58 protein-coding genes and 1 tRNA gene (1 of these 59 only partly in view) are annotated in these 55509 nt (G+C 66.3%); 32 read left to right on the top strand and 27 right to left on the bottom strand.

What is annotated here, in order from left to right:
* The 5 genes from yidC to BS38_RS0104090 form a co-directional block, all read left to right on the top strand.
* Nucleotides 1–232 carry the 3' portion of a membrane protein insertase YidC gene (gene yidC, locus BS38_RS24305; protein ID WP_051628711.1) on the top strand. 599 nt of this gene lie to the left of the window's left edge, so only the last 232 of its 831 coding nucleotides appear in the window; the start codon falls outside the window, past its left edge; the stop codon is at nt 230–232.
* A 160-nt stretch (nt 233–392) separates the two neighbouring features.
* Nucleotides 393–902, top strand: coding sequence for an RNA polymerase sigma factor (locus tag BS38_RS0104105; RefSeq protein WP_028269647.1), 510 nt, complete (start codon nt 393–395; stop codon nt 900–902).
* A gap of 1 nt (nt 903) precedes the next feature.
* Complete coding sequence (locus BS38_RS0104100) at nt 904–1845, top strand: hypothetical protein (protein WP_028269646.1); 942 nt, start codon at nt 904–906, stop codon at nt 1843–1845.
* A gap of 9 nt (nt 1846–1854) precedes the next feature.
* Nucleotides 1855–2514: an SDR family oxidoreductase gene (locus tag BS38_RS0104095; RefSeq protein ID WP_028269645.1), complete on the top strand. Its 660-nt coding sequence runs from the start codon at nt 1855–1857 to the stop codon at nt 2512–2514.
* A gap of 103 nt (nt 2515–2617) precedes the next feature.
* Nucleotides 2618–4189, top strand: a complete 1572-nt coding sequence (locus BS38_RS0104090) for a Na+/H+ antiporter (RefSeq protein ID WP_028269644.1) — start codon at nt 2618–2620, stop codon at nt 4187–4189.
* A gap of 18 nt (nt 4190–4207) precedes the next feature.
* On the opposite strand, the gene BS38_RS0104085 is transcribed toward BS38_RS0104090, so the two are convergent.
* Entirely contained in the window at nt 4208–5410 is a 1203-nt protein-coding gene (locus tag BS38_RS0104085) for an ROK family protein (protein WP_028269643.1), read from the bottom strand.
* Nucleotides 5411–5635: 225 nt separating this feature from the next.
* Here BS38_RS0104085 and BS38_RS0104080 point away from each other — a divergent pair, with 225 nt between their 5' ends.
* From BS38_RS0104080 to BS38_RS0104060, 5 genes are all read left to right on the top strand, one after another.
* On the top strand, nt 5636–6937 hold the full coding sequence (locus tag BS38_RS0104080) for an ABC transporter substrate-binding protein (RefSeq protein ID WP_231511046.1): 1302 nt from the start codon (nt 5636–5638) through the stop codon (nt 6935–6937).
* Between the two features lie 25 nt (nt 6938–6962).
* A complete protein-coding gene (locus tag BS38_RS0104075; RefSeq protein WP_028269641.1) occupies nt 6963–7907 on the top strand; it encodes a carbohydrate ABC transporter permease in 945 nt (314 codons plus the stop codon).
* Nucleotides 7907–8806 carry a carbohydrate ABC transporter permease gene (locus BS38_RS0104070; RefSeq protein WP_028269640.1) on the top strand — a complete coding sequence of 300 codons (900 nt, stop codon included), beginning with the start codon at nt 7907–7909 and terminating at the stop codon, nt 8804–8806. Before BS38_RS0104075 ends, BS38_RS0104070 begins: the two co-directional genes overlap by 1 nt.
* 72 nt (nt 8807–8878) lie before the next feature.
* Nucleotides 8879–10585, top strand: a complete 1707-nt coding sequence (locus BS38_RS0104065) for a glycoside hydrolase family 13 protein (RefSeq protein ID WP_028269639.1) — start codon at nt 8879–8881, stop codon at nt 10583–10585.
* A gap of 84 nt (nt 10586–10669) precedes the next feature.
* Nucleotides 10670–11638 carry an aldo/keto reductase gene (locus BS38_RS0104060; RefSeq protein ID WP_028269638.1) on the top strand — a complete coding sequence of 323 codons (969 nt, stop codon included), beginning with the start codon at nt 10670–10672 and terminating at the stop codon, nt 11636–11638.
* A gap of 87 nt (nt 11639–11725) precedes the next feature.
* Here BS38_RS0104060 and BS38_RS0104055 read toward each other — a convergent pair whose 3' ends face one another.
* The 4 genes from BS38_RS0104055 to BS38_RS0104040 all read right to left on the bottom strand — a co-directional run bounded on the left by BS38_RS0104055 (nt 11726) and on the right by BS38_RS0104040 (nt 15577).
* The gene (locus tag BS38_RS0104055) at nt 11726–12646 is read right to left on the bottom strand and encodes a TauD/TfdA dioxygenase family protein (RefSeq protein WP_028269637.1); all 921 of its coding nucleotides are present in this window, start codon (nt 12644–12646) and stop codon (nt 11726–11728) included.
* Between the two features lie 65 nt (nt 12647–12711).
* Nucleotides 12712–13608, bottom strand: a complete 897-nt coding sequence (locus tag BS38_RS0104050) for an ABC transporter permease (protein ID WP_028269636.1) — start codon at nt 13606–13608, stop codon at nt 12712–12714.
* Nucleotides 13608–14501 (bottom strand): ABC transporter ATP-binding protein, encoded by an 894-nt coding sequence (locus BS38_RS0104045; protein WP_028269635.1) that lies wholly within the window; start codon nt 14499–14501, stop codon nt 13608–13610. Before BS38_RS0104045 ends, BS38_RS0104050 begins: the two co-directional genes overlap by 1 nt.
* A 53-nt stretch (nt 14502–14554) precedes the next feature.
* Complete coding sequence (locus tag BS38_RS0104040) at nt 14555–15577, bottom strand: ABC transporter substrate-binding protein (RefSeq protein WP_028269634.1); 1023 nt, start codon at nt 15575–15577, stop codon at nt 14555–14557.
* 312 nt (nt 15578–15889) lie between these two features.
* On the opposite strand from BS38_RS0104040, the gene BS38_RS0104035 reads away from it, so the two are divergent.
* From BS38_RS0104035 to BS38_RS0104025, 3 genes are read left to right on the top strand one after another with little or no spacing between them, the layout of a single operon-like run.
* On the top strand, nt 15890–16759 hold the full coding sequence (locus BS38_RS0104035) for an HpcH/HpaI aldolase/citrate lyase family protein (protein WP_028269633.1): 870 nt from the start codon (nt 15890–15892) through the stop codon (nt 16757–16759).
* A 32-nt stretch (nt 16760–16791) separates the two neighbouring features.
* Nucleotides 16792–17772: a DUF2797 domain-containing protein gene (locus BS38_RS0104030; protein WP_028269632.1), complete on the top strand. Its 981-nt coding sequence runs from the start codon at nt 16792–16794 to the stop codon at nt 17770–17772.
* Between the two features lie 53 nt (nt 17773–17825).
* Nucleotides 17826–18050 (top strand): DUF3188 domain-containing protein, encoded by a 225-nt coding sequence (locus BS38_RS0104025; protein WP_028269631.1) that lies wholly within the window; start codon nt 17826–17828, stop codon nt 18048–18050.
* Here the strand turns inward: BS38_RS0104025 and BS38_RS0104020 are convergent.
* Both BS38_RS0104020 and BS38_RS24300 read right to left on the bottom strand, forming a co-directional pair.
* A complete protein-coding gene (locus BS38_RS0104020; RefSeq protein WP_028269630.1) occupies nt 18040–19689 on the bottom strand; it encodes a SulP family inorganic anion transporter in 1650 nt (549 codons plus the stop codon). The two genes, BS38_RS0104025 and BS38_RS0104020, sit on opposite strands and share 11 nt — an antisense overlap.
* 5 nt (nt 19690–19694) lie before the next feature.
* The gene (locus BS38_RS24300; protein ID WP_043437561.1) at nt 19695–20093 is read right to left on the bottom strand and encodes an ArsR/SmtB family transcription factor; all 399 of its coding nucleotides are present in this window, start codon (nt 20091–20093) and stop codon (nt 19695–19697) included.
* 170 nt (nt 20094–20263) lie between these two features.
* On the opposite strand from BS38_RS24300, the gene BS38_RS0104010 reads away from it, so the two are divergent.
* The 4 genes from BS38_RS0104010 to BS38_RS0103995 are packed head-to-tail and all read left to right on the top strand — an operon-like array spanning nt 20264 to nt 23604.
* Entirely contained in the window at nt 20264–20743 is a 480-nt protein-coding gene (locus tag BS38_RS0104010) for an FAS1-like dehydratase domain-containing protein (RefSeq protein WP_028269629.1), read from the top strand.
* A gap of 2 nt (nt 20744–20745) precedes the next feature.
* Nucleotides 20746–21198 carry a MaoC family dehydratase gene (locus BS38_RS0104005; protein ID WP_081818799.1) on the top strand — a complete coding sequence of 151 codons (453 nt, stop codon included), beginning with the start codon at nt 20746–20748 and terminating at the stop codon, nt 21196–21198.
* A complete protein-coding gene (locus BS38_RS0104000; protein WP_231511039.1) occupies nt 21195–22499 on the top strand; it encodes an MFS transporter in 1305 nt (434 codons plus the stop codon). Before BS38_RS0104005 ends, BS38_RS0104000 begins: the two co-directional genes overlap by 4 nt.
* A gap of 37 nt (nt 22500–22536) precedes the next feature.
* Nucleotides 22537–23604, top strand: coding sequence for a UDP-N-acetylmuramate dehydrogenase (locus BS38_RS0103995; RefSeq protein ID WP_028269626.1), 1068 nt, complete (start codon nt 22537–22539; stop codon nt 23602–23604).
* Between the two features lie 11 nt (nt 23605–23615).
* Here BS38_RS0103995 and BS38_RS0103990 read toward each other — a convergent pair whose 3' ends face one another.
* Nucleotides 23616–24107, bottom strand: coding sequence for a hypothetical protein (locus BS38_RS0103990; RefSeq protein WP_028269625.1), 492 nt, complete (start codon nt 24105–24107; stop codon nt 23616–23618).
* A gap of 104 nt (nt 24108–24211) precedes the next feature.
* On the opposite strand from BS38_RS0103990, the gene BS38_RS0103985 reads away from it, so the two are divergent.
* On the top strand, nt 24212–25327 hold the full coding sequence (locus BS38_RS0103985; protein WP_028269624.1) for a winged helix DNA-binding domain-containing protein: 1116 nt from the start codon (nt 24212–24214) through the stop codon (nt 25325–25327).
* On the opposite strand, the gene asd is transcribed toward BS38_RS0103985, so the two are convergent.
* From asd to BS38_RS0103920, 13 genes are all read right to left on the bottom strand, one after another.
* Entirely contained in the window at nt 25324–26466 is a 1143-nt protein-coding gene (gene asd / locus BS38_RS0103980) for an aspartate-semialdehyde dehydrogenase (protein WP_028269623.1), read from the bottom strand. The two genes, BS38_RS0103985 and asd, sit on opposite strands and share 4 nt — an antisense overlap.
* A gap of 108 nt (nt 26467–26574) precedes the next feature.
* A complete protein-coding gene (locus BS38_RS0103975; protein ID WP_043437560.1) occupies nt 26575–27060 on the bottom strand; it encodes a hypothetical protein in 486 nt (161 codons plus the stop codon).
* Entirely contained in the window at nt 27050–27724 is a 675-nt protein-coding gene (locus tag BS38_RS0103970; RefSeq protein ID WP_156037055.1) for a hypothetical protein, read from the bottom strand. Before BS38_RS0103970 ends, BS38_RS0103975 begins: the two co-directional genes overlap by 11 nt.
* Nucleotides 27725–27742: 18 nt before the next feature.
* A complete protein-coding gene (locus BS38_RS0103965; protein WP_156037054.1) occupies nt 27743–28762 on the bottom strand; it encodes a WXG100 family type VII secretion target in 1020 nt (339 codons plus the stop codon).
* Nucleotides 28763–28894: 132 nt separating this feature from the next.
* On the bottom strand, nt 28895–29113 hold the full coding sequence (locus tag BS38_RS0103960) for an NF038396 family protein (RefSeq protein ID WP_028269619.1): 219 nt from the start codon (nt 29111–29113) through the stop codon (nt 28895–28897).
* A 4-nt stretch (nt 29114–29117) separates the two neighbouring features.
* The gene (locus tag BS38_RS0103955) at nt 29118–29702 is read right to left on the bottom strand and encodes a dihydrofolate reductase (RefSeq protein ID WP_028269618.1); all 585 of its coding nucleotides are present in this window, start codon (nt 29700–29702) and stop codon (nt 29118–29120) included.
* Nucleotides 29699–30502: a thymidylate synthase gene (locus tag BS38_RS0103950; RefSeq protein ID WP_028269617.1), complete on the bottom strand. Its 804-nt coding sequence runs from the start codon at nt 30500–30502 to the stop codon at nt 29699–29701. The genes BS38_RS0103955 and BS38_RS0103950 overlap by 4 nt, the downstream gene beginning before the upstream one ends.
* Entirely contained in the window at nt 30499–30897 is a 399-nt protein-coding gene (locus BS38_RS0103945) for a GntR family transcriptional regulator (protein WP_028269616.1), read from the bottom strand. Before BS38_RS0103945 ends, BS38_RS0103950 begins: the two co-directional genes overlap by 4 nt.
* Nucleotides 30894–32549 (bottom strand): hypothetical protein, encoded by a 1656-nt coding sequence (locus BS38_RS24295; RefSeq protein ID WP_051628710.1) that lies wholly within the window; start codon nt 32547–32549, stop codon nt 30894–30896. Before BS38_RS24295 ends, BS38_RS0103945 begins: the two co-directional genes overlap by 4 nt.
* A gap of 120 nt (nt 32550–32669) precedes the next feature.
* Complete coding sequence (locus BS38_RS0103935) at nt 32670–33587, bottom strand: NUDIX hydrolase (protein WP_028269615.1); 918 nt, start codon at nt 33585–33587, stop codon at nt 32670–32672.
* A gap of 97 nt (nt 33588–33684) precedes the next feature.
* A complete protein-coding gene (locus BS38_RS0103930) occupies nt 33685–35934 on the bottom strand; it encodes an RNA degradosome polyphosphate kinase (RefSeq protein WP_028269614.1) in 2250 nt (749 codons plus the stop codon).
* 104 nt (nt 35935–36038) lie between these two features.
* Nucleotides 36039–37010 carry a mycothiol synthase gene (mshD, locus tag BS38_RS0103925; RefSeq protein ID WP_028269613.1) on the bottom strand — a complete coding sequence of 324 codons (972 nt, stop codon included), beginning with the start codon at nt 37008–37010 and terminating at the stop codon, nt 36039–36041.
* 243 nt (nt 37011–37253) lie between these two features.
* Nucleotides 37254–37952: a winged helix-turn-helix transcriptional regulator gene (locus BS38_RS0103920; protein WP_028269612.1), complete on the bottom strand. Its 699-nt coding sequence runs from the start codon at nt 37950–37952 to the stop codon at nt 37254–37256.
* Nucleotides 37953–38226: 274 nt separating this feature from the next.
* Here BS38_RS0103920 and BS38_RS0103915 point away from each other — a divergent pair, with 274 nt between their 5' ends.
* The 7 genes from BS38_RS0103915 to BS38_RS24290 all read left to right on the top strand — a co-directional run bounded on the left by BS38_RS0103915 (nt 38227) and on the right by BS38_RS24290 (nt 44401).
* Nucleotides 38227–38961, top strand: a complete 735-nt coding sequence (locus BS38_RS0103915; protein ID WP_028269611.1) for a hypothetical protein — start codon at nt 38227–38229, stop codon at nt 38959–38961.
* Nucleotides 38962–39130: 169 nt separating this feature from the next.
* Complete coding sequence (locus tag BS38_RS0103905) at nt 39131–39745, top strand: FABP family protein (RefSeq protein WP_028269610.1); 615 nt, start codon at nt 39131–39133, stop codon at nt 39743–39745.
* 78 nt (nt 39746–39823) lie between these two features.
* Nucleotides 39824–40573, top strand: a complete 750-nt coding sequence (locus BS38_RS0103900) for a flavodoxin family protein (RefSeq protein ID WP_231511037.1) — start codon at nt 39824–39826, stop codon at nt 40571–40573.
* A 22-nt stretch (nt 40574–40595) separates the two neighbouring features.
* Nucleotides 40596–41681 (top strand): CAF17-like 4Fe-4S cluster assembly/insertion protein YgfZ, encoded by a 1086-nt coding sequence (gene ygfZ / locus BS38_RS0103895; RefSeq protein WP_028269608.1) that lies wholly within the window; start codon nt 40596–40598, stop codon nt 41679–41681.
* Complete coding sequence (locus BS38_RS0103890; RefSeq protein ID WP_028269607.1) at nt 41678–42118, top strand: ankyrin repeat domain-containing protein; 441 nt, start codon at nt 41678–41680, stop codon at nt 42116–42118. Before ygfZ ends, BS38_RS0103890 begins: the two co-directional genes overlap by 4 nt.
* 153 nt (nt 42119–42271) lie before the next feature.
* Complete coding sequence (locus tag BS38_RS0103885; RefSeq protein WP_028269606.1) at nt 42272–42835, top strand: PadR family transcriptional regulator; 564 nt, start codon at nt 42272–42274, stop codon at nt 42833–42835.
* 33 nt (nt 42836–42868) lie between these two features.
* The gene (locus BS38_RS24290) at nt 42869–44401 is read left to right on the top strand and encodes a DHA2 family efflux MFS transporter permease subunit (protein ID WP_043437559.1); all 1533 of its coding nucleotides are present in this window, start codon (nt 42869–42871) and stop codon (nt 44399–44401) included.
* A gap of 6 nt (nt 44402–44407) precedes the next feature.
* Here BS38_RS24290 and BS38_RS0103875 read toward each other — a convergent pair whose 3' ends face one another.
* The 5 genes from BS38_RS0103875 to BS38_RS0103855 form a co-directional block, all read right to left on the bottom strand.
* Nucleotides 44408–45166 (bottom strand): GNAT family N-acetyltransferase, encoded by a 759-nt coding sequence (locus BS38_RS0103875; protein ID WP_028269605.1) that lies wholly within the window; start codon nt 45164–45166, stop codon nt 44408–44410.
* A gap of 103 nt (nt 45167–45269) precedes the next feature.
* Nucleotides 45270–46295: a 6-phosphofructokinase gene (locus BS38_RS0103870; RefSeq protein ID WP_028269604.1), complete on the bottom strand. Its 1026-nt coding sequence runs from the start codon at nt 46293–46295 to the stop codon at nt 45270–45272.
* Between the two features lie 178 nt (nt 46296–46473).
* Nucleotides 46474–46725: a PspC domain-containing protein gene (locus BS38_RS0103865; protein WP_028269603.1), complete on the bottom strand. Its 252-nt coding sequence runs from the start codon at nt 46723–46725 to the stop codon at nt 46474–46476.
* Between the two features lie 3 nt (nt 46726–46728).
* Nucleotides 46729–47049: a hypothetical protein gene (locus tag BS38_RS27355; protein WP_028269602.1), complete on the bottom strand. Its 321-nt coding sequence runs from the start codon at nt 47047–47049 to the stop codon at nt 46729–46731.
* A gap of 1 nt (nt 47050) precedes the next feature.
* Nucleotides 47051–48625 carry a PspC domain-containing protein gene (locus tag BS38_RS0103855; RefSeq protein ID WP_028269601.1) on the bottom strand — a complete coding sequence of 525 codons (1575 nt, stop codon included), beginning with the start codon at nt 48623–48625 and terminating at the stop codon, nt 47051–47053.
* 124 nt (nt 48626–48749) lie between these two features.
* Between BS38_RS0103855 and BS38_RS0103850 the strand changes: the two genes are divergently transcribed.
* Together BS38_RS0103850 and BS38_RS0103845 are read left to right on the top strand one after the other, a co-directional pair.
* Nucleotides 48750–50225 carry an ATP-binding protein gene (locus BS38_RS0103850; protein ID WP_028269600.1) on the top strand — a complete coding sequence of 492 codons (1476 nt, stop codon included), beginning with the start codon at nt 48750–48752 and terminating at the stop codon, nt 50223–50225.
* Nucleotides 50226–50275: 50 nt separating this feature from the next.
* On the top strand, nt 50276–50908 hold the full coding sequence (locus BS38_RS0103845; RefSeq protein ID WP_043437612.1) for a response regulator transcription factor: 633 nt from the start codon (nt 50276–50278) through the stop codon (nt 50906–50908).
* Between the two features lie 113 nt (nt 50909–51021).
* On the opposite strand, the gene BS38_RS0103840 is transcribed toward BS38_RS0103845, so the two are convergent.
* Nucleotides 51022–52239: a pyridoxal phosphate-dependent aminotransferase gene (locus BS38_RS0103840; protein ID WP_028269598.1), complete on the bottom strand. Its 1218-nt coding sequence runs from the start codon at nt 52237–52239 to the stop codon at nt 51022–51024.
* A 275-nt stretch (nt 52240–52514) separates the two neighbouring features.
* Here BS38_RS0103840 and BS38_RS0103835 point away from each other — a divergent pair.
* The 5 genes from BS38_RS0103835 (at nt 52515) to rplA (ending at nt 55393) form a co-directional block, all read left to right on the top strand.
* A tRNA-Trp gene (locus BS38_RS0103835) sits at nt 52515–52587 on the top strand.
* Between the two features lie 81 nt (nt 52588–52668).
* Nucleotides 52669–52953, top strand: coding sequence for a preprotein translocase subunit SecE (secE, locus tag BS38_RS0103830; RefSeq protein ID WP_028269597.1), 285 nt, complete (start codon nt 52669–52671; stop codon nt 52951–52953).
* A 115-nt stretch (nt 52954–53068) separates the two neighbouring features.
* Nucleotides 53069–53923 carry a transcription termination/antitermination protein NusG gene (nusG, locus tag BS38_RS0103825; RefSeq protein ID WP_028269596.1) on the top strand — a complete coding sequence of 285 codons (855 nt, stop codon included), beginning with the start codon at nt 53069–53071 and terminating at the stop codon, nt 53921–53923.
* Nucleotides 53924–54056: 133 nt separating this feature from the next.
* Nucleotides 54057–54488 (top strand): 50S ribosomal protein L11, encoded by a 432-nt coding sequence (gene rplK / locus BS38_RS0103820; RefSeq protein ID WP_003803853.1) that lies wholly within the window; start codon nt 54057–54059, stop codon nt 54486–54488.
* A 197-nt stretch (nt 54489–54685) separates the two neighbouring features.
* On the top strand, nt 54686–55393 hold the full coding sequence (rplA, locus tag BS38_RS0103815; protein WP_028269595.1) for a 50S ribosomal protein L1: 708 nt from the start codon (nt 54686–54688) through the stop codon (nt 55391–55393).
* The last annotated feature ends 116 nt before the right edge of the window (nt 55394–55509 follow it).

The following is a 55509-nucleotide window of genomic DNA, read 5'->3' as shown; positions in this document are numbered from 1 at the left end:
GAAGCTGATCATGGCCAGGACCCCGTCCGAGGAAGTCCCGACGGGTCCTGTGCTGATGCAGCAGAAGATGATCCTTTACATCCTTCCGGTCGTCTTCGGGGCCGGCGGGATCATCTTCCCCATCGGTGTCCTGATCTACTGGACCATTTCCAACCTATGGACGCTGGCACAGCAGTTCGTCGTCACGCGGCGGGCTGCGCCCGGCAACGGTCCGGTTCCCTCGCCACGGTGACCCGGGCAGCGGTGACCCGGGCAGCGGTGACCCGGCGCAGTTCTGGACAGCGCCGGCCCGGGGATGGCGCAAGATTTCCTGAGTCGTGCGTAACGGGCGGCGGCTGGCCGGAAACAATACGGATAGAGGGCGGCTCAGGACTACTCATCAGGGGGATATCGTGCTTTCCGAGCGTGAACTGGCGTTTATCGCGTTACACAAAGACAGCTATCCAGCGGTCTTCAGGTTCGTGCGCCGGAGGGTGGAATCCCCGGAGGTGGCGGAGGAAATCGCTGCCGATGTCTTTCGGGTGGTGTGGCAGAAGGAATCCGACGAGGAGTGCCCCGGGATCGCATGGCTGTTGACGATTGCCCGGAACCTGATCGGTAATGCGTACCGGAGCCGTGACCGCCAGCGGGCGCTGCAGGAGAAGCTGCGTGCCACGGCGGTCCTGAGTTTCGGAGACGGATCCGAAAACCTGGCCGTGCATGATGCCCTGGCCGGTTTGCGGGAGAAGGACCGGGACATTCTCCAGCTTGCTTACTGGGACGGGCTGGGCGCGGCGGAGATCGCCGGTGTGCTGCGGTGCAGCGAGTCCGCCGCCAAAGTCCGGTTGCACCGGGCGCGAGCGGCGTTCCGGAAAAACATGCCTGCGGGCGCAGAATCGATCACACAGAGGATGGGTGCCTGAAATGGATCCGATCAAGAACATGGTTTCCGCGACCGATCCCGTGCGCAACGATCCATCCACCCCGGACGGCGAAGCGGCGCTGCGTCGGATGCTGTCCGGGCCGGCCGCATTCAGCGACCGCCTCCCGGCCGGAGCAGCCTCGCTCGAGGAACGCAGGCTGCGGCGCGCCCGGCTGGCCGGCGTGATCACCTTGGCAGCTGCCGCCGTCACCGCCGGTGTGCTGGCGGCCACCAACCTCGGTCCGGTGACGTCCGCGCCAGGGCCGGCCGCCACCGTCACCTCATCGGAAAGCCCGGCGGCGACGCCAACAGCTGCGACGCCAACGGCGGCGACGCCGACACCACAGGCAACGGCGTCCGCCCAGCCCGCAGCCCTCGGAACCTTCGCCTTCCCTGACGGGCACCTGTCCTTTTCGCACCCGCGGGAGTGGAGCGTCCGGACGGAACAGGGACCATACCTGACTGAGGAGGCGAAGGCCGGGGCCGTCGTCGCGGTGGTGACTGACGACACCGGCGCGGAGGTGGCCCGGGTCCTCAGCGGGATGTACGGCGACGGGGCGGCAGGCAGCGTCAAGCGCACCGTTCTTGACCATGCGCCCGTACCCGGCATCACGGACACGTCAGGGAACCCTGCCGAGTTCGGTTTCGCCGCTGACCAGATCCTTCCCGTGACTTATCCCGGAATGCCGGACCCCACCGGGCCCGCGGACAGCACCCCCGCCTACTACTTCATGGACGTCAGGCTGGCGCAGGAATTCCTGCCCGCCCAGGACACCTCCGGCACCAACCAGATCCGCCTGCCCAACGGTGTCATGTCGGCATCTGTCGTGTTCGACTTTGAGAAACAGCCCGTCTTCGCCACGCCCGATGCCGCGAGGGAATGGATGGCTAGCGAACGGTATGCGCAGCTGAAGACCATGCTCCTCAGCCTCAGGTACTCGTAAGCTGGGTCAATGACGCGCATCGCAATCATCGGCGGCCACGGCAAAGTGGCTTTGGAACTGGCCAGGATTCTCACCGCGGAAGGAGAGGACGTCACGTCCTTCTTCCGCAACCCGGACCATACGGAGGACGTCGCGGCAACGGGCGCCACGCCGTCGGTCCTGGACGTTGAACACTCGACGACGGCGGAACTCGCCGCCGCCCTCAAAGGCCAGGACGCCGTGGTGTGGTCCGCCGGTGCCGGCGGGGGCAGCCCCGAACGCACGTATGCGGTGGACCGGGACGCGGCCATCCGTTCGATGGAAGCGGCGGCGGAGGCCGGCGTCGGGCGTTACGTTATGGTGTCGTACTTCGGTGCCGGACCGGACCACGGAGTCCCGGCGGACAACAGCTTCCACGCTTACGCCGAGGCGAAGGCCGCCGCGGACCAGCACCTCCGCGGCACGGACCTGGCCTGGACGGTCCTGGGCCCCGGCACGCTGACGGACGGTCCCGGCAACGGCCTCATCGACGTCGATCCGGCGGACACCTCCGCCGGTACCGCCACGTCAAGGGCCAACGTGGCACTCGTGACGGCCGCGGTCCTGGGCTTGCCGGACACCGCCGGACGAACCATCGAGTTCCGGGATGGCACCTTGCCGGTCGCAGCAGCACTGCAGCCGGCACAGTAGGCCCCGCGCACTGAACACAGAGTAGCCACCGGCCCGCACCCGATATCGTGGAGGAGGCGCCTGCAGAGCACTGCGGCGCCTCCACTTCGGGGAAAGTGAGCCTATGGACCAGTTGGCGCTGATTATCGGACTGCTGCTTGCCACAGTGGTGGCGGTGGGTCTGGGGGACAAGCTCCGGCTGCCCTATCCCGTGCTCATGCTGATCCTGGCGGCATCGCTGACCTTCATCCCCGGCTTTCCGGAAATGGACATCTCACCGGAGCTGATCCTGCCCATCTTCCTGCCGCCGCTGCTGTTCGCGACGGCCCAGCGCAGCTCCTGGGCCGTCTTCCGGGTCCGCTGGCGCACGTTGATCATGCTCGCGGTGGCCCTGGTGGTCGTGTCCACCGCTGCCGTGGCAGGGGCGGCCTGGCTGATGATCCCGGGCATCGGAATTCCCGCCGCGATCGCACTGGGGGCCATGGTGGCTCCGCCGGACCCGGTGGCCGTGGAATCCGTGGCCGGCCGCGTGCACATGCCGCGGCGGCTCATCACGGTCCTGCAAAGCGAGGGCCTCTTCAATGACGCCGCCGCCATCGTCATCTTCCAGGCTGCCGTTGCGGCCACCGTCTCGGGCAGCAGGATAGGGCCCGACGTCGTCCTCAAGTTTGTGGTGGGGGCTGCGGTTGCGGTGCTGGTCGGCATCGCCATGGGCTGGGTCACGGCACTGATCACACGGCTGGTGACCTCCATGGTGGCGCGCAGCGCGGTCACCCTGGTGGTGCCGTTTGCCGCCTACATCCTGGCGGAAGAGGTGCACGCCTCAGGCGTGATCGCCGTCGTGGTTACCGCACTGGAGATGAAGCGGCACTCGCGGCCGCAGGACGCCGCTGAACGGGTCACCCGCACGGCGTTCTGGGACGTGGTGGAGCTCCTGGTGACCGGGCTGGCCTTCGGGCTGGTGGGGCTGGAAATCCGCCACGTCATCCACGACGAGGGTACGGAGATCTACGGCATGATCGGCACCGCGGCGGTGGTGTGCGTGATCGTGTTTGCGGTTCGTTTCCTGTGGCTGGCCGTGCTGGCGGCCTCGGCGCGGAAGAACAGCAACCTGCTGCAGCCCACCTCCGCCAAGGAAGTCCTCATCCTGACCTGGTGCGGCATGCGGGGCCTCGCCACCCTGGCGCTTGCCCTCGCGCTGCCCCTGACGCTGGCCGACGGCACGCCGTTCCCGGCCCGGGACCAGCTGCTGGTCATCGCCTGCGCGGTCCTGCTGGCCACCCTGGTGCTGCCCGGCCTGACACTGCCCTGGCTGATGAAAGTCCTGAAGGCCACCGGAGACGGTTCGGAGGAACGGGACGCGGCCCGGGTCCTGGCCAAACGCGCCCAGCAGGCCGCCATCGCCGCCCTCAAGGACAACGACCTCGTCAAGGAGCTCCCGCCGGAGAAGGTGGCGCTCGTCAAGGAAAAGATGACGAGGCTGCACGCCGAACTGCTGGATGGAAGCCTCCGGAACGAATCCCTGGACGAGAAGCGCCGGCGCGGGCGGGAGCTGGCCATTGCCGTGCAGACCGTTGCGCTCGATGCCGCCCGCCAGGAAGTCGTGGCTGCCCGGAACGAACCGGACATGGACCCGGAAGTGGCGGACCGCGTGCTGCGCCAGCTGGACCTGCGCACCATGATCATGCCGGAGTAGGACCAGCGCGGACATTGGCTAGGCGGGGGCCGCGAGCTCCAGGTCAAGCGTGTTCTTCTCCACGAAGTCCAGGGCGCAACGGACGGCACCCACGGTCACGATCGAGTCGCCGAGCGGGGACGCCGCCACGGCCGGGGGAGTGGCGGTGTACCCGGGCAGGCGTTCAGCGATCGGCCCCAGCAGCACGCCTGCCGAGTTCGCCACGGCGCCGCCAATCACCACCAGCTCCGGGTTGATGATGGTGGCCACGGCCCCGATCACCCTGGCCATCCTGTCCGCCAGCCGGTCGAGGATGTCCAGGGCAACGGCATCCCCGGCGGAGGCAGCGGCAAAAACATGCTCCGCCTCGACGCCGTCGGCTGCGTGCTGCCGGAGCGAAGTCCTGGCCTTCCCGGCAAGGGCTTCGGCGGCCCAGGTGCGGGCCAGGGCAGCGATCCCGAAGGTGTCTCCGACTCCCTCCACCATGTCAAGGAATGCAAGCTCGCCGGCGCCGCCGGCACGGCCGTGCAGCAGCCGCCCGCCGTCGATCACTCCCGAACCGAGGCGTTCACTGGCGAGAATCACGACGACGTCGTCCACACCGGCCGCCGCACCCCGCCAGCGCTCACCCAGTGCGGCGAGGTTCGCGTCGTTTTCCAGGAGGACTGTCCAGCCGTGCAGGTCCTTGAGCGCGGAGCGCAGGCCCACGTCGAACAGTCCCCAGAAGTGCTGGGTCACCAGCACATCGCCGTTGCGGTCCACGGGTGCGGCGATTCCGGCACCAACGGCGAGCACGGAGTCGGGGGAGGCGCCCACGCTGCGGAGGGCCATCAGGGCGGTCCGGTCGACGACGGCGACCCGTTCTTCCGCCGTGATCTCGGCACCGGCGAACGGCTGGCTGGACCTGCCCAGGGCCTTGCCGCGGAGATCGGACACCACCACCGTCGCTTTGGAAATGCCCACGTCCATGCCCAGGACGCACCCGGCGCGCTCGTTGAGCTCGAACCGGCGCGCCGGCCTGCCCTTCTGGTAGCCGCCAAATGCCCGCTGGTTTTCCAGCTCCCTGATCCAGCCGCGCTGCATGAGGTCCTCGCAGACGGCAATGGCGGTGGCCCGTGTGAGCCCTGTGGCGTCCATGACCTCCGTGACCGTCACCGCCTGGGAAGCGCGCATGAATTCAAGCACTGCCCCGGCGCTCACACGCCGCAGCAGCTGGGGCGTTGCCGCCGTCATTTCAGACATGGTGTTGACCTCTCTGTGCTTTGCACCACATAATACTTGAGGAACTAAATTTAGATTCCATATAAACTTAGAGCAACGTGGACCGGACGGCCGCCGACTGCAGGCTCTACCTCCAGCCCTTCACTCAGCCTTTTGCAAAGGAGCAACTGTGAACCGCACCCTGAAGCACTGCCAGCCCGCACCGCAAGCACAGCCCAGCCGCCACCGCACGTCAGCCCCCGCCCTGTGAACGCGGCCCTGCCCGCATCGCTGCTCAGCAGGCGTTCCCTTTTCCGGACCGCCGGCCTCGCCGGAGCAGCCCTGATGATTCCGCTGTCCGCCTGCGGCGCATCGCCCGCGGCACAGACCGGAACCACCACGCTGCGTTTCATGCAGAACAAGCCCGAAGTGGTGGACTACTTCAACCAGGTGATCAGGGACTTCGAGGCGCTGAACCCGGACATCCGCGTGGTCCAGGACTTCAACGAGGGAAACTTTGTTCCGGGCCTCGTCCGCAACGACCCGCCGGATGTTGTGACCCGAGGCTTCGCCCAGGCCACCGCCGACTTCGTCAAGAAGGGCATCTTCGCCGACCTCTCGGACATGCCCGTGGCGAAAACCATCGATCCGAAGATGCAGGAGCTCGTCAACTCCTGGGGCAGGTACAACGGGACCGAGACCAGTGCCCTGCCGTTCTCGCTTGCGGCAGCCGGCGTCATCTACAACCGCGACATTTTCGAGGCGCAGGGCGTCTCCGTCCCCACCACATGGGACGGATTCGTCGCGGCCTGCGAGAAGTTCAAAGCCGCCGGCATCGCGCCGATCTATGGAACGTACAAGGACCCGTGGACCCTCGCCCAGGGCATGTTCGACTACGCGTCCGGCGGGGCGCTGGATGTCGGGGAATTCTTCACGAAGCTCTACGCCAAGGGCGCTAGGATCACGAGCGATGCCCCCGAATCGTTTGCCAACAGCTTCGGCCCGGCCCTCCCCAGGATGCTCCAGCTCGCCTCGTTCTCGCAGAACGGCGCGGCCAGCAAGAACTACGCGGACGGCAACGCGGCATTCGCCAAGGGGCAGGCGGCCATGTACCTGCAGGGTCCGTGGGCGCTGTCACAGCTGGTGGCCGCCAACAAGAACATCAGGCTGGGAAGCTTCCCGCTGCCGGTGACCAACAACCCGGAGGACACCAAGGCCCGCGTGAACGTGGACATGGCGCTTTCCATCACCCGGAACACGCCCAACATGGCTGCGGCACAGCGGTTCGTCAACTACCTGCTGGAACCGTCCGTGGTGAACACGTACAACGAGAAGAACGCGGCATTCTCGCCGCTCAAGGACGCCCCCGCCGTCAGCAATCCGCAGATCAGCGGACTGAACGCGGCGGTGCAGGAGGCGCGCTACTTCCAGGGCGCTGTGACCTACTTCCCGCCGTCGGTGCCCGTGAACAACTACATCCAGTCCTTTGTGTACAGCAAGAACGGCGAGCAGTTCCTCGCCGCCCTCGACGACGAATGGCGCCGCGTCGCCGAGCGTACCGCGGTCTGACCCCCACCCGACTCCAGGAGCCTCAATGACTACAACATCCCGGGTGGCCCAGACAGCCCCTCCCGCAGAACCCAATAGCCCCGCGTCGGCCGCCGGCACCGTCCGGTCCAGGAGCAGGATCGACCCCACGTACTACTGGATGGTGGTGCCCGTCCTGGCACTGTTCGCCTTCTTCATCACCCTGCCGGCACTCGTGGGCGTCTTCTTCAGCCTCACCAACTACGCCGGCTACGGCGACTGGAAGTTCATCGGGCTGATGAACTACGTCAACATCTTCAAGGACCCCGCTGTCCTGCAGTCCTACATCTTCACGTTTGTGTTCGCCCTGACCACCACCGTGGTGGTGAACATCGTGGCCCTCGCGATCGCGCTGGGCCTCAATGCGAAGATCAAATGGCGCACCGGCATCCGCACCGTGTTCTTCATCCCCATGGTGCTCTCCGCCCTGATCGTCTCCTTTGTGTTCAACTACCTGTTCTCCAACACGCTTCCCGTGCTGGCCGAACGGTTCGGCGTCACCCCGCTGGCCACGAGCATCCTCGCCAACGAGAACCTTGCCTGGCTCGCCATCGTGCTCGTCACGGTGTGGCAGGCGGCGCCGGGCGCCACCATCATCTACCTGGCAGGCCTCCAGAGCGTGCCTTCCGAGGTCTACGAAGCCGCGGACCTCGACGGCGCCGGCAGCTTCCGGCAGTTCCTCAGCCTGACGCTCCCGCTGATCATGGGGTACCTCGTAATCAATGTGATCCTCGGCTTCAAGGGATTCCTCGGAACCTACGAGATCATCGTGGGCCTCACCGGCGGCGGCCCCGGCATGGCAACGCAGTCCGTGGCCATGCGCATCTTCTCCGGCTTCACCGGCGGCGACTACTCCTACCAGATGGCGAACGCCGTCATCTACTTCCTGATCACCTTGCTGATCTCCGTCATCCAGCTGCGCCTCATCCAGCGCCGGGGGGTTTCACTCTAATGACCGCATCCACACTTGCCGCTCCCAAACAGCGGACGGCGGACGCCCCCGTCCGCGGCCACCGCCGGTCCAACCGTGAGGGCTTCAAGATCAACTGGTGGCTCACCGCGCTGATGCTGGCCGCATCGTTGACCGTCCTGCTGCCGCTCTATTTCACCGTTGCCATGGCGCTCAAGTCCCCGGACCAGATCGGCACCGGCACGGGCCTCGCCTGGCCGAACCCGATGAACTGGGAAAACTTCGCCGCCGCTTACGTGGCCACCAACTTCCCGCGGGCTTTTATGTCCACGGCGTTCGTTACCGTGCTGAGCGTCCTCGGCTCGCTGGCCAGCAGCTCCCTGGTGGCCTACGCTATTGCGCGGAACTGGAACCACCGGTTCTTCCGGGGCTCCTTCGTCTACCTGCTGTCCGCGATGTTCATCCCGTTCCCGGTGATCATCCTGCCCCTGATCAAGCAGACTGCCCTGCTCGGCCTGGACAACCCGGCCGGCGTCGTGTTCCTGCACGTCCTCGGCGGCATCTCGTTCAACACCCTGCTCTACATCGCCTTCGTGCGCTCCATCCCCGTGGAGCTCGAGGAGTCGGCCCGCATGGACGGCGCAACCACGTGGCAGGTGTTCCGCAAGATCATCTTCCCGCTGCTGGCTCCGATGAACGCCACCGTCGGGATCTTTGCTTTCCTCGGCTCCTGGAACGACTTCCTGCTGCCGCAGATGCTGATTGCGGATCCCGCGCTGCAGACCCTGCCGGTGGTGCAGATGCTGTTCCAGGGCGAATTCAACACCAACTACAGCCTCGCCTTCGCGTCCTACCTGATGGCCATGGCGCCCACGCTGGTGGTTTACATCCTTGCCCAACGTTGGGTACTGTCCGGAGTCATGCGGGGCGCAGTGAAGTAGGACGCACCTACCGGGCACTCATCCATCTTTCCCTTTACCAAAGAACAACCAACACCAGAAAAGGAATCTCCTTTGTCCACCACCGCCACTCTGGCAACCCTGTCCGATTCAAACCTCGCAGCCGATCCCAACTGGTGGCGCCAGGCCTCCGTGTACCAGATCTATCCGCGCAGCTTCTCGGATTCGAACGGTGACGGCCTGGGCGACATCAAGGGCATCACGGCCAAAGTTCCGTACCTGAAGGAACTGGGGATCGACGCCGTCTGGCTCAGCCCGTTCTACCCGTCGGCGCTCGCCGACGGCGGCTACGACGTAGACGATTACCGCAACGTGGACCCCAAGCTGGGAACCCTGGAGGACTTCGCCGAAATGTCCGCCGCGCTGCACGAAGCCGGCATCAAGCTCATCGCGGACATCGTCCCGAACCACTCCTCCGACCGGCACGAATGGTTCAAGGAAGCGCTGGCCTCCCCGCGGGGCTCTGCTGCCCGCGAGCGCTACATCTTCCGTGACGGCCTGGGCGAGAACGGCGAGCTGCCGCCGTCGGACTGGGACTCCGTCTTCGGCGGTCCCGCCTGGGAGCGCATCACTGAACCGGACGGCACCCCCGGCCAGTGGTACATGCATATCTTCGCCAAGGAACAGCCGGACTTGAACTGGTCCAACCGCGAGATCCGCGACGACTTCCTGAAGACACTGCGCTTCTGGTCCGACCGTGGCGTGGACGGTTTCCGCGTGGACGTGGCGCACGCCCTCACCAAGGACCTCACGGAGCCGCTGCTCTCCAAGGTCGAACTCACTGAAGCCAACACGGGGACCGACGGTTTTGCCGACGGCTCACACCCGTTCTGGGACCGCGACGAGGTCCACGAGATCTACGCCGAATGGCGCGAGGTGTTCAACGAGTACAACCCGCCGCGCACCGCCGTCGCCGAAGCCTGGGTGCACGCCACCCGCCGCGCCCGCTACGCCAGCCCCCAGGGTTTGGGGCAGGCCTTCAACTTTGACCTGCTGCAGGCCGATTTCGACGCCGACGAGTTCCACGAAATCATCACCCGGAACCTCGCCGAAGCCACGGCCACCGGCGCCTCCTCCACGTGGGTGTTCTCCAACCACGACGTCGTCCGGCACGCCACCCGCTATGGCCTGCCGATGGGCGGCGGCGTCCACGCCAAGGGCCAGGACGGCAAGGGCTGGCTGCTCGCCGGCGCACCTGCCGAGGAACTGGACGTCGAGCTGGGCCTGCGCCGCGCCCGGGCGGCCAGCCTGCTGATGCTGGCCCTCCCGGGATCGGCCTACCTGTACCAGGGCGAGGAGCTCGGCCTGCAGGAAGTCGCAGAGATTCCGGACTCGGAGCGCCAAGACCCGTCCTTCTTCCGCAACAAGGGCGTGGAGATCGGCCGTGACGGCTGCCGCGTGCCGCTGCCCTGGGCCACGGAGGGCATGTCCTTCGGTTTCGGCGAAGGCCGGTCCCACCTGCCCCAGCCGGCCTGGTTCGGCCGGTACGCAGTCGACGCCCAGGACGGAGTGGCGGGCTCCACCCTGGAGCTGTACCGCAAGGCCCTGAAGCTGCGCCGCGAACTGCAGACCGCCGAGGAACTGGAGTGGGTGGAAACCGGCAACCCCAAGGTGCTGCAGTTCACCCGCCACGGCGGCTGGCAGTCAGTGACCAACTTCGGTGCCGAGCCGGTTGAGCTCCCGGCCGGTGAGGTGCTGCTGAGCAGCGCACCGCTGGACGGGAAGCTGCTGCCCGGCAACACCACCGTCTGGCTGCGCTAACAACTGAGACTTATGCGCAGGTGGCGGGACCCGGCCGGGTCCCGCCACCTGTGCTTCTGTCCAAGCTCATGAAAGAGTGACGCAATGAGTGAACACAACGCTCCATCCCGTACCCAGGAACTGATTTACGGCTGCATGGGCCTGGGCGGCAGCTGGTCCGCCGAGCCCTACGCCGCTGAGCACGTGGAGCAGGCGGCCGCCGCAATCGACGCCGCCCTCGACGCAGGCATCACCCTGTTCGACCACGCCGACATCTACCGCGGCGGCAAGTCCGAGGCGGTCTTCGGCGAGGTCCTGGCGATCACACCGGGGCTGCGGGAACGGATCCGGCTCCAGACCAAGTGCGGGATCCGGCTCAACGAGCAGGGACTCGAAACACACTACGACCTGAGCCGCGAGGGAATCCTCGAGCGGGTCAACGGCAGCCTGAAGCGGTTGAAGTCCGACTACGTGGATGTCCTCCTGCTACACCGCCCCGACCCGCTGGCCGACCCCGCCGAGGTGGCGTCCGCCGTCGGGCAGTTAATGCGGGAGGGCAAAGTGCGGCAGGTGGGGGTGTCCAACATGTCGGCCCCGCAGATCGAGGCACTGCAGGACCACCTGGAAACCCCGGTGGTGGCCAACCAGTTGGAAATGAGCCTGCTGAAGCGGGCCTGGCTGGAAAGCACCGTGCTGGTGAACCACGGTGAAGGGCTGGATTACAGCTTCCCGCACGGCACTGTGGAGTTCTGCAGCCGGCAGGGAATCACCCTTCAGGCCTACGGGGCGCTGGCCCAGGGACACTACAGCGGAGCTCCGCCGGAAAGCCCTACGCCGGCAGAGGCCGCCACGGCGGTGCTCGTCGCGGAGATGGCGAAGGCCAAGGGGACCACCAGGGAGGCGATCCTCCTCGGGTGGCTCATGCGGCATCCGGCCGGGATCGCGCCCGTGATCGGTTCGGCCAACCCGGACCGCATCCGTGCCTGCGCCGGAGCGGCCCGGGTTGCCGCTTCCATGACCCGCGCCGAGTGGTACCGGCTGTGGGTCACGGCCCGGGGGAGCAACATCCCCTAAACGCCGCTTAACCCAACTAGGTCGCAGCAGATGTCGTTATCAGGGCTCAAAACGACATTAACTGCGACCTAGTTGGGCTTGGAGCTCCTACAGCGGCGCCACCACCGAGTACGTGGTGGAGTCGCCCTGCAGGGCCTGGCTCTGCTTGCCGTCCACGCCCACCGGAATGTCGCCGGCGATGGTGACGCGGTTGAGCTTGCGCGGCTGGCCGTCGTAGTTGTCCGGGGCGTAGTGCTGGGTGATGCGGTTGTCGAAGAGCACCAGCTGGTTCGGCTCCCAGTTCACCCGCACCACGTTCTCCGGACGCGTGACGTAGGCCTGGAGTAGCCTGATGATGTCCTTCGACTCGGTGTTGGACAGGCCCACGATCCGCAGCCGCTGCGCGAAGCCCCCAATGAACAATCCGCGCTCGCCGGTCAGGGGGTGGACCCGGACCACCGGATGGGCGGTCTCGAACTTCAGGCGCGTGAACTCCTTGCGCCGCTCCTCGGCGTTCTGGTGCTCCAGGTTCTTCGGCACCGAGTAGTCGTAGTCGTTGGTGTGGATGGCCCAGAGGGTGTCCGCGAAGTTCCGCAGCTCGTCCGGCAGGTCGGCGTACGCTCCGGCCGAGGACGCGATCAAGGTTTCCCCGCCGTACGCCGGCAGGTCGATGCTCCGCAGCGTTGATGCCTGCGGCGGGTTCACCACGAAGGTGACGTCCGTGTGCCAGTTGTTGGCGGAGCCGTTCTCGCTGTCCACGGGCAGGACGTTCTCTTCCCCCTCGACGGAGGCCACGGTGGGGTGCGCCTTGGTCAGGGGCCCGAAGTGGCTTGCGAACTTCACCTGCGCCTCGTCGGTGAGGATGTTCGCCTCGCGGAACACCAGGGCCTTGTGTTCGTTCAGGGCCTCGCGGATCCGGGCCACGGTGTCCGGGGAGAGGTCCCCGCTGAGGTCCAGGCCGCGGATTTCAGCCCCGATGCGGGAACCCAGTTTGGCGAATTCGAGCTTGGTTTCGGTGATGGTGGTCATTGCTTTATTCCTTACTGGTTGATGGTGCGGTGGCGGATGGTGCGGAGAGGCCGCGGGTGAAACGGTCAGTTGCCGGAGCCGACGGCGGTGCGCCAGCGGGAGAAGTGCCGCTCCAGGGCAACGAGGAGGACGTTGACCGCCAGGCCCAGGACGGAGACGGTGAGGATGCCGGCGTACATGTCCGGAATCAGGAAGCTCATCTGCGAATTGACGATCAGGTAGCCCAGCCCGGCTTTGGCGCCCACCATTTCGGCGGCGATCAGCACCAGGATGGAGGACGTGCCGGCCATCCGGATGCCGGTGAAAATCGTCGGAACAGCCGAGGGCAGGATGACCTTCTGGAAGAGCCGGAAGCTGTTCAGCCCCAGGGACCTCGCGGCCCGGATGAGGAGCGGGTCCACGGTCCGGACACCGGCGATGGTGTTCAGCAGCACCGGGAAAAACGCCGCGTAGGCCACGATGGAGATCTTCGATTCCTCGCCGATGCCCAGCAGCAGCGTGAACACGGGAAGCAGCGCCAGCGTGGCCGTGTTGCGGAACAGTTCCAGCAGCGGGTTCAGGAACGAGCTGAGCCAGCCGTACCAGGCGATCAGCAGCCCCAGGACGACGGCGGACACCACCGCGATGCTGAAACCGGACACCGAGCGGGTGAGGCTGGCCTGCAGGTGGCTCTGCAGCTGTCCGTTCTCCACCAGCTTCGCACCGGCAGCAAGCACTTCGTGCAGCGGCGGCAGGAACACCCGGGTGGACGGGCTGGCGAGGTAGGTCGGGCCGAGCTCCCACAGCGCGAGGAACAACAGCACGGCGAGCGATTTCCAGCCCGCCCGTCCGGCGATCCCGGCCAGGGCAGCAAGCCTGCCCGCCGGCGTCGGGCGTGGTCCGCTTTCCGGACCGGGTCCCCCCTGCAGTGAACGTTCGACGGCGGCAGCCGCCTCGGGCGGTCGGGTCAACACAGCGCTCATCAGGCAGCGCTCCTTTCCTTGGGTTGTTCGTCGGGGGCCGTTCCGTCGGGCAGGATCTTGCGGTGTCCGGAGCCCTGCGCGAGCCGGACCTCGTCGTGCAGCAGGGACCAGACCCGGTGCCGGTGTTCCACGAATGCCGGATGGGAGCGCACGTCGTCCTCGCCGTCGCGGTCCGGGATGTTGATGTCCACGAACTCCTTGAGCCGGCCCGGGCGTGCGCTGAGGACTGCCACCCGCTGGCCGAGGTAGACGGCCTCGTCGATACCGTGCGTGATGAACACGATGGTCTTGCCCGTGGCCTTCCAGATCCGCAGCAGCTCGTCCTGGAGCTGCTCGCGGGTCTGCGCGTCGAGGGCGGCAAACGGCTCGTCCATCAGCAGGATGTCCGGCTCATAGGCGAGGCTCCTGGCGATGGCCACGCGCTGCTTCATACCGCCGGACAGTTCGTGCGGGTAGCGGTCCTCGAACCCTGCCAGGCCCACCAGGTCCAGGAATTCGCTGGCCTTCGCGGCCCGTTCCTTCCTGGACAGGCCGGTGTTCTCCAGCCCGATGGAGACGTTGGCGGAGGCGGTCCGCCAGGGGAAGAGTGCGTACTGCTGGAAGACGACGGCGCGGTCCGGGCCCGGGCCTGTCACTTCCTTGCCGTCCACCAGCACGCTGCCCGAGGTGGGCCGGGAGAGGCCGGCCAGCAGGTCCAGCAGGGTGGTCTTGCCGGAGCCGCTGGGCCCCACGAGGGTGAGGAACTCTCCGGCGGCGACGTCCAGGCTGAGGTCATCCAGGGCGGTCAGCACGGACGGGCCGGTCTGTTTCCGGCTGCGCAGTTTCCCGCTGGTCTTGACTTGGCGCACCGCGAATTCCTTGGTGACGTTCCGGAGGCTGATTTTCGGCGTCATGGCTGTCCTTTCGCTGTCCCGGGTGGCGGCATGGGTGGCGGGGGAGGAGTGGCTCACGGGTTCACCAGCCCGTTGAACTCGTTGGTGTAGATCTTCTTCGGGTCCAGCTCGCCCTTGACGATTCCGGTGTCCTTGAGCCACTTGCCCCAGCGGGTGAAGTCCTCGTCCTTGATCTCGCCCTTGGCCGGAACGCCCACGCTCTTCCAGTACTGCAGGGCGGCCGGGTTCTCGTTGCGTCCGCGTTCCTGCAGGATCTTGGTGAAGCGGGCGATGACTTCCTCACGCGGCGTGGTCCGTTCCCACTCGATGGCCTTCGCCACCCCTGTGGTGAACGTCCGCGTGGTGTTGGGGTTCTTGGCGATGAAGTCGGTGCGGAGCACGTAGGGGCCGCCGGCGAAGGTGCCGAAGAGTTCGGCGTCGCTGAACACCGAGCGCAGGCCGCCGTTGGCGATTGCCTTGTCCTGCAGGATGCTGCCCAGCGACCCGGCGTCCACCTGGCCGCGGCGGATGGCTTCCTCGGTGTCGTTGGGCGGGACCACCACCAGCTGGACCTGCTTGATTTCCTCGGCGCTCAGGCCGTTCTTCTGCAGGTACGTGTTGATGACGGCGTCCGCGTGTGCGCCCAGCGTGTTCACCGCGATCTTCTTGCCGATGAAGTCCCGGGCGCTGCGGATGGGGCTGTCTTCCTTGACGTAGAAGCCGTTGAACGTCTTCTCGTCTTCGCCGTAGTAGTTGATGACCGCCTTCACCGGGGCGCCCGCTTCCACGAGCTTGACCACGGCTCCGGCGAAAGCACCGCCGAAGTCCGTCTGCCCGGTGGCTGCCGACTGGATGTCCTGCGGGCCGCTGATGGTATTGCCCACCCAGTTGAGCTTGACGTCGCCGAAGTAGCCGAGGTCCTGGGCCAGCTCGGGGAGCGTCACGGTGTTGGCCCAGCCCTGGTAGCGGAGCTCTTTCACCTCGGTGGCGCCGGCGGCGGCACCGGCACCGGCTTCGGCGCTGCCCCCGCAGCCCGACACCGTCATCGCGATGACGACGGCGGCCGCGGCACTCATGATGGTCAGGTGTCGTTTCATTCGGGGATCCTTTGTAAGCATCGGGGGAGGTTTGGAGTGAATCAGCGGTGCGTGTCTGCCTGCCGCTGGAACGATGTAAGCGCACCTTTCCGGCCAAAAAAAGCGCTGCTGTCACGCCGGGAAACCCGCGGAAATGAGCGGAAACAGGACGAAATGCCGGGTCACAAGACGCCCGGTTTCGCCCCGTAACGGCCCGTGAAGGACTTTGACGCGCCGGGCGTCCCGTATTTTGGTCGTATTGTTCGCGGTTTTGTTCCGGGGCGGGCAGCTGTTACTTCGCGTTAGGGCATGCCGGGCGGATACGGTAGGAGTATGACCACCTCTACCTCCGCTGCCGTCGACACCGCACGGCCCGAACGAAACATCCCCGCCGAAATTGCCCGTTCGTGGCTTTTGGTGAACGCAATGAAGCCCGAGCTGTTTGACGTCTCGGCCGTGTCGCGCGCGGACTCGATCATCCTGGATATCGAAGACGCGGTGGACCCCTCGCAGAAGGACACCGCCCGCGAGCACGTCATCAACTGGCTGACTGCCGGCGGCCGGGCCTGGGTGCGCATCAACGACGCCACCAGCCCGTTCTGGGCTGCGGACCTCGCCGGGCTGCGCGGAACGCCGGGCCTGCTCGGCATCATGCTGGCCAAGACCGAGTCCGCGGACCAGGTCACCGAGTCCTTCCACCGCATGGACGGCAAAACCCCCGTGATTCCGCTCGTGGAGTCCGCCGTCGGCATCGAGGAAGCCAACAACATTGCCAAGGCCCAGGGCGCGTTCCGGCTGGCCTTCGGTTCCGGCGATTTCCGCCGCGACACCGGCATGGCGGCCACCCCCGAGGCCATGGCCTACCCGCGGGCCAAACTGGTTGTTGCCAGCCGCGTGGGCAACCTCCCGGGCCCCATCGACGGCCCCACCGTCGGCACCAACCACCCGATCCTGCGCGAGCAGACGGGCATCACCGTGATGATGGGAATGACCGGCAAGCTCTGCCTGGCCATCGACCAGACCCACGTGATCAACGAAGTCATCAGCCCCACCCCGTCCGATGTCGCCTGGGCCACGGACTTCATGGCCGACTTCGAGGCCAACGGCCGCGTCATCCGCGACGGTTCCGACCTGCCGCGACTGGGCCGCGCCGAGAAGATCATGAAGCTCGCGGTAGCCTTTGGGGTGCAGCCGGCGCTCTAACGCCCCCGGCACCCCCAGCCAAAGGAGACCCCGTGACCGATACCCGTTATCTGGTGCACGGGGTCTTTTGGGATGGTGCCCCGCCCGGTTTTCCGCCCGCGCCCGGTTCCGCGGAAGGCGCGCCGTCCGGAAAGCGCGACGGCGGGACGCCGGTCATGCGGCTGCAGGATCCTTCCGGCGGTTTCCGGGAGCTGGAGCTCGACGCCGGCAGCCGGCTGGGTTTCCGGGTCGCCGCCGGTGGCAAGTCCTGCCTGGGGCACCACAAGGTTCACGGGCCGGCCCGCCGGGACCACGTTCCCTGCCCGGCCAAGGCGCCGGCCGTCAAAGGAAGCCAGTGCGAGCGCTGCTTCGTGGTGGACGATTTCCGGCTCATCCACGACTTCCACCGCGGCGGCGGTGTCCCGCAGGGGCTTCGCGCCTACCTGATGCAGCAGCACTGGTTGTATGTGGCAACGTTCGCCAACGGTGCCAGCAAGGTGGGCACCGCCTCGAACCTGCGCAAGTGGAACCGGCTGGCCGAGCAGGGGGCGGTGGTTGCCCGCTATGTGGCGCGCGCGGACGACGGCAGGGTGGTCCGGATTCTTGAAGACATGCTGACCCGCGAGGCCGGCCTGCCGCAGCAGGTCCGTTCGGCGGCGAAGGCCGCTTCGCTGGTGGCCCCGGCACCCGCCGTCGAACTGGACGCACTGAACCGGCGGCTGGCCGGTGAGGCCCGCGCAGTCCTGGTGCGCGCCGGCGTCGAAGGCTTCGAAACTGTGGACGAGCGGTGGGCCCGTCCGGGACTGGCCGACGCCGCGTGCACGCCGGCGCCGCGGCACGCCTACCCGCATGACCTGGACGCCGGAGCACACGGACTCCGCATTGCCGCAGTGAGCGGCAGCATCGCAGTGGCCGCACTGGACGGCGCCGACCTGGAGTTCGTAGTGAACCTCGGCCGGTTGAAGGCGCGGACCGTGGAGCTCGGAGACCACCACTCCTCGGAGGTGCCGGCGGTGCAGGAGTCTTTGTTCTGATCCCCGCACGCGCGCCCGGCACCTGGAACGGGCCCGGCACCTAGAATAGGACGGTGCTGAACGAATTCTGGGCCACCGCGTCCACCGCCTACAAAGTGCTCGTTTTCAGTGCCATGGGCCTGATCGCCGTTGGCATTGTCCTCAACCTGGTGGGCAACACGTCCGGCAACCAGGGCCTCGCCATGGCCTCCCTGCCCGTGATCGGCGCAGGCCTGGTCCTGCATGTGGTGGGGATCGTGGTGCGAGGCCAGCAGATCCGGAAGAACCTCAAGCGGTAGCGGCGGCGTTCCGCAGGACATGGCTCCGGGCGTGCTCCACGGCCGCCGGCAGCGAGGTGAACAAATGCTTGTGGTGCCGGAGGGACCGGATCACACCCACGTTCGTCACCAGTTCCAGGTGCTCCGGCTGGACGCCCTTGAGCAGAACGGTGATCCCGCGCAGTTCCAACGCTGAGATGACCTCCACCAGCGCATGCGCGCCCGTGGCATCCAGCATCCGCACCTGGGACAGCCGGATGATGGCCACCTGGATGTCCTTGACCTCACTGATTTCCTGCAGGATCCGTTCCGCCGCCCCGAAAAACATGGCGCCGTCGAGCCTGAAGATTGCGATGCGGGAGTCGCCCGCGGACGCCGCGCCCGTAATAGTTTCCCGGCGGACACCGCTCAGTGAGGCAAACTTGCGCAGGGTCAGGAGTGCCGCGGCGGCCAGGCCGATCTGGATGGCCACGATCAGGTCGAAGGCCACGGTGATCAGGGCTGTGAGGATGAAAACCGCCGCATCTGACCGGGTGGAGCGGAGAATGGCGCGTACTGTCTGGGGCGAAACCATCCGCGTCGCAGTGACCATCAGGACTCCGCCCAGCACGGCCAACGGAATCCGCCCCACCATCCCGGCGGCGAGGTAGATGATGGCCAGCAGCACCAGCGCGTGGACCACGGCGGCCAGCCGCGTTCTTGCCCCGGACCGGACGTTGACGGCGGAGCGTGCGATGGCGCCGGTCGCGGGCATTCCGCCGAACAGGCCGGCGGCGATGGACGCCAGCCCCTGTCCGCTGAGCTCACGGTCCGGGCTGTAGCGGCCGCCGGGCCTCCCGTCGGGCCCCACCAGTCCAGCAGCCACCCGGGCCGATAACAGCGATTCAATGGCAGCCAGGGCCGCGATGGATACCGCGGGCATCAGGAGGCCACCCAAGGCGGCGGGGTCGATCGACGGAACCGCGGGGGCCGGCAGGGAATGCGGCAGCGTACCAATCCGGGGAATGTCCAGGTGGAGGATTTCTGCGGCGAGGGTGGCCAGCAGCACGGCGGTGAGGCTGGCGGGCAGTGACTTGTGCACTTTCGGTGCCACGAACATGACGGCCGCCACCCCGGCCACCACGGCGAGGGTCTGGAGAACGGTGGGAAGCGCCGCCCCCGAGGCAGATTCGACTGCCGCGACGAGCGTGTTGTGGCCCGGGATTCCCTCCGTTCCCGTAGCCAGCGGAACCTGCTGGAGGAAGATGATGGCGGCAATTCCGAGGGTGAAACCCTCCACGACGGGCCAGGGGATGAAGGCGACGGCGCGGCCCAGTCCGCTGATGCCCAGCGCACAGACCATCAGCCCGGCCAGCAGCGACACTATCGGAATGCTGCCGGCTCCGTGGCTGGCCACCACGGGGGCGAGGACCACCACCATGGCGCCCGTCGGGCCGGACACCTGGACATTGGACCCGCCCATGACAGCGGCCACCAGCCCGGCAACCACCGCCGTGATCAGCCCGGCCTCCGCCCCCACGCCCGAGCTGACCCCGAAGGCAAGCGCCAGGGGCAGTGCGACGATCCCGACGGTGATGCCGGCCGTAAGGTCCGACTTCCACGAGGACCGCAGCCCGTCGTAGTCGCGGCGGGACGGCAGGAACGCCCGCAGTGTGCGCAGCCCGATCACGAGGACGGCCCGGCAAGATGTCCGCCAGGCCCGGCCAGATGCCCGCCAGGCAACTCCTGGGCCCGACGGAGCTGTTCACTGGTGTCCGCCAGGGTGTCCAGCAGGAACGTGCGGGCAATGGCCAGGAGTTCTGCGATCTTGGGGTGGGCCAGGCGGTACGTCACGGCGTTCGCTGACCGGACCGAGGTCACCACCTTGTGCCGGCGCAGCGTTGCCAGGTGCTGGGAAAGGTGTGAGGCCTCCAGCCCTGTTTCGGCCAGGAGGAAGCTGACCGGGGCTGCGCTGTCCGGGGCGGCCGAGAGCAGTTCCAGGATCCTGATGCGCGCCGGGTGGGCCAGGGCCTTGAAGAGGTTGGCCTTGATTTCATACAAAGGTGCCTGTGCCGGGGAAATCATGGGGACCCGCTGTCGACTGGTTCTTGCGGCAGCCGGGTGGCAGGCCCCCGCATGAGTTGATGAAATGATGAATTCATCATACCGCTGCCTCGGGCATACCGCCAGACCGCCAGATCCCTCCCGTGTAACAGGCCGCTGGCCCTGCGGCGGGTAGCGATAGGCTTGAGGCCATGACTATGAATCCGGATCTGCAGGGCCGTAGCTACCCTGCCGCAGAGGTGTACGACGTCGGCCGCGAGAAGATCCGCGAGTTCGCCAGGGCGGTCAAGGCCACCCATCCCGCGCACTTCGACCTGGAAGCAGCCAAAGCCCTTGGACACCGCGACCTCGTGGCGCCGCCCACCTTCGCCATCATCATTGCCCAGCGCGCAGACGCCCAGCTGATCGAGGATCCGGAGTCCGGCATTGACTTCTCCCGGGTGGTCCACGCAGACCAGCGCTTTATCCACCACCGCCCGATTGTTGCCGGCGACCGGCTCGTGGCAGAGCTGCACGTGGACGGTGTCCGCGCCATGGGCGGCGGTGCGATGATCACCACGCGGTCAGAAATCTTCGTCCTCACCGGCGACGGCACAGCCGGCTCGGGCGTTTCCCGGGAAGCCGTCTCCACCACCACCTCGTCCATCCTGGTCCGCGGAGAGGGACAGTAACCATGAGCACAGCATCCATCGCCCCCGTCTTCACGGATCTCACCGTCGGCCAGGACATCGGCAGCCGCAGCATCACCGTCACCCGCCAGGATCTGGTGAAGTATGCCGGCGCATCCGGCGACTTCAACCCGATCCACTGGAACGAAGCCTTCGCTACCGGCGTGGGCCTGCCCGGCGTTATTGCCCACGGCATGTTCACCATGGGGGCCGCAGTCCAGCTGGTGACCGACTGGGCGGGGGACCCCGCCGCCGTCGTCGATTACCAGACCCGTTTCACCAAGCCGGTCCTGGTCACGGACACCACCGGCACGGAGGAACCGGGGGCCCTCATCGAGGTCAGTGGCGCCGTTGGCGCGCTCGACGCCGATGCGGGCACCGTCCGCGTGGACCTCACCGTGGTCTACGCCGGACAGAAGGTCCTTGTGAAGGCCCAGGCTGTCGTCAGGCTTGCGTGACCAGTGACCGTGATGCTGCCGTGAGCAAGGACGTCTTCGTCCCGTCTGCCGAGGTCACGCACTGGCGGAACGCCGTGGTGGTGGCCTACGGGGCCAGCGGAATCGCGTTTTCCACCTGGGTGTCCCGGCTCCCGGCCATCAGGGACGGACTGGACCTGACGCCGGGCACCATCGGACTGCTCCTCCTCTGCATGACCGCCGGCTCTTTCCTCTCGGTATCGGCTTCGGGGCTTATCGTCCTTCGGCTGGGCTCCAAACGGACCATCCGGATCGGCAGCATCATGGTGGGCGTCGGGCTGCTGCTGGCCGGCTTCGGCACGTCGGTACTCGCCAGCCCTGTGGCCGTCGCCGCAGGCCTGGCGATCATCGGGCTGGGCACCGCCAGCTGGAACACCGCGTCCAATGTCGAAGGCGCCGCCGTGGAACGCGCCGTCCGCCGGCACATCATGCCCCGGCTGCACGGGTCCTTCAGCCTCGGGACGGTGGCCGGGGCCGGGCTCGGCGCCTGGGCCGCGGGCGCCGGTATTCCCGTGTTCTGGCACCTGGCCGCCGGCGGCCTCCTGGTGGCCGGCTCGGTGGCAACCGCCGCTTCCTGGTTCCGTGCGGACATCACGCCGGTCCAGGGCGAACGCCCGTTCAAGGCCTCCGGGACAGACACCTTCGAGGACCCGTCCACCGGGCCCATTCCGATCGTCCGGCAGACGGACGCCGTCCCGGAGCAGCCGCTGGACAACAAACGCCTGATCGCCCAGGCCTGGCGCGACAAGCGCACGCTGCTGCTGGGCGTCCTGGTCCTCGGGCTCGCACTTGCCGAAGGGGCTGCCGGCGACTGGGTGGCACTTGCCCTGGCGGACGGCCACGGTCAGACGGACGCTGCCGGAGCAGCAGGCTACGGGCTGTTCGTCACCTTCATGACCATCGGCCGCTTTGCCGGCACCCTGGTCCTGGACCGCTTTGGCAGGGTTCCCGTGATGCGCTGGTGCGCTGCGCTGGCAGTGGCGGGCCTGGGGCTGTTCGTGTTCGCACCCGTGCCGTGGCTGGCCTTCGTGGCGCTGGCTGTCTGGGGCCTCGGTGCTTCCCTCGGCTTCCCCGTCGGCATGTCCGCGGCCGCCGATGACCCGGTCAAGGCCGCCGCCCGCGTCTCCGTGGTGTCCACCATCGGCTACGGCGCGTTCCTGTGCGGGCCTCCCCTCCTGGGGCTGCTGGCCGAACACGTGGGCATCCTCCACTCCCTGCTTGCCGTGATGGTGATGCTCGTGGTCAGTTTCCTGCTCTCCCCGGTGGCCCGGAAACTTCCCTGAATCCCGGTCCGTTCCGAATGACCGATAGGCTGGACAGGTGACCCAGACTTTGCTTTCCGACCTGACCACTGCCGCCGTCGGCGGTCCCGCCGGCAACTACATCGAAGCTCGCACGGAGCCGGAAATTATCGACGCCGTCCGCACCGCAGACGCCGCCGGTGAGCCCTTGCTGATCATCGCGGGCGGGTCCAACCTGCTGATTTCCGACGACGGGTACCCCGGCACGGTGCTCCGGATCGCCTCGGAGGGGTTCACCGTCACCGCAGAGGATTCCTGCGGCGGCGTCGCCGTGGTGGTCCAGGCCGGACACAACTGGGACGCCCTCGTGGAGCATGCCGTGCGCCACGCATGGTCCGGAATCGAAGCACTTTCCGGCATCCCCGGGTCCACCGGTGCCACGCCCGTGCAGAATGTGGGCGCCTACGGCTCGGACGTCTCCCAGACCATTGCCGCGGTCCGGACCTGGGACCGGGAACGGAACGCCGTCCGTACGTTCACGAATTCGGAGCTGAAGTTCGGGTACCGGGATTCGATCCTGAAGCAGACCACGGTCCAGGGTTCACCGCGCTTCGTGGTGCTCACGGTCGAGTTCCAGCTGCCGCTGGGACGGATGAGCGCCCCCATCAGGTATGCGGAGCTGGCGAAGTCCCTGGGCGTCGAGCCCGGGAACAGGGCGTACTCCAACGACGTGCGCCGCGAGGTCCTGCGGCTCAGGGCGTCCAAGGGCATGGTCCTGGACACGGCGGACCGCGACACCTTTTCCACGGGGTCGTTCTTCACCAATCCGATCGTCCCCGCGGAAGCGGCCGACTCGCTCCCCGCAGAAGCCCCCCGGTACCCGGCCGGAGCTGACGGGCTGGTGAAGCTGTCCGCCGCATGGCTGATTGACCACGCCGGCTTCGGGAAGGGATACGGGATGGAAGCCGGCAGCGTCTCCGGCGGGCGGGCCTCGCTGTCCACCAAGCACACCCTGGCCATCACCAACCGGGGCGGTGCGAGCGCGGCCGACATGGTGGCCGTGGCACGTGAGGTGAGGGCCGGCGTCGTCGAACGTTTTGGCATCGAACTGCACCCGGAACCGCTACTGATCGGCATCGAGCTTTAGGGACTGGCCGCTCAGTTCCCGCTGTGGCGCGGGACTACCTTGCTGAACAGCATGAACGTGAACCCCGAAGCCGCGGCTCCCAGCAGGAACACCTGGCAAAACGCCACGGACTGCGCACTGGGGCCGTTGCGGAGGACCAGCCCGGCGCAGGCGAACACCACGGCGCCGGCCAGCAGGGCGAAGGCGGCCAGCAGGAAACTCCTGACCGTCGGCGGCATCTCGGTGCCCGGTTCAGGGGCTCCGCCGCCGCCCTCGTGGTCTACGGCGCGCCAGCCGCGGTGCTGGGGCTGGAGCAGGGCGGCCGCGACAAAACTCAGGACGGCAACCCCCATGCTCACCGCGGAAAAGAACTGCAGGGCCTGCACGGTGGGGGAGAGGCTTGTTCCGCCGGCAACGGCGATGGAGAGCCCGGCTGCCATTCCGGCGGCAGTGGTGACCCAGCCCAGCAGGGCAAGGGCCCGGCACAGGGGCCGCAGCTGCGGCCAGAGCTCTCCGATGGTCATCCACCCAGCGTAGGGACCCCGGCTGTAAAACGGCTGGGAGCCTGCGGTGTACTGCCCGGGGGCTACAGGCCCGCACCACCCGGCACGCGACCTACGATGGGGTTATGGGAGTTGGCGCACGGAAGAAGGTCAGGACAAGGGTCACCCGCCACGTCATCGGAAGGCTGCGCCTGGCCGCGCAGGGGCTGCTGGCGCCGGGGTTCGATACGGCGCCGGAGGCCGTCCGGTGGATGACGGCCATGCAGGCGCAGGACCTGCAGGCGGCACTGTGGGCCGTGGGGCTGAGGGTCCCCAACGCCGGCGTTGACACTGTCCGGGCTGCGCTGGATGAAGGGCTGGTTGTCCGCTCCTGGCCCATGCGCGGGACGCTTCACCTGCTGGCCCCTGAGGACCTGCGGTGGATCCTGGACATCACGGCAGACCGCATGCTGCGCGGGATGGGCGGGCGTCACCGTGAACTGGAGATTGACGCCCGCGACGTGGACGTTGCCCGCGAGGCCGCTCTGGGACGCGTCTCGGGCGGCGGAGCGGCCACCCGCCAGGAACTTTTCGCGGCTTTTGAAGCCGCGGGACAGTCCACGGCCGGCCAGCGCGGCATCCACCTGCTGGGGGTCCTGTGCCAGCGGGCGTGGCTCGTGCAGGGACCGCTCGCGGGGAACCAGCAGCTCATCAAGGCGTTCGACGAGTGGATTCCGAAATCCCGGGAACTGGACCGCGCCGAGGGCATCGCCGAGCTGGCGTTGCGGTACATGCTCAGCCACGGACCGGCCACGGAACGCGACTTCGCCTGGTGGTCGAACACCCCGGTGACGGAGGTCCGCAGCGCGCTGGCCGCGGTAAAGGACCAGCTCGTTGAGCTGGAGTTCGAGGGAGCCAGTTACTGGATGGCGCCAGCCACCGCGGCGCTGCTCGACGACGGCGTTCCCGGCCAGCGCTCCCTGCTGGTGCTGCCGGGGTTCGACGAGTTCCTGCTGGGATACACGGACCGGTCACTGGTGCTTCCGCCGGACCACGCCCAGAAGGTAGTCCCCGGCGGCAACGGAGTGTTCAAGAAGACCATCGTGGCCGGCGGCGAGGTGATCGGCACCTGGGCGCGGAAAGGCAGCGGCCGGACCGCCGCCGTCGTACCCGAACCGTTCGACACCGTTAACGGACTGCGGCCTGCAGCCCAAAGGTCCTTTGAGCTGCAGGCCGCGAGGTACGTGAAGTTCCTCGGCTAGAGCGTGCCCGTGGCGATGTTGAGCATGCGGCGCAGCGGCTCGGCGGCGCCCCACAGGAGCTGGTCGCCCACGGTGAAGGCGCTGATGTATTCCGGGCCCATCTCCATCTTGCGGATGCGGCCGACGGGGATGTCCAGGGTGCCGGAAGCGGCCACCGGGGTGAGGCCTGCCATAGAGTCTTCCTTGGTGTTCGGAATCACCTTGGCCCACTCGTTGTCCTCGGCCAGGAGCTTCTCGATCTCGGCCACGGAGAGATCCTCGCGGAGCTTGAGGGTGAGGGCCTGGGAGTGCGAGCGCATGGCGCCGATCCGGATGCACAGGCCGTCCATCATGATGTGGTTCTCGTCCGAGGTGCCCAGGATCTTGTTGGTTTCAACCCCGGCCTTCCACTCTTCCTTGGACTGGCCGTTGCCCAGGTCCGCGTCAATCCAGGGGATCAGGGAGCCGGCCAGCGGGACGCCGAACTGGGTCGCGTCGATGTCGGTGCGCTGGTGCGCCAGGACCTTGCGGTCGATTTCCAGGATGGCCGACGCCGGGTCGTCCAGTTCCGAGCTGACCTCGGCGTTGAGCGTGCCGAACTGGCTGAGCAGTTCGCGCATGTGGCGGGCGCCGCCGCCGGAGGCAGCCTGGTACGTCATGGAGGTGCCCCACTCGACGAGGCCGTTCTTGAACAGGCCGCCGAGTCCCATCAGCATGCAGGACACGGTGCAGTTGCCGCCGATGAAGTCCTTGGTGCCGTTGGCCAGGCCCTTGTCGATGACGTCGCGGTTGATGGGGTCCAGCACGATGATCGAGTCGTCGTTCATGCGCAGGGTGGAGGCGGCATCGATCCAGAGGCCGTCCCAGCCGCGGCTGCGCAGCTCGCCGTGGACCTGCTTGGTGTAGTCGCCGCCCTGGGCGGTGACGATAATCGGCAGCTTGGCCAGCGTGTCGACGTCGAACGCGTCCTCGAGCTTGCCGGCCGCGCCTGCGGCGGCACCGGCAAGAGTCGGGGCGGCACCTCCGGCGTTGGAGGTGGAGAAGAACACCGGGTTGATGTTGGCGAAGTCGCCTTCGTCCTGCATGCGCTGCATCAGGACGGAGCCGACCATGCCGCGCCATCCGACCAGGCCGACGGAGGGGGTAGCTGCAGTAGTCATTCGACCAGTTTAGACTTCGGAACCGGCACGGCGCAGTCGGTTACGTCACTCCTGAGCGGCGACAGGATCGAACGACGGGGGCACCGCTGTCCGTAGACGAGCCTTCAACTACATCGCTTCACCCGGAAACGGACGTTTGCTGTCGGGAAAATTCTCACGGGTGATGGCAATGCCTGACGGGCGGGATTCAAACCAGTCCCGGGCCTGGTCGTCGGTGAGGGCGAAGCGGGGCTTCGGCAGCCCCTTGAGCTGTCGCTGCTTGGACGCCCGCCGCTCCCGGCGAAGGTTGCTGATTCCGAGGAGCCACCCTCCCGTAAACAGCACGGTGCACACGAGCGCGAGCAGGCCAACAATGATGTTCAGGCTTGCCACCGCGATCACGAGGAGGACCGGCGAAAATATGGCGGGTACGGTCATCAGGATGGTGACTACGTATAGGCCGGTGGTGGTGTGAACCGAATAGTTGCCGCTGGGCTGCGACCCGCCAATACCCCATTCGGCGGCCGTGTAGGCGTAGACGGTCTTCTCCATGCTGGTGGCGTAGTAGTAAGGACGGTTCACTACCGCTGTGCGTACTGTCGGCTCAGTTGCCATCGGTTGTTTCCTCATCTGTCCTGAAGGCGGCTGACCTGAAGGCAGCCAGCGCTTCCGTGAGCTCGTCTCCGCTCTTGGCCAATACCTCGGGTCCAACGACGTCGTCCAGTGCAACGGCGTGAATCCAGCAGCCGTCCGCCTTGCGGACCAGCATCTGTCGGGAGCCGGGGTGGAGTCCGCAGCGGACTCTGACGCCACCACCCGGATTTTGATCCAGATGGGTTTTGATAATGATGGCTTCAGCTGCTTCCGCGGAGATGCCCGGGTCCTGAGGCAGCGCAAACCAACTCATCATCGTCCTCGGCTGCAGGATCAGTTTGGTCCGGTCCGACTCGACATGCAGGACCGAGTCGCCGCGCTTGGCATCCAGAAGCAAATCCAGCTGCGTCCATTTCGATGCGCTGGCCAGGGTGTACACGAGAACATCGACTCGCGCATCGAATTCGACGGCGGTTCCCTTGGCAGATGCCAGACCGCGGGCAATAAGTGAAGACAAGCCGGCCCGAATCAGGTCCACGTCTTCTGACTCTTCGCTGAGGCGTAACCACGAGGCGCTTGTCTTCGAACCGGCCGTCGACTGCAGTTGCAGCAGGTAGGCCATTTCAGCCAGGCCAAATCCTATGGACGTGTCCACGGTCGTTTGTGCGATAGTCATGATTTTCATCCTATGAGAGAGCTGTGCCTAAAAGCCGAAAAAGTTCTTGACGCCCTCGCCAAGGTCCTCGACGGTGTCGTCGATGCCCTCGCCAAGGTCCTCGAAAACGTTTCCAACCATGTCGAAGGCATCGTCGATCGTATCCTTGGCTCCGGGGATCAGTTCGACCGCCGCCCAGGCGCCGCCGGCCACCATGCAGGCCACCCCCACGGGGGGAGGGAAGAACGAACCGACGCCAAGTGCGGTCTTGAGGCCTGACTTCATTGCGTCCCCAGTCTCTCCACTGCGGATTGCGTTGACGGTGTCCAGACCATCAAGGCCAACGCTTAGCCCGCCAAGTACGTGTCCGGCGGAGTTCAGCCCGAACTTCGCCCACGGCCCCATCTCCGCTGCTCCGGTGCCGCGTGCCATCCCGGCGAAGTCGCCGAATTTACCGCTGAGCAGGTCTCCGGTACCGGAAAAAACGCCACGAAGGTCGTCTGAACGGGCCGCGGCCTCCCAGAGATCCTTGTTGATGAACTGCTTAACGGCGGCGAAGCCGTCGCCAGTCATCAGCAAATCAGTGACACTTTCGCCGTGCAGAACCACAAACCGACTTATGTCCCTTAGCCCCAAAGGAACTGCCTTCAGCCCAAGGACCCCGTTATAGGCATCCCAGCCACCGCGGAAGTCGGAATTTCCGTCCGAAATCCAGCCAGGACCCCACGGGCTGGCTCCTTCGCCCGCGCCACCGTTCGAACCGGACACGCCGGCCTGCACGCCGCCGCCACCTCCGGCAACGCTCGCCTTTTCCTGCTGGTCGGCCTGGGCCTGCAGCTTCTTGGACTCCTGCTTGAGTGCAAAGGCCGCCTGCTGGAGCAGTGCCCGGTGGCTGCCGTTCCAGTCGGACCGGAACTGGACTGCATCCTGGCCCTTCCAGGACGGATTGTTGTTGATCTGGTTGGTCAACTGCGTCGACTGCTGGAGAAGGCTGTCGGACGTCTTTCCGAACTGCTGCGCGAGCGTCCGAAGCTGGGCAACGTCCGCGCCCCACAAATTCCCTGCCACAAGGCATCATCCCCCAATGAATGTCTGAACAGCAGATAATGGTCCGGCTGCGGGCCCTACTCTAATGGTCAAACCGCAGTGCCCGCGATGGGCTGCCCTCCCCATCGCGGGTGGCGCGTGCCGCCCGAGCGGCTACTCGGCGTCGTGCTGTTCCAGCACTGCGGCCTTGCGGAGGCGCAGGGCGTAGAAGGCGCCGAAAGCGAACGCCTGCGTGACCACTACCAGCACGATGGCCCCGGCGATCTTGTTGCCGCCCAGGATCATGGTGAGCCCCACGATCGCGGAGAGCAGGGCCAGCAGCGGAAGCAGCATGTAGCCCAGGACAAAGAGTGTTTCCGGTTTCTTCAGCATTTTCCTAGGCCTCGGTCCGACGCCACATGGTGAACCGGTACCGGGTACCGGTGGCGGACGTCAGCCACCCGGTGGCGGGCTCACTGGCTGTCAGCTTCCATTCGTAGCCGAGCTCCGGCGCATACGTGTCGCCGTCGGTCTCGGAATCGATGAACGTCACCACCGCGACGTCGGCGATGTCCAGGGTCTGCGCAAAGATTTCCCCGCCGCCGAGGACCCACACGGTTTCGTGGCCGGGGGCGAACTGGGATTCCAGGAGCGCGTCGTCCAGCGACTTCACCGCGAGTGCGCCCTGTGCCTCAGGCGTGTCACCCCAGCCTTCCTGCCGCGTCACCACAATATTGGTGCGTCCGGGCAGCGGACGGTACTTGTCCGGGAATGACAGCCAGGTCTTGCGGCCCATGATGACCGGGTGCCCGTTGGTCAGCCGGGTGAAGTGCTTCATGTCCTCGGGCAGGTGCCACGGCATGTCGCCGTCCTTGCCGATGACGCCTGCCGTGGTCTGGGCCCAGACGAGCCCCACTCCGGTGGTGGCGTCGGCGATTTTTTCAGTGAAGGCCAGGGGATCCATGGCGTTGTCGGTGCTCATACTGCGATCGGCGCCTTAATCGTAGGGTGGTGCTGGTAGCCGACCACTTCGAAGTCGTCCAGCGTGTAGTCGAAAATGGAGTCCGGTTTGCGGAGGATCTTCAGCTGCGGATATTCGTACGGTTCCCGCTTCAGCTGCTTGAGCACCTGGTCCATGTGGTTGTCGTAGATGTGCACGTCGCCGCCGGTCCAGACGAACTCACCCGGCTCCAGGCCCACCTGCTGGGCCAGCATGCAGGTCAGCAGCGCATAGGAGGCGATGTTGAACGGGACGCCCAGGAACGTGTCCGCGGAGCGCTGGTACAGCTGGCAGGACAGCTTGCCGTCCGCAACGTAGAACTGGAAGAAGGCGTGGCACGGCGGCAGCGCCATGTCCTGGAGTTCGGCCACGTTCCAGGCGGAAACAATGTGCCGGCGCGAGTCCGGGTTGGACTTGAGGTTCTCCACCAGCTCGGCGATCTGGTCGATGTGGCCGCCGTCGGGGGTGGGCCAGCTGCGCCACTGGACACCGTAGACCGGGCCCAGTTCGCCGTCGGCATCGGCCCATTCGTTCCAGATGGTGACGCCCTGGTCCTGCATCCACTTCACGTTGGTTTCACCGCGGAGGAACCACAGCAGTTCCACGGCCACGGACTTGAAATGCACGCGCTTGGTGGTGACCAGCGGGAAGCTTTGACTCAGGTCAAAGCGCATCTGCCGGCCGAACACACTGAGGGTGCCGGTGCCGGTGCGGTCAGATTTGTGCGTGCCGTTGGCAAGGACGTCACGCAGGAGGTCTTCATAGGGCGTTGGGATGCTCACTGTTCCAGTCTACTGAGGCCGAGTCTCACACGCAGAATGCCTTCGAGCGCGCCGTCATCCAGGCCCGCGGCGCGGCCCTTCGCGATGTAGCGGTCGACGGCGGCAATCAGGTCCGCGGTAACGGCACCGTCCGAGGGCAGACCGGCGTCGGGCATCCCGACGACGACGGTGCCGTTCCGCCGCCGCGTTTCGATCAGGCCGGCCAGCTCGAGTTCCTTGTAGGCCCGAGCCACCGTTCCCGCCGCGATGCCGAGGTCCGCCGCCAGGCTGCGGACGCTGGGCAGCCGCGTGCCGGCGGCCAGGGAGCCCACGGCAATCAGGGAGGTGACCTGAAGGCGGATCTGCTCATACGGCGGCACCGCCGAACGGAGGTCAACAGCGATGCCGGCCGTCATGTGACGCGGTCCTTGCCCGGCCGGGGAACCGGACGGGCAACGGATCCGGTCCGGGGCCGTACCGGCACGAGGGCGGTGGCGATCGCCGCCAAGGAGAGGACGGTGCCGGCGAGTGTTGCCGGGAACCAGGGAATGGACGGCACGAACGCCACCCCGAAAACGGCCGCCCATGCGTGGCTGTTCACCAGCAGCGCCATGGCTGCCTGCGCCATGAACATGGCCGACAGCGTCCGCACGATCCGGTTCACGGTGATGGCCCGCAGCGCGGCGTCGAGTCCGGCGGGAGCATCCGGGATGCCGTGCCGCCCGCGGGTGGCGAGGAACGCCGGGACCGCGAGGCCGGTTCCCGCAAGGCCGAAGATTGCCGGCATGGTCCAGCCGGCGTCCCAACCGAGGAGGGAGTTCCCGGCCGCTGCCACCGCCAGGGCTGCCACGAAGGCGAGCACTGCGAGGATGAGGGTGGTGAGCAGCGCCGGACCCACCGGCTGCCTCGGCCAGGTCCGCGGTTCCGCCGGGTTCGCGTAATTGCGCTCGAGCAGCAGCTCTCCGCCGGCAAGGACCACCAGCACCAGCCCCGCCACCACTGCCACGAAGGCCGCGGGACCCCACGGGCCGGCTGCCACGATGGCCGGAACCAGGAAGACCCCTACGAACAGCGGCAAGGCAGTGGCAACGCCCAGCGCGGCACCGATGGACACCACCAGCCTGGTTGCCGGATGCGGAGCGGACCGAAAATTCCCGTGCTTCGCGTTCCGCAGGGCCGCGGCGGCCGCTTCAGTGCCCGCCAGTTTGGGTGGCGACCACAGCAGCATGGCCAGCAGCACGGCGACTCCCGCCAGGCCTGCGAAATTCGTCCACGATGTGCTGCCTGCGGCGGGGTCCGGCCGGGCAACGTAGTTTCCGGCGATGACGGCGAGCCCGGAGGCCACCGTGGCGACGGTCCGCAGCAGCCTGTTCATGGCGATGGTCCGCAGCAGTGAATTGTCGAGCTCGGTCAGCTGCTCAAGCTGGCGGCGGCGGCCGATCAGCAGCAGCACAAGCCACGTTCCTGCGGCCAGCACGGCCAGGGCTCCGCCCAGCCATGCCGCCAGAGTAGTGCCCGGGATGCGGCCGTCGCCGCCCACCGTGCGATAGACCTGCGGGCCTTCAGCCACTGTCCCGTACGGCAACGCATCGAACCCCGGCAGTGTCGCGGCCCAAGCGATGTAGGCGGCCGCAGCGATGACGACGGCCAGGGTGGTCCAGGCGAGCGGAAGCGGAAGGAAATCCCGCACGTGCCGCACGTGGAGGCTAGCCTTCCGGCGGGCACCCCTGGGGCGCGGATAGCTGAGCTGGCCCAGCGCGTGGACGCCGAGCGTGCCTAGGACCGGCCAGGCAAGGGCGGGGAAGATCGTCTCCGGGGTGGTCAGGGACGGACTGACGACCGGGCTGCTGACGGAGGTTGCCGGAATGATCCCGATGTTCATGGCGCCCTGCAGTGAACTCGCCATCCAGCCGATGACGCCCACCCAGAGCGCGTGCTGGGAAACAGTTTCAGGTGAGGCGCCCATCCGCGGTTCCCACACCACCCACCTGAGGATGATGTAAAGAACGACGGCGGCGACCAGCGGTCCCAGCAGCAGCATCGGCGGCAGTTCAAATTGGACCGGCATAAATCCCCCCAGATTTTGCATCAATGTACTAAGTATTTGATACAAAGAAGTCCGGGTCAAGACTGGTTTCGTCAGGGGTGGCCGGCAGCCGCCGCGCTGTCCGTCCTGTCAGTCGTCGAGTCAGTCGTCGAAGGGCCTGAACTGTTCCACTGCCACAATCTTGTTGCTGTTGCCGCGCGCCACATGGCACACGATGATCTCACCGGGCGCCAGGTACGGGTCCGCGGTGGGCAGCATCGCGCGCAGCCGGCCGTTCATGTGCTCACCCAGCTGCGACATGACAGTGGGCAGTGCGGGCCGGTGGGTGCACAGGGCGATGGCCCGCTGCTTGTCGAAGAGTGCTTCGACCACGGCCGCCGTCTTTTTCGGGCTCCTGGCATGGCGGTGTTCCGTCAAGGCGTCGTGCAGTTTCACCTTGGCATCCGCGGACTTGGCGTAGGGGGCAATCGTGGCGACGCAGCGCTGCCACGGGCTCGAGTGCACCCGAAGGGGCTTCCACACGTGGAGCAGCCGCCCGACGGCCTGCGCCTGCCTCAGTCCGGTGGCCGCGAGCGGACGGTCCCCCTCCGCCTTGGTCCAGGACGAGCGGGGCTTGGCCTTGGCATGGCGGACCACCAGCAGCGGCCACGTGTCCAGTTCCTTGCGGGCATGGGCCGCCACCAGGTGCTCGAGCGGCGCTATGTCACCGGGATTGCTCAGCAGGGTTGCAGCCTTTTCGGGTGAACACCACATCACGCTGTCCACTTCCTTGCCATCGGGACGAAGCATGGCGCCGTCCACATCAACGGCCCAGTAATGGACCACCTTCAGGCCGGCGGACACGTGGTAGTGGATGGGAGGAAGGGGTATGCCAAGGGTGGCCGTAATCCCGATCTCCTCTTCGATCTCGCGGACGGCGCACTCCGGTATGGTCTCACCGGGGTCGATCTTGCCCTTGGGCCACGACCAGTCGTCATAGCGGGGCCGGTGAATCAGCAGGACCTCGAGCACGTCTTTGTTGACGCGCCAAGGAAGCGCACCCGCTGCGGTGACGGCAATGGGTTCCCCGGGGTGGTCCGTCTGGTCCGCAGTAAGCGTGTCGTTCGCCGTGTCATTGCTGACTTCGCTTGTGGAGTCACTCTTCGAGGCCAGTGTCCTACCGCCTTATCGTCTGGCGCTGGCGGGAACGTGAAGCGAGGAGCCAGGACTGGACATCTTCCAGAAGCTTGCCGTCCTCGCCGAGGTGGTGCCTGGTCCATTCGCCTTGGCTGTCCAGATGCCAGCTGGACGTTCCCGGGTCCATGTAGCGGCGGAGCATGTCCAGCACATAGGACGTGTCGTCGCCGCTGGTGAGCTGGACGAGCGCCTCCACCCGGCGGTCAAGGTTGCGGTGCATCATGTCGGCGGACCCGATGTACACCACCGGTTCGCCGCCGTTGGCAAAGGCGAAGACCCGGGAGTGCTCCAGGAACCGTCCCAGGACCGAGCGCACGGTGATGTTTTCGCTGAGCCCGGGGATGCCGGGGCGCAGCGAACAGATACCGCGGACGATCACGTCAACGTTTACGCCTGCCTGGGACGCACGGTAGAGCGAATCGATGATCGCCTCGTCCACCATGGAGTTGACCTTGATCTGCACCCTGGCCGGAATGCCTGCCTTGGCGTTGCGGATTTCCTTCTCGATCCGGTCGATGAGGCCGGAACGCACCGAGCGGGGCGCCACCAGGAGCCGCTTGAACGTGGACTTCGGAGCATAGCCGGAGAGCTGGTTGAAGAGCTTGGAGAGATCCTCGCCCACCTGCTCGTTGGCCGTCAGCAGCCCGAGGTCCTCGTAATAACGGGCTGTGCGCGGGTGGTAGTTGCCGGTGCCGATGTGGCAGTAGCGCCGCAGGCCGTCCACTTCCTGGCGAACCACGAGGGAAAGCTTGCAGTGGGTTTTCAGGCCGACGATGCCGTAGACCACGTGCACACCGGCCTGTTCCAGTTTCCGCGCCCAGGAAATGTTGGCCTGTTCATCGAACCGGGCCTTGATTTCCACCAGGGCCAGGACCTGCTTGCCTGCTTCAGCCGCGTCGATGAGGGCATCGACGATGGGGGAGTCACCGGAGGTGCGGTACAGGGTCTGCTTGATGGCCTGCACCTTCGGGTCCGACGCGGCCTGTTCCAGGAAGGCCTGGACGGACGTGGAGAAGGAATCGTACGGGTGGTGCAGGAGGATGTCCCGGCGGCGCATCGCGGCGAACACGTTGGCAGCCTTGGACGTTTCGGATTCGTTCAGGTACCGCGAGGTGTGGGGCACGTGCTTCGGGTAGTGCAGGTCAGCACGATCGATGCCGGCGATGACGGACAGGCCCCGCAGGTCCAGCGGTGCAGGCACGGAGTAGACCTCGGACTCCTCCACGCCCAGTTCGCGGATCAGGAGGGCCCGGATGTTCGGGTTGATGTCGTTGGTGACTTCGAGGCGCACGGGCGGACCGAACCGGCGCCGCAGCAGCTCCTTTTCGAGCGCCTGCAGCAGGTTCTCGGCGTCGTCCTCTTCGACCTCAACGTCCTCGTTGCGGGTGACGCGGAAGGTGTGGTGTTCCAGGACCTCCATGCCGGCGAACAGCTGGTCGAGGTGGACGGCGATGACTTCTTCGAGGGCGATGAACCGGGCCACCCGGCCTGGCACCGATCCGGCGCGCGGGCCGTCGATGGAAATGAGGCGCGGCAGCTGGTCCGGAACCTTGACGCGGGCGAAGAGCTCCTTGTCGCTGACCGGGTTGCGGACCACCACCGCGAGGTTCAGGGACAGCCCCGAGATGTACGGGAACGGATGGGCCGGGTCCACGGCCAGCGGGGTCAGGATGGGGAAGACCTTCTCAGCGAACATGGCGCTGAGCTGGTCCTTGGCCTGGTCGTCGAGCTCTTCCCAATGCATCAGGTGGATGTGCTCATAAGCCAGTGCCGGCCGGATCTGTTCCGCGTAGACCCGTGCATGGCGCTGCGCGAGGCGATGGGCGGCGTCACCGATCTGGTCCAGCACCTGCATGGGGCTCAGGCCCGCCGGTGACGGGACGGCCAGGCCGGTGGCGATCCGGCGCTTCAGTCCGGCCACGCGGACCATGAAGAACTCGTCCAGGTTGGAGGCGAAAATGGAGAGGAAGCTGACCCGCTCCAGCAGGTGGAGATCGGGATCCTCGGCAAGTTCGAGCACCCGCGCGTTGAAGGCCAGCCAGCTGAGTTCACGGTCCAGGAACCGGTCGGGGCTGATGTCGCCCGCGGGCTCGGGGTTGGGCGCGAACTCGGGAATGTCGATCCGGTCCTGCGTGGCGCGGGAAGCCGGCACCTCCGAGGATCCGAAGCGGGCGCGCACCGGCAGCACCTTGGCCTCAGACGTGGCGATTCCGGCAGGTTCCGGTTGCATGGTCACTCCTTTTAGCTGGCGCGGTTTACCTTCAACCTTACAAGCATTCGATCCGGGGGATACGTAGATTTCCTGGACCGTGATGCATGCGTCAGCCGATTGGATTAACCGGCGTTTTTGGGTCCGTACATCACGTCGGCATCCCACCGGGTGAAGCCGAGCCGGCGGTACAGCGAAACAGCCGGTGCATTGTCCGCATCGGTGTACAGCATGACCGCGTGCAGGCCCTTCCCGTGCAGGTATTTGATGCCCGCCAGGGTGAGGGCCTTGCCCAGTCCCATGCCCTGGGCTTCGGGGGCCACCCCCACTACATAGACTTCACCGATCGCCGGATGGGTGCCGTGGCGCGGGTGCACCTTGGTCCAGTGGAAGCCAAGGATCCGGTCGGACGGGTCGACGGCCAGGAGGAAACCTGCCGGATCGAACCAGTCCTCGGCCATCCTGGCCTCCAGGTCCTGCCGCGTCATGTTGCCCTGTTCGGGGTGGTGCGCGAATGCGGCCTTGTTGGCCGCCAACCAGGCTTCCTCGTCCTGGCCGGGAGCGAAGGCGCGCAGGGTCACGTTGTCCGGGAGGGCGGCGTCGGGCAGTTCCGCGGACGCTGTGGTGAGCCGCATCTTCCACAGTTCCCGGATGGGGGCGTAACCGTATTTGGCTGCGAGGTCCGCGGCGGCCTCATGGTCGCCGTGGGACCAGGCCGTGAGGCCGTCAAAACCGCGCGATGCCTTCAGCGTGGCCACCAGCCGGTCGCCCACTCCCTGATTCCGGTAGCTGGGGTGAACAGCGATCTCCAGCACGCCGGTGCCGTCCGGCTCCTCCACCACCACGGCGAATCCCGCCAGGTCCTGGGCAGTGGCAGGATCGGAGTCCTCATCGGGTGCGTAGAGAGCCAGGCTCAGCAGCGAGTGGCTGCCGGATTCACCGGCGCGAAGCGTCACGAAGGTCTGTTCGGACAGGGGAGGGTTCCCGTCCGACTCCTCGGCGGCTGCGGCCAGGGCGGCGAAGTCCCTGAGCAGATCGTCGTCCACTCCGCCTTTGACGACGAGCACGGGCCAGTTCTCGGGATGCGCAGGACTCATGGTGTACAGGCTATACGGCCCGTCCGGGAGGCGGAGGGATTGGCGCCGATTTGATGAGGCGGGATCAGGCACGTATAGTCATTACCTGGTCCGGCTTCCTGAAGCGGGATTTGAGGGGGATCCACCACTGGGGTGGCCTCGATACGTTCGACCCGTATGTCCTCCACTGCAGGCTGAGAAGCCAAAGAAGAAGCCCCGGACCGCTGGTCCGGGGCTTCTTCTTTGGCTTGGCTTCTTGTGTGGCTAGGCCTCTGTCAGTTCCTCTTCGGGCTGCCGCACCAGGGTCAGCCGGTAACCCACGTTGCGCACGGTGCTGATCAGGTTTTCGTGGTCCGCGCCCAGCTTGGCGCGCAGCCGCCTGACGTGGACGTCCACGGTGCGGGTGCCTCCGTAGTAGTCATAGCCCCATACTTCGGTGAGCAGCTGCTGGCGCGTGAACACGCGGCCGGGGTGCTGCGCCAGGTACTTCAGGAGTTCGAATTCCTTGAACGTCAGGTTCAGGGGTGCACCGTTGACCCTGGCCGTGTAGCTTGCTTCGTCGATGACGACTCCGGCGGCCCGGATTTCGGTGGGGGTGTCTTCCTGCTCGGGAACGGCGCGGGCCACCGAGAGCCGGATCCGGGCTTCAACTTCAGCCGGTCCTGCGGAGTCCAGGATGATGTCATCCACGGCCCACGCTGAGGAGACGGCTGCCATGCCGCCTTCGGTGAGGATCAGCATCAAAGGTGCGCTGAGCCCGGTGGCCTTGAGTAGCTGCGTGAGGGACCGCGCTCCGACCAGGTCCTTGCGGGCGTCCAGCAGGACAACATCGCAGGGATCGGTCTCCAGCAGGGCGGTGGGCTCGGCCGGGAGAATGTGCACGCGGTGGTTGAGTAGTTCCAAGGCAGGCAGAATGTCCACCGATGACCCGGTGCTGTTCGTCAGTAGCAGGATGTGCGACATTGTTCCTCCAAGGGGCTGTCCGCGCATCATTGGGCGTCTGAACCGGGCTTTCACCGGCCGGTACTGGCTCCCAGCGTCGGTACCGGCCAGCCGGAAATTTCCGCCGGGCCCGCATCCTCCGAAGGAAGCGTAGCTGAGCTTTGAGTATACCCAATCGCCTCTAAACAGACACTGATCCGGCCGGTTTCAATGAGCGTTTTGCGACATAAGCAGGTCACATAAGGCAGGATTGGAGGCAGCGACGACGTCAGCAGAGAGTGAGCGCGGGTAAATAGTGAAGCCGTGGACCATCGGAACCATAGGGCTGGCCGGGCTTGCTGTCTTCATCGGCGGTGCCTACGCCTCAGCGGAAGTGCTGCTCGGCGTGGCAATCCTCGTGGCGCTGGCTGTCGGCTTCGGCTGGCCCCACTTCCTGGACATTCCCGCCAAGAAAACCCTCGCGGCAATCATCGGGCTCCCCGGGGTCGGGTCGGCAGTAGCCGCCACCTATGTCCCGGCGCCGGGATTCCTCGACTGGACGCCGGCTTTTATCGCCGCCGGCGTGATGGCCGTTTTCCTGATGCAGCTCCTGCGGGGCACGGGCCAGGCACAGCGGCTGGAGTCAACGCTGGGTTCGAGCGCCGGCGTACTCCTGTCCTGCCTGGGCGCCGGGTGGATTGCGGCGTCCAGGTTCAACGGCGTCAAGGAAATGTTGCTGGTAGCCGGCGTCAGTGCCGCCTTTGCGTTGCTGGCCGGTCTCATCCGTTGGCCGGACCGGATCGTGGCACCTTTGGGCATTGTGCTGGCGGGCCTCTCGGCTCCGCTGGCAGGCCTGGTCTTCTCTAACATCGCCGTAATACCAGCCGCCGTGGTGGGTGTTGCGGTGGGTGCGGTTCTCGTCAGCCTGCGCAGACTGGTTATACTCCGCGGGGACCGGATTAACTTTCCAGCCGCCCTTGGCATGGGCCTCGCGCCCGTCGCGGCGGTGGGTTCGCTCGCCTACTTCATAGACAAACTACTCATCTACTAACGCGTTAGGATGGCATCATGTCCGTACTTGCATTTGAGATTTTCTTCCTTGTCCTGCTTGGTATTGCCAGTATTTCCATGGCGTGGTTCGCAGGTTTCGTGGTTTACCGCCTCTTCAAGGGCCAGAAGTAATACCAGTTCAGAGTTAGTTGTCTGCGGAGGTAGTTACTGTGCCGATTGAAATTCCAACAGACCTCACCCCCGAGCTCGTCCCGTTGTCCTGGCTCATTGGTGAGTGGGAAGGCAGTGGACGCCTGGGGGCAGGCGAGGAGGATTCCGAGCACTTCTTCCAGCACGTGTCCTTCACGCACAACGGACTGCCGTACCTCCAGTACCGCGCCGAGAGCTGGCTGACCGACGATGAAGGCACCAGGCTCCGGCCGCTGACGGTGGAGACCGGGTTCTGGGCGCTGGAGCGGAAGCAGCGGGAGGAAGACGGCGGACCGGGGCTGATCCCGGCCGACATCGTTCCTGTGCTCAAGAGCGCCGACGAAGTCGAAGCGCTGCGCAACAGCGACGGCGGATTCGACATTTCCGTTTCCATTTCACACCCCGGCGGGATCTCCGAGCTGTACTACGGCCAGATCAAGGGCCCGCAGATCCACCTCAGCACCGACATGGTGATGCGCGGAAGCCACTCGAAGGAGTACACGGCCGCCACGAGGATTTTCGGCCTGGTGGAAGGAAAGCTCCTCTGGCGCTGGGATGTGGCCAGCGGGAAGAGCTCCACCGCGGGCGGCGGACTGGAAGCGCACGCTTCGGCCATCCTCAGCAAGGTGTCCTAAGGCTGGCCGGGCCCTGACAGCCCGGCCGGCAGGTCTCACTGATTTTTGTTGTCCGCAACGAGTGCAGGGAGCAAGACCGTGAACAGCCAGCAGCCGGACCCGGGTAAGCCCGATCAGCGCAATAGAGCAAATTACGGCGATCTGAAGGCCGTCTTTTTCAACGGCACCCTCAAAAAATCTCCTGAGACCAGCAACACGGGCGGCCTGATCGAGGTCAGCCGCCTCATCATGGAGAAGCAGGGCGTTGCCACCCGGGTGATCCGGACCGTCGACCACGACATTGCCAGCGGCGTGTATCCGGACATGCGCGAGCACGGCTGGGCAACCGACGAATGGCCGGAACTCTACCCTGCCGTCAAGGAAGCGGACATTGTGGTGGTGGCCGGCCCCATCTGGCTGGGTGACAACTCGTCCCAGACGAAAAAGCTGATCGAACGACTGTATGCGCACTCCGGACAACTCAACGAAAAAGGCCAATGGGCGTTCTACCCCAAGGTCGGCGGCTGCCTCATCACCGGCAACGAGGACGGCATCAAGCACTGTGCCATGAACGTCCTCTACAGCCTGCAGCACATCGGGTTCACCATCCCGCCGCAGGCCGACGCCGGCTGGATCGGCCCCGTGGGGCCCGGCCCCAGCTACCTGGATGAGGGGTCCGGCGGTCCGCAGAGCGACTTCACCAACCGCAACACCACGTTCATGACGTGGAACCTGCTGCACCTGGCGAGGACGCTCAAGGACGCCGGCGGGATCCCGGCGTACGGCAACCTGCCGGAGGAATGGAAGGCCGGGACACGTTTCGACTTCGAGAATCCGGAATACCGCTAGCCCCTAAGGACTTCTACTACATATGACTACCAAAAGCCCCCTGTTGTCGCGCCCTGGCGCCGTTGAAGCCGGCGGCGCGGACACCGGCGTCGCATCCCACTACGGCGAGCCGCTGCGGGAACAGCGTGCGCTGGCGGCCGGCACCGCCGTCGTCGACCTTTCCCACCGCGGCGTGGTCACCGTCACCGGTCCGGACCGCCTGAGCTGGCTCAACACCCTGTCATCCCAGCAGGTCACCAACCTTGCGCCGGGGGAATCAAGCGAACTGCTGCTTCTCAGCGTCCAGGGCCGTATTGAGTTCGACGCGCGGGTGATTGACGACGGCGGGACCACCTGGCTGATCGTGGAGGCCGCCGAAGCGGCACCGCTGGCCGAGTGGCTGAACCGGATGAAGTTCATGCTGCGGGTGGAGATTGCGGATGTATCCGACGACTGGGCGGTCATTGGAACCACCCGGCGGGTTGAGGAATGGCCGGACCTGCTGGTGTGGGCGGACCCCTGGCCGCACGTGGGCGCCGGCGGCTACGCCTACTCAGTTGTCGGGGAGGAATCCCACCCCGGCATGGAGCGGCCGTGGTTTGAATACCTGGTACCGGCCGCGGATCTCGAGGCCACCGTGGGTGACCGGCCGCTGGCCGGCGTCTGGGCATCGGAAGCGCTGCGCATCGCCGCCTGGCGCCCCCGCCTTGGCGCGGAAACCGACGACAAGACCATCCCGCATGAGCTGGACCTGCTGCGCACCGCGGTGCACCTGGCGAAGGGGTGCTACAAGGGCCAGGAGACGATCGCCCGCGTGCACAACCTGGGCCACCCGCCGCGGCGCCTGGTGTTCCTCCAGTTGGACGGCTCGCAGCACACCCTTCCCGCGGTGGGCAGCGAAGTCCGCCTGGGTGAGCGGAAGGTGGGAACAGTGACCTCCGTGGTGCAGCACTATGAAATGGGTCCGATCGCACTTGCCGTCATAAAGCGTTCCGTTTCTCCGGATGAAATACTGACGGTTGTAGACGGCGACGAACCCTACACGGCCGCGCAGGAAGTCATCGTGGCTCCCGACGCCGGCCAGGTGGTGGGCCGCCAGACCGGATTCCTGAAAGGAACACACCGATGACTGACACTCCGAAGTCTGACAACCCGGGGAACGGCAACCCGGGGGACAACAGCGCCGCTGGGCCCGACGACGAAACCCTGGCCCTTGCCCACGCGCTTTTTGACGCGGCGCGGCAGGGTGACGCAGCACTGCTGGGCAGCTATCTCGACGCCGGGGCCCCGGCCAACATGACCAATTCGGCCGGCGACTCCCTGCTGATGCTTGCGGCATACCACGGGCATGCCCCGGCGGTGCAACTGCTCCTGCAGCATGGCGCGGATGCCAACGCCGTGAACGACCGCGGCCAGACACCGCTCGCCGGAGCCGCCTTCAAGGGCTACACCGACGTGGCCGAGGCGCTCCTGGGGGCGGGCGCTGACCCGGACGCCGGAACGCCTTCCGCCCGTGCAGCGGCGGAGATGTTTGCCCGATCCGATATCCAGACCCTGCTGGGCTGACCACGGGCTGAGGCGACAAAGCACCTGGAAGCCCGCGGGTCCTGCACCCGCGGGCTTTCTTGCACCCGCCTATTCCATGTGGAATAGTTGGAGCGGAATAATTGCTGGCCGTGGACACCACGTGCCATGGAACACGGGGGAGTGAACGGAACCATGCCCCGATCTGCCCCGCTGACGCCGCTCGGAATCTCTGCACTCTCGCTGCTGGTCGAGGAGCCGATGCATCCGTACGAGATGTACCAGCTCCTGATGGCCAGGCACGAAGACCGGCTGGTCAAGGTGCGCCCCGGAACGCTCTATCACGCCGTCGGCCGGCTGGAGGAGCGCGGGCTCGTGGAAACAGCCGGAACGGACCGCGAAGGCAACCGGCCGGAACGGACCACCTACCGGATCACGCCCGCAGGCCGGGAGGCCCTGACGGCGCGCCTGCAGGACATGCTCGCCGAACCTGTGAATGAATACCCGTCGTTCCCGCTGGCCGTCGCCGAGGCCTACAACCTGCCTGCCGCCGTCGTACTGGAGCTCTTGGACCGACGGCTGGTGCTGCTGCAGGGCCAGCTGGAATTCCTGCAGAAGGGCGAGGCGGCCGTCCTGAAGAAGGACGTCGCACGCAAGTACTGGATCGACCTCGAGTACCAACAAACCATGCTGAGGTCCGAAATGGGCTGGATACGCAGCCTGCAGGACCAGCTCCGCTCCGGGGAACTCCCGTGGTAGCGGAACACAAACAACCACACCTGAAGGATTTACATGGAAAACGTAGCTAGGCCGTGGCCGGCACTCTGGTCCCTGGTGATCGGCTTCTTTATGATCCTGATCGACACCACCATCGTCTCGGTGGCCAATCCGCGGATCATGGAAGGCCTCAACGCGGACATCAACTCCGTTATCTGGGTGACCAGCGCCTACCTGCTGGCCTACGCGGTGCCGCTGCTGATCACCGGCCGGCTGGGTGACCGGTTCGGACCGAAAAAGCTGTACCTCACCGGCCTGGTGGTGTTCACCCTCGCGTCCCTCTGGTGCGGGCTGTCCGGCGACGTCCAGACCCTCATCCTGGCCCGCGTGCTCCAGGGCTTCGGCGCCGCCATCATGACGCCCCAGACCATGGCAGTGATCACCCGGATCTTCCCGCCGGACCGGCGCGGCGCGGCCATGGGAATCTGGGGTGCCACCGCCGGTGTGGCCACCCTGGTGGGCCCCATCCTCGGCGGTGTCCTGGTGGACGGCCTCGGCTGGGAATGGATCTTCTTCATCAACGTGCCGGTCGGAATCGCCGGCTTCATCCTGGCCCTGCGCTTCGTTCCTTCGCTGAGCACGCACCCGCACCGGTTCGACATCCCCGGCGTGCTGCTCAGCGCCGTCGGGCTCTTCCTTCTTGTCTTCGGCATCCAGGAAGGCGAGACGTACAACTGGGGAACGATCACCGGCCCCATCACGGTGTGGGGCCTGATCATCGCCGGGGTTGTAGTCCTGGCAGGGTTCGTCCTATGGCAGCGGTTTAACAAAGGGGAGCCGCTCCTGCCGCTCTCGCTGTTCAAGGACCGCAACTTTTCCCTGGCGAACATCGGCATCACCACGGTGGGCTTCGCCGTCACCTCGTTCACCCTGCCGCTGATCTTCTACTACCAGATTGTCCGGGGACTGACACCCACGCAGTCTGCCCTGATGATGGTCCCGATGGCGCTCATTTCCGGCGGCCTTGCGCCTGTGGTGGGCAAGATCATTGACCGGGTCAACCCGAAATACATCACGGCAGCCGGTCTGGTCCTGATGTCGGTGGCGCTGTTCTGGAACTCTGCCCTGATGCACCCGGAGACGCCGATCTGGCTGTTCCTCCTGCCCAGTGCGGTACTCGGGTTCGCGAACGCGGGCATCTGGGCGCCGCTGAGCTCCACGGCCACCCGGAACCTGCCGCCGCGCCAGGCCGGCGCCGGCTCGGGCGTCTACAACACCACGCGTCAGATCGGCGCCGTGCTGGGTAGCGCCGCCATCGCCGTCCTCATCCAGTCGAGGCTCGCGGCAGAGCTGCCGGCGGCGCAGGGCGCCTCCGGCACGGCCAGCCCCATGGCCTTCGGCGGATCACTGCCGGAGGCACTGCACGAGGGGTTCTCGACGGCGATGGGACAGTCCATCATGCTTCCTGCTGCGGTGATCCTGCTGGGCGCTGCCGTTGCATTGTTCTTCGCCAAGCCCAAGCCGGTTCAGGGCTGGGGCACCGTCAGCGTGCCGGCCTCCGACGACGCCGGAGCCGGGGCCGGGGCAGCGGACGCAACGTCGCGCTGACCCGGGTCAGCCCAGCAGGACGCGGGTGTGGATGCCGCCGGTTGAGAATCCGAGGCTGCGGGCGATCGACAGGGCGCCCTTGTTACTGACGTCCGAACGCCACTGCAGGGTGAGCCCCGCCGCGAGTGCCTCGTGGGCAGCGATGGACGCCGCCAGCGAACCCAGTCCGCGGCGCCGCCAGTCAGGGTCCACCAGGACGCCCATTTGGGCCAGGATGCCTTCCCATTCGGAGTACGCGCCGCAGGCCACCGGAACCTTGCGGCCGTTGTCATCACGCAGGATGGTGAACCGGTGCTCGAGATCGGAGAGCCCCACCTCGTTGACGTCGTCGGGCGGGCAGAGGCCTTCCAGCTCAATGGCCTCGGGATTCCCGTGCGAGACGGTCAGCTCCTCGGCCGGCTGGCGCAGGGGGAGGTCATCGGCGAAAAAGAGGGCGGCCGCGCCCTGGCCGTGGCCGCCGTGCTGCCGGGTGATGGTCAGGAGCGTCACGTGCTGGGCGAGTTCCTCGTCGGGAATGTCCGCGGCGGCGTCGAGCGCCCACTGCGGTCCCACGAGGGCCGAGACCCCGAACAAACGCACAAAATCCACGGACTTCCGGGACTCGTCCGCCCGGGTGATCCGTGTGCCCGCGGCAAGCTGGCCGGCCCCGGAAACGACCGCATCGGCGTCGAGCTTCCGCACTGCGGCAAAGGCTCCGTCGTCAAGGCCCAAGTGGCGGGCCCAGGCCAGCTGGATGATGTCTGCGGAGCCGGGGTCGAGAGTCATGCCTCAACCCTACCCAGCAGAGGGACGCGCGAACGGACTGTTGAGGGCCCGTGCCGCAGGGGCCCCAGCTGTCCGTCCGCGGTGCGGCCTATCCGAACGCTGCCTATCCGAAGAGGACGGCAGCTTCGTCGTACCGGTCCTGCGGGACGCGCTTGAGGTTGCCCAGGGCGGCGTCGAAGCCGACGTGGACGATGTCGGTGCCGTTCAGCGACACCATGGTGCCCCAGCGGTGGTCCACCACGGAGTCGATGGCGGCCATGCCCAGGCGCGTGGCCAGGACGCGGTCGAACGCGGAGGGGACGCCGCCGCGCTGGATGTGGCCCAGGACGGTGGCGCGGGTCTCGATGCCGGTCCGGGCTTCGAGTTCGGGTGCCAGCATCTCGGCGATGCCGCCCAGGCGCGGGCGCCCGAAGGTGTCCAGGCCGCGCTCGGAGTGCGGTGCTTCCTGGCCCTCCGGAACGAATCCTTCGGCCACGACCACCAGCGGCGCGCGGCCGCGGGCGTGGGCTTCCTGCACCCACTCGGTGATCTGGTCCATGGAGGCCTTCTGCTCCGGAATGAGGATCGCGTGGGCGCCCGAGGCCATGCCGGCGTGCAGGGCGATCCAGCCCACGTGGCGGCCCATGACCTCGGCGATCATGCAGCGGTGGTGCGATTCACCCGTGGTGCGGAGGCGGTCGATGGCCTCGGTGGCAATCTGGACGGCAGTGTCGAAGCCGAAGGTGTAGTCCGTGGCGTCGAGGTCGTTGTCCACCGTCTTGGGGACGCCGACGATCTTCAGGCCCGCGTCGGTCAGCCGCTTGGCTGCGGCCAGGGTTCCTTCACCGCCGATGGCGATGATGGCGTCGATGCCGAGCCGGTCCATGTGGGCCTTGATGACCTCGGGGCCGCCGCCGTTTTCGAACGGGTTGGTCCTGGACGTGCCGAGGATGGTGCCGCCCTGCTTGGCGATGCCGCGGACCATGGTGCGGGGGATGGGGATGATGTCGCCTTCGACGACGCCGCGCCAGCCGTCGAGGAATCCCACGAATTCGTGGCCGTGGATGGCGATTCCCTTGAGGACGGCGCCGCGGATCACGGCGTTCAGTCCGGGGCAGTCGCCGCCGCTGGTGAGAATTCCAATTTTCATGTCTCGGCTCAAATCCTGGTGAGAGGGTGTACAGGCAGAGCGCCACGCTGAGCTCACCTAGATTCTAGTGGTGAGTGTGGGTTACGACACAAACTGGTTACAAAGGCCCTCGCTCTATGGCAAACAAAAAGGACCCCCGTTCCGGAGGGAACAGGGGTCCTTTGACTGCTTGGTCAGGTCAGTTGATCGATCGTTTGTCCAGGAACGACTGGAGGATGATGGCGTTTCGCTGGTCCGGGAGGATGAGCCACGCCGCCAGGTAGAAGACGAAGGCCGGACCGGGCAGGAGGCTGAGGAGCAGGAACGCGATCCGGACGAAGGCGACGTCCACGTTGAGCTTCGCGGCGATCCCTCCGCACACTCCGCCCAGCCACCGTTGTGGTCCCCGCTTCAGGCCGAAGCCCCTGACGATGCTGAAGAACTTATCCATGCCTCAAGACTTCCCTGTTGTGGTTTCTTTGTCACGTCCGCGGGCTGAGAGGAGCCCGCCTATCACCAGGGCGGCGCCGGCACCGATCATCAATCCGATGAGTACGTAGGTTCCGTTGAGGGCCACGATCCCGAGCTGGCCGATGATGATCAACGCAGCCAGCGCGAGGACGATGAGGCCCCAGACCACGGTGCCCACCCGTGCCGGCGACGGTCCGCCGTGCCGCGCTCCTGTGCCCCGTGACGCTTCCGCTTGCTGGGCCGCTTCCGCATGCTGTGTTGGTCCCTGCGGGGCAGTGTCCGGGGCAGGTTCGTAACTGCTCATGTCAGTTTCCTTCCTGGATGGTGATGTTGCTCATGGTGCCGTCGATCTTGAGGATGAGCGCGGCCCCCGGCTTGTCGGTGTTGTAGTTGCTCTGCTGCGACGTCATGCCGCCATGGTTCTGCGAACCCTCGTTGAGGTTGCCCAGGGTCATGTCCGCCCGGATCTCCACGGGAACCGTGTCCGGAATGACCACGGTCAGGTTGCTTGCCGTGACGTCCATGGGAATGACGACGTCGGTGCCCAGCGGCGGCGTGAGGTTCAGCCGCGTCAGGTCAGCGGTTCCGCTTCCTCCCGTGATGTTGAAGCCTTCCCGTGCCTGTTCGATGCTGACCGGGTTCCAGTTGGCGTCCTGGAAACGGAAGCGGTCGCCGTTGGGTACCACGTTGAAGATGCCGCCGATGATGAGCGCCACCACTGCAAAGAAGCCGAGGATTCCGGAGGTCCTGCCCCTGAGGCCGGCGATCAGGATGCCGAGACCCAGGATGGCCGCACCGCTGGCCCACACCACGGCGTTCGTGGCGTCACCCAGGTTGATGACGTTAAGGGCTTCGAGTGCTTTGATTCCGCCGCCCACCAGCAGGGCCACGCCTGCCGTCACCGCGACGGCGGGGGCGCCGGGGCCAACGTTCGGAGCCTTGGGAGCGGACTTGGACGGTCCGCCGTAGCCGCCGCCGTAAGGCGGGGTGGCGCCGTAGCCGCCCGAGCCGGGAACGCCGCCGTCGTACGGTCCGCCGGTGTACGGGGCACCGGAGTAGGAGCCGCCGGAGTATGGTGCGCCCGTGTACGAGCCGGGCTCATAGGAGCCGCCGGGGGCCGGGGAGGAGGTTCCTGCCGGGGACGTCGCTGCGAAGGTTCCGCCGGCAGCGGAGCCCGCATCTGTGCTGGTATTCATGAGAGGTGCTCCGTTCGAGGCCTTGTCCCGCTGCGAGAGGTAGTAGATGAGGTAGACGGCGCCTGCTATCCAGAAGACCGTCCAGAAGAAGCCGCCGAACCCGTTCCGCTCCCAACCCCAGAAGCCGCTGCCCAGGCTGGGAAAGCCGATCACCGTGGTGATGAGGGCTCCGGTCATGCCGGTGGTCCAGCGTCCGGCCCCGGCTTCCTGGACATGGATGCGGCCGTCGGGCTCCGGCAGCAGTGCCCAGGCGATGCCGTAAAGCAGTACGCCGATGCCGGCGAAAATCGACAGGACGATGAAGACGCCGCGCACGATCAGCGGGTCGACGCCCAGCCGGTGCGCTATGCCGCTGGCGACGCCGCCGATCCAGCGGTCCTGTCCGCGTTGAATGCCGTGGCTCCGGACCCAGTTGAAGAAGTTCTGGGGCTGGGACTGCGGGTAGGCGTACCGGGTATCGGCCGAGTGTGCGCCGGGGGCCTGGCCGCCGGGTAACCCGGCGCCGGGGAGCTGCGCGTTCGGATACAGCGGCGGCGGCCCGCCGGGGAAGTCAGCGCCGGGAGTGGAGCCGGGCGTGGAGCCGGTTCCGGACGGGGAGCCGGAATCAGTGCCGGCACCGGTCCCGGACTCGGGACGGCCGGACGGCAGCGGATCTTCATCGGGGTATGCATTGTGCGAGTTCATACTTCGATCCTGCCGTCCGCGGCCGCCGCGCTCTATTGGGGAACACCCTGAGCCGTCCCTGAGTGACCCCCGGTTCCGTGCGGAATCAGGCGTGCGGAACCCTGATCCATGTTTGGATTGACACATGACAACCGCCATGACCCGCCCCCCGCTGGTCCGCAGCAGCGACCGCGTGATCGCAGGCGTCTGTTCGGGCCTGGCCGCCCACCTGGGCTGGTCGGTGCGGATGGTCCGGATCGGCATGGTGGTGGCAGCGCTCGCAGGCGGAGCCGGGCTGGCCTTCTACGCATGGCTCTGGATCATGGTTCCCACTTCGGACGAGAACGCGAAACGGAACGCACGCCGTCCGGCCTCGCCCATTGCCCCGGCCGTCAGCGCCCCGGCGCCGCTGCCGGTGCCGCCGGATTTCATGCCCGGGCCAGTGCCCGCCGCAGCCACCTTCCCTGGCACAGCCGCCCTCAACGACGCACCGGCACCGGCCGTTCCGTCCGGCGTTGCGGCCGGTGCGGCAGCCACCACCGGCATCACCTCCGGCGGCCCGGGCGCCGCGATTTCCGGCGGCACCGACGGCGGGACCTCCGCCGGGTCGGGCGCCGGCGCGCCGTGGTTCCGGGTCCGGAGCATGCCGTACGGCAAGGAAATACTCTTGGGAGCCGGTCTCCTGCTGGCAGGCGGAATCCTGATCGCGCGCATGCTGGGCGTCGACGTCCCCCTGGGGACGCTGATCCCCGCCGCCGCGATCCTTGGCGGGGCGGCAATCGCCTGGATGCAGCTGGATGAAACCCGCCGGGCGGGCCTCCTCGACAAGACCAAGGCGGACCAGGCCGGCGGCTGGGCAAGGCTCGCCGCCGGGCTCGCCCTGGTGGTGGCCGGTGTACTGGTGATGGTGTCCGGCTCCGGCTCCTGGGAGCAGACCTGGCTGGCGCTCCTTGCCTCCGTGGCAGTCCTTGGCGGTGTGGCCCTGGTGCTGCTCCCGTGGGGCCTGAAATTCTGGCGGGACCTGGAAGCGGAGCGCGCCGGCCGCGTCCGGGCCACGGAGCGTGCGGAGATTGCCGCCCACCTGCACGATTCCGTGCTGCAGACGCTCGCGCTGATCCAGCGCCGGGCAGGGAACGAGAACGACGTCGTCCGCCTGGCACGCGCCCAGGAACGGGAGCTGCGGGGCTGGTTGTACCGCGACCCCGACAAGGATGCAGGGCAGCTCTCCGAGCGCATCAAGGCAGCCGCGGCGGAAGTTGAGGACTCCCTGGGCCATGCCGTGGACGTGGTCAGTGTGGGAGACACCGCCATGACCGCCCGCCACGAAGCACTGGTGCAGGCGAGCCGGGAGGCCATGGTGAACGCGTCCCGCCACGGCGGCGGTGCAGTGTCGGTTTATCTCGAGGTGGCCGACGGCGGCGCGGAAGTCTATGTGAAGGACCGCGGACCCGGTTTCGACCCGCAGACGGTTCCGGCCGACCGCATGGGGGTCAGGGAATCGATTGTCGGACGGATGAACCGCCACGGCGGGACCGCCGTCATCAGCAGCAGCGCGGACGGCACGGAAGTGCGGCTCAGGCTTCCTTCCGACGCCGCGGACAACGGAGAGGGAAAGTCGTGAACAACATCGACACAGCGGGCGCTCATGCAGGAGGTGTTCCGGCCATCCGCGTGGTCATCGTGGATGATCACGCCATCTTCCGGTCGGGGCTCAAAGCGGACCTGGACGCCCGGGTCACCGTCGTGGGCGAGGCCGGAACAGTCGAGCAGGCCATCGCCGTGATCGCGCAGACCCGGCCCGAAGTGGTGCTGCTGGACGTCCACCTGCCGGGTGGCCTGGGCGGCGGCGGGCGCGAAGTGATTGCCGGATCGGCCGCACTGCTCGGCAGCACCCGGTTCCTGGCCCTGAGCGTCTCCGACGCCGCAGAAGACGTGGTTTCGGTCATCCGGGCCGGAGCCCGCGGCTATGTGACCAAAAGCATCTCCGGCACGGAAATCACCGATGCCGTCCTCCGTGTGGCCGGCGGCGACGCCGTTTTTTCGCCGCGGCTGGCAGGCTTCGTGCTCGATGCGTTCGGCACGGCCCCGGCGGATATCGCCGACGACGAACTCGACCGCCTCTCCGCCCGCGAGCTGGAGGTCATGCGGCTCATCGCGCGCGGCTACAGCTACAAGGAAGTGGCCAAGGAGCTCTTCATCTCCATCAAGACAGTGGAAACCCACGTCTCCGCCGTGCTGCGCAAACTGCAGCTGTCCAGCCGCCACGAACTGACCAAGTGGGCCGCCGAACGCCGGCTCCTCTAGCCCACCCCGGACGCTCTCTCACTTCCTGCCGGTTAACCGCCGACGCTCTCTGACTTTCTTGCGAAAAGTGAGAGAGCGTTGGCGGGTTTCCTGCGGAAAGTGAGAGAGGGGCCCTACTTGGCCTTGCCGAGGAAGGCCTGAAGCCGTGCCACACCCGTGGCGAGGTCGTCGTCGCCCAGTGCGTAGGAGAGGCGCAGGTAGCCCGAGGGACCGAACGCCTCGCCCGGTACGACCGCAACCTCAACCTCGTCCAGGATGAGTGCAGCCAGCTCGGCGGAAGTCTGCGGGCGGGCGGTCCCGTTCGCCGTCTCGAATTCCTTGCCCAGCAGGCCGCGGACGTCCGCGTAGACGTAGAAGGCGCCCTTCGGCGTCGGGCATTCCACCCCGTCAATGGCGTTCAGGCCGGCGACAATCGCCTTCCGGCGGCGGTCGAAGGCCACCTTCATCTCGTCAACCGCGGTGAGCGGCCCGGAGACGGCCGCGAGGGCAGCAACCTGCGGGATGTTGGACACATTCGAGGTGGCGTGCGACTGCAGGTTGGTGGCCGCCTTGATGACGTCCGCCGGGCCGATCATCCACCCCACGCGCCAGCCGGTCATGGCGTAGGTCTTGGCCACCCCGTTGAGGATGACCACCTTGTCGCCGAGTTCCGGAACGGCCGTTGCAATGGACGTGAAGGGAACGCCGTCGTAGGTGAGGTGTTCGTAGATTTCGTCGGTGACCACCCACAGCCCCTTGGAGGCCGCCCACAATCCGATTTCGCGGACCTGCTCCGGCGAGTACACCGAGCCGGTGGGGTTCGACGGCGACACGAACAGCAGGATCTTGGTGCGCTCGGTCAGGGCGGCTTCGAGCTGCTCCACGGTAACGAGGTAGTCCTGTTCCGGGCCCGCGAAGACCTCCACGGGCACGCCGCCGGCCAGCCGGATGGCTTCCGGGTACGTGGTCCAGAACGGCGTGGGAACAATGACCTCATCGCCCGGATCGACCAGCGTGGCGAAGGTGTTGTACACGGCCTGCTTGCCGCCGTTGGTAACCAGGACCTGTGACGCCTCGGCCTTGTAGCCGGAATCCCGCAAGGTCTTGTCCGCAATGGCCTGCTTGAGTTCCGGGAGCCCGCCGGCGGGGGAGTAGCGGTGGTACTTCGGCTGGCTGGCGGCGTCGATGGCGGCCTGAACGATGTAACCGGGGGTCGGGAAGTCGGGTTCCCCGGCGCCGAAGCCGATGACCGGCCGTCCGGCTGCCTTGAGTGCCTTGGCCTTGGCATCAACGGCCAGGGTGGCGGATTCGGCGATAGCGGAAATGCGTTGGGAAACGCGGGCGGCAGGCATGGCAGGGTCCATTCTTCGCTTGCAGCTCGATGGCTGGTTGTGGGATTCGACGAGATCTACTCTATGCTGTTCAGCGGATCGTTCACCGTGACGGCCAGGAATGTGACCGTGTCCCGGTCGGCAGGCCCTGGCAGCCGCGAAGAAGGTCCGAAATGAGGCTGGTTCGACGTAAGCGCAGTTGTTGCGTAGACTAGTTCTCCGGTGTTGAAAACACGATGATGGCCTGCGCCCCGTGAAGTTTGCGGGAAGTGTGGTGTGATTGGTTTTCGATCCATAGGGTAGTGGCGCAATTGGTAGCGCAGCGGTCTCCAAAACCGCAGGTTGCAGGTTCGAGTCCTGTCTGCCCTGCGCAAGCGGTTCCGGCGGTTAGCCGGAGCCAGCGCAGCAACCATGGTTCAGTTCAGAGCCGGGTATCCGACATTTGCGAGGATGAGTGAGGACCAGGTGACCGAAACGGCTGCAAGCAGCTCCAAGGGCCGCCCCGCCAAGAATGCCGCCAAGGCCGGCTTCTTCGCTCGCATCGCACTCTTCGTCCGCCAGGTCATCGGCGAACTGAAGAAGGTCGTAGCACCCACCCGCAAGGAACTGATCAATTACACGCTCGTGGTGCTGGTGTTCGTGATCATCATGATGCTCATTGTTACCGTCCTGGACTTGGCTTTCGGGACCGGAGTGAGCTGGGTCTTCGGCGGCACAGGCCCCGCGGACCGCTAAGGCGATCCGTCCGCAGACTGCGTGGAATGCTCCGGGAATCCGGAAGCATTCACGGGGTGTGCGGAATTGAGCCATTTAAATAGGCATGTTAGGCAATGAGGAAGCAGGAGACCAAGTGTCTGAGCAGGAGCTCGAGGTAACTGAGACTGAGCTGGATGGGTCCACGGACAGCACAACAGACGCCGCGGCGGTAGCCGGGGAAGAGTCAGAGGTTGAGTCTGCTGCGCCCGATTCCATCGACGATTCCTCTGAGGCCGACGCTGACGCTGATGCTGACGACGCCGAAACGGACGAAGACTCTGACGACGCCGAAGCCGGCTCCGAGGACGATGAGGCTGACGCCCTGGCCGCCGCGGCCGCCAAGGCTGAGGTTGATCCGGCCGAGGAATTCAAGGCCAAGCTGCGCCGCCAGGAAGGCGACTGGTACGTCATCCACTCCTACGCGGGTTACGAAAACCGCGTCAAGGCCAACCTTGAGACCCGCATCCAGACTTTGGACATGGAAGATTACATCTTCGAAATCCAGGTCCCGATGGAAGAAGTCGTTGAGATCAAGAACGCTCAGCGCAAGGTCATCAACCGCGTCCGCATCCCCGGCTACGTTTTGGTCCGCATGGACCTGACCGACGCTTCCTGGGGCGCCGTCCGGCACACCCCCGGCGTCACCGGCTTCGTGGGCAACGCCCACAACCCGGTCCCGCTGCGGCTCGATGAGGTCTTCTCCATGCTCGCCCCCGTCTTCGAAGAAGAGCAGGCCGAGAAGGGCAAGCCGGTCAAGCACGCCGCCGCTCCCGTGGACGTCGACTTCGAAGTCGGCGAGTCCGTCATCGTCAAGGAAGGTCCCTTCGAGACCCTCCCCGCCACGATCTCCGAGATCAAGATCGATTCGCAGACCCTCGTGGTGCTGGTCTCCATCTTCGAGCGCGAGACCCCGGTCACCCTGGCGTTCAACCAGGTCACCAAGATCTAGCAACACCCCACCAGAATTCGCTTCAGGGCTGCCCGCTTAGCAGCCATGTAGCGGCCGGTCGCCTCGCCATGGCGGCCACCAACCTGAGGCACGCTCCTGTGTCCCAGGACGAAATTGAGAGAAGGACCCTACATTGGCTCCCAAGAAGAAGGTCACCGGCCTCATCAAGCTGCAGATCCAGGCAGGTGCCGCTAACCCGGCCCCGCCGATCGGTCCTGCGCTTGGCCAGCACGGTGTCAACATCATGGAATTCTGCAAGGCGTACAACGCTGCGACGGAAGCCCAGCGCGGCAACGTTATTCCTGTTGAAATCACGGTCTACGAAGACCGCTCGTTCACGTTCATCACCAAGACCCCGCCGGCTGCAGAGCTCATCAAAAAGGCTGCAGGCGTCGCCAAGGGTTCAGCTACCCCGCACACCGTCAAGGTTGCCAAGCTGACCCAGGCCCAGGTCAACGAGATCGCTTCCACCAAGATGGAAGACCTCAACGCCACCAGCCTCGAAGGCGCAGCGAAGATCATCGCCGGCACCGCCCGCTCCATGGGTATCACCGTCGAGGGTTAATTCCCCACCGCTGATGCGGCGTCGGCACTCGGACCGTAAGAAACCGAGGACGACGGCGGACAGCACCGCCGGGCAACCGGCACCACCTAAACATAGAAATGTTGGACATCCGGTCCGGACAAACCGTTTCGGGATTCCAACTGTGGCAGGGCCCAGCGCGGTCCGCAGACCACAACTGCACAAGGAGAATAAGCAGCATGGCAAAGCGCAGCAAAGCATATGAGGCAGCCGCCGCCAAGATCGACGCGGAGAAGTTCTACGCGCCGTTCGAGGCAGTGACGCTCGCCAAGGACACCAACCCGTCCAAGTTCGACGCCACCGTTGAGGTCGCTTTCCGCCTGGGCGTAGACCCTCGCAAGGCCGACCAGATGGTCCGCGGCACGGTCAACCTGCCGCACGGCACCGGTAAGGTCGCCCGCGTCCTCGTCTTCGCAACGGGCGACAAGGCAGAAGCAGCAATCGCTGCCGGCGCCGACTTCGTTGGTTCCGATGACCTGATCGAAAAGATCGCAGCCGGCTGGACCGACTTCGACGCCGCCGTCGCCACCCCCGACCTCATGGGCAAGGTTGGCCGCCTCGGTAAGGTCCTGGGTCCGCGTAACCTGATGCCGAACCCGAAGACCGGCACCGTGACCCCCGACGTCACCAAGGCTGTCAACGACATCAAGGGCGGCAAGATCGACTTCCGCGTCGACAAGCACTCCAACCTGCACTTCATCATCGGCAAGGTTTCCTTTGACGCCGTCAAGCTGGCCGAGAACTACGCAGCAGCACTGGAAGAGGTCCTTCGCCTGAAGCCGTCCGCTTCCAAGGGCCGCTACATCCAGAAGGCCACCGTGGCTACCACGTTCGGCCCGGGCATCTCCGTTGACCCCAACGTCACCAAGGTCCTGACCGAGGTCTAATCCTCAGCAGTTCCGCATGAAAGACCGTCCCGCAGTTGCGGGGCGGTCTTTCTGCGTCTCCGCCTCCATTCCCCTGGCGGAGCGTCCGTTGGCTGAGAGTCCGCCCCCGGTTAGGC

The organism is Arthrobacter sp. UNC362MFTsu5.1 (assembly GCF_000685965.1).
Taxonomy (GTDB): domain Bacteria; phylum Actinomycetota; class Actinomycetes; order Actinomycetales; family Micrococcaceae; genus Arthrobacter.
Note: the sequence above shows the minus strand (reverse complement) of the source record. Positions and strands in the feature narration are given on the sequence as shown.

What these genes read in the sequence shown, in the direction of transcription:
- BS38_RS0104060 (WP_028269638.1), top strand. Translation starts at nt 10,670, where the DNA reads ATGAGTGAACACAACGCTCCATCCCGTACCCAGGAACTGATTTACGGC.
- BS38_RS0103990 (WP_028269625.1), bottom strand. Translation starts at nt 24,107, where the DNA reads ATGACCATCGGAGAGCTCTGGCCGCAGCTGCGGCCCCTGTGCCGGGCC.
- ygfZ (WP_028269608.1), top strand. Translation starts at nt 40,596, where the DNA reads ATGACTACCAAAAGCCCCCTGTTGTCGCGCCCTGGCGCCGTTGAAGCC.
- BS38_RS0103855 (WP_028269601.1), bottom strand. Translation starts at nt 48,625, where the DNA reads ATGAACTCGCACAATGCATACCCCGATGAAGATCCGCTGCCGTCCGGC.
- BS38_RS0104040 (WP_028269634.1), bottom strand. Translation starts at nt 15,577, where the DNA reads ATGAAACGACACCTGACCATCATGAGTGCCGCGGCCGCCGTCGTCATC.
- BS38_RS0103865 (WP_028269603.1), bottom strand. Translation starts at nt 46,725, where the DNA reads ATGGATAAGTTCTTCAGCATCGTCAGGGGCTTCGGCCTGAAGCGGGGA.
- BS38_RS0104075 (WP_028269641.1), top strand. Translation starts at nt 6,963, where the DNA reads ATGACTACAACATCCCGGGTGGCCCAGACAGCCCCTCCCGCAGAACCC.
- BS38_RS24300 (WP_043437561.1), bottom strand. Translation starts at nt 20,093, where the DNA reads ATGATTTCCCCGGCACAGGCACCTTTGTATGAAATCAAGGCCAACCTC.
- BS38_RS0103890 (WP_028269607.1), top strand. Translation starts at nt 41,678, where the DNA reads ATGACTGACACTCCGAAGTCTGACAACCCGGGGAACGGCAACCCGGGG.
- BS38_RS0103985 (WP_028269624.1), top strand. Translation starts at nt 24,212, where the DNA reads ATGGGAGTTGGCGCACGGAAGAAGGTCAGGACAAGGGTCACCCGCCAC.
- BS38_RS0103920 (WP_028269612.1), bottom strand. Translation starts at nt 37,952, where the DNA reads ATGTCGCACATCCTGCTACTGACGAACAGCACCGGGTCATCGGTGGAC.
- BS38_RS0103945 (WP_028269616.1), bottom strand. Translation starts at nt 30,897, where the DNA reads ATGACGGCCGGCATCGCTGTTGACCTCCGTTCGGCGGTGCCGCCGTAT.
- BS38_RS0103955 (WP_028269618.1), bottom strand. Translation starts at nt 29,702, where the DNA reads ATGAGCACCGACAACGCCATGGATCCCCTGGCCTTCACTGAAAAAATC.
- BS38_RS0104050 (WP_028269636.1), bottom strand. Translation starts at nt 13,608, where the DNA reads ATGAGCGCTGTGTTGACCCGACCGCCCGAGGCGGCTGCCGCCGTCGAA.
- mshD (WP_028269613.1), bottom strand. Translation starts at nt 37,010, where the DNA reads ATGAGTCCTGCGCATCCCGAGAACTGGCCCGTGCTCGTCGTCAAAGGC.
- BS38_RS0104085 (WP_028269643.1), bottom strand. Translation starts at nt 5,410, where the DNA reads ATGTCTGAAATGACGGCGGCAACGCCCCAGCTGCTGCGGCGTGTGAGC.
- BS38_RS0103970 (WP_156037055.1), bottom strand. Translation starts at nt 27,724, where the DNA reads ATGAAAATCATGACTATCGCACAAACGACCGTGGACACGTCCATAGGA.
- BS38_RS0104035 (WP_028269633.1), top strand. Translation starts at nt 15,890, where the DNA reads ATGACCACCTCTACCTCCGCTGCCGTCGACACCGCACGGCCCGAACGA.
- rplA (WP_028269595.1), top strand. Translation starts at nt 54,686, where the DNA reads ATGGCAAAGCGCAGCAAAGCATATGAGGCAGCCGCCGCCAAGATCGAC.
- BS38_RS27355 (WP_028269602.1), bottom strand. Translation starts at nt 47,049, where the DNA reads ATGAGCAGTTACGAACCTGCCCCGGACACTGCCCCGCAGGGACCAACA.
- BS38_RS0104010 (WP_028269629.1), top strand. Translation starts at nt 20,264, where the DNA reads ATGACTATGAATCCGGATCTGCAGGGCCGTAGCTACCCTGCCGCAGAG.
- BS38_RS0103930 (WP_028269614.1), bottom strand. Translation starts at nt 35,934, where the DNA reads ATGCAACCGGAACCTGCCGGAATCGCCACGTCTGAGGCCAAGGTGCTG.
- BS38_RS0104005 (WP_081818799.1), top strand. Translation starts at nt 20,746, where the DNA reads ATGAGCACAGCATCCATCGCCCCCGTCTTCACGGATCTCACCGTCGGC.
- BS38_RS0103850 (WP_028269600.1), top strand. Translation starts at nt 48,750, where the DNA reads ATGACAACCGCCATGACCCGCCCCCCGCTGGTCCGCAGCAGCGACCGC.
- BS38_RS0104045 (WP_028269635.1), bottom strand. Translation starts at nt 14,501, where the DNA reads ATGACGCCGAAAATCAGCCTCCGGAACGTCACCAAGGAATTCGCGGTG.
- asd (WP_028269623.1), bottom strand. Translation starts at nt 26,466, where the DNA reads ATGACTACTGCAGCTACCCCCTCCGTCGGCCTGGTCGGATGGCGCGGC.
- BS38_RS0104090 (WP_028269644.1), top strand. Translation starts at nt 2,618, where the DNA reads ATGGACCAGTTGGCGCTGATTATCGGACTGCTGCTTGCCACAGTGGTG.
- BS38_RS0103870 (WP_028269604.1), bottom strand. Translation starts at nt 46,295, where the DNA reads ATGAAAATTGGAATTCTCACCAGCGGCGGCGACTGCCCCGGACTGAAC.
- BS38_RS0104100 (WP_028269646.1), top strand. Translation starts at nt 904, where the DNA reads ATGGATCCGATCAAGAACATGGTTTCCGCGACCGATCCCGTGCGCAAC.
- BS38_RS24290 (WP_043437559.1), top strand. Translation starts at nt 42,869, where the DNA reads ATGGAAAACGTAGCTAGGCCGTGGCCGGCACTCTGGTCCCTGGTGATC.
- BS38_RS0104095 (WP_028269645.1), top strand. Translation starts at nt 1,855, where the DNA reads ATGACGCGCATCGCAATCATCGGCGGCCACGGCAAAGTGGCTTTGGAA.
- BS38_RS0104070 (WP_028269640.1), top strand. Translation starts at nt 7,907, where the DNA reads ATGACCGCATCCACACTTGCCGCTCCCAAACAGCGGACGGCGGACGCC.
- BS38_RS24295 (WP_051628710.1), bottom strand. Translation starts at nt 32,549, where the DNA reads ATGCCGGTCCAATTTGAACTGCCGCCGATGCTGCTGCTGGGACCGCTG.
- BS38_RS0103885 (WP_028269606.1), top strand. Translation starts at nt 42,272, where the DNA reads ATGCCCCGATCTGCCCCGCTGACGCCGCTCGGAATCTCTGCACTCTCG.
- BS38_RS0103840 (WP_028269598.1), bottom strand. Translation starts at nt 52,239, where the DNA reads ATGCCTGCCGCCCGCGTTTCCCAACGCATTTCCGCTATCGCCGAATCC.
- BS38_RS0104055 (WP_028269637.1), bottom strand. Translation starts at nt 12,646, where the DNA reads ATGACCACCATCACCGAAACCAAGCTCGAATTCGCCAAACTGGGTTCC.
- BS38_RS0103975 (WP_043437560.1), bottom strand. Translation starts at nt 27,060, where the DNA reads ATGGCAACTGAGCCGACAGTACGCACAGCGGTAGTGAACCGTCCTTAC.
- secE (WP_028269597.1), top strand. Translation starts at nt 52,669, where the DNA reads ATGAGTGAGGACCAGGTGACCGAAACGGCTGCAAGCAGCTCCAAGGGC.
- BS38_RS0103960 (WP_028269619.1), bottom strand. Translation starts at nt 29,113, where the DNA reads ATGCTGAAGAAACCGGAAACACTCTTTGTCCTGGGCTACATGCTGCTT.
- BS38_RS0103875 (WP_028269605.1), bottom strand. Translation starts at nt 45,166, where the DNA reads ATGACTCTCGACCCCGGCTCCGCAGACATCATCCAGCTGGCCTGGGCC.